Source organism: Microbacterium sp. FG3, assembly GCF_057809335.1.
Window position 1 is genome coordinate 1 of record NZ_JBMDJT010000015.1, and the last position, 56,284, is coordinate 56,284.

54 protein-coding genes and 2 pseudogenes (1 of these 56 cut by a window edge) are annotated in these 56,284 nt (G+C 71.4%); 33 read left to right on the forward strand and 23 right to left on the reverse strand.

Features of this window, described 5'->3' with window-relative positions; all coding sequences use genetic code 11:
• Window positions 1-96 precede the first annotated feature (96 nt).
• From ACODR5_RS06855 to ACODR5_RS06865, 3 genes and pseudogenes are all read left to right on the forward strand, one after another.
• Window positions 97-336: pseudogene (locus ACODR5_RS06855) on the forward strand (hypothetical protein); the annotation flags it as partial.
• A gap of 118 nt (window positions 337-454) precedes the next feature.
• Entirely contained in the window at window positions 455-1,558 is a 1,104-nt protein-coding gene (locus ACODR5_RS06860) for an NAD(P)-dependent alcohol dehydrogenase (RefSeq protein ID WP_488983132.1), read from the forward strand.
• 162 nt (window positions 1,559-1,720) lie between these two features.
• Window positions 1,721-2,173 (forward strand): hypothetical protein, encoded by a 453-nt coding sequence (locus ACODR5_RS06865; protein ID WP_488983133.1) that lies wholly within the window; start codon window positions 1,721-1,723, stop codon window positions 2,171-2,173.
• Here ACODR5_RS06865 and ACODR5_RS06870 read toward each other — a convergent pair.
• Complete coding sequence (locus ACODR5_RS06870) at window positions 2,158-3,063, reverse strand: DUF72 domain-containing protein (RefSeq protein ID WP_488983134.1); 906 nt, start codon at window positions 3,061-3,063, stop codon at window positions 2,158-2,160. The genes ACODR5_RS06865 and ACODR5_RS06870 overlap by 16 nt on opposite strands.
• Before the next feature lie 182 nt (window positions 3,064-3,245).
• On the opposite strand from ACODR5_RS06870, the gene ACODR5_RS06875 reads away from it, so the two are divergent.
• Window positions 3,246-5,183 carry a glycogen debranching N-terminal domain-containing protein gene (locus tag ACODR5_RS06875; protein WP_488983135.1) on the forward strand — a complete coding sequence of 646 codons (1,938 nt, stop codon included), beginning with the start codon at window positions 3,246-3,248 and terminating at the stop codon, window positions 5,181-5,183.
• A 43-nt stretch (window positions 5,184-5,226) separates the two neighbouring features.
• Here ACODR5_RS06875 and ACODR5_RS06880 read toward each other — a convergent pair whose 3' ends face one another.
• From ACODR5_RS06880 to ACODR5_RS06915, 8 genes are all read right to left on the reverse strand, one after another.
• Complete coding sequence (locus ACODR5_RS06880; RefSeq protein WP_488983136.1) at window positions 5,227-5,583, reverse strand: HepT-like ribonuclease domain-containing protein; 357 nt, start codon at window positions 5,581-5,583, stop codon at window positions 5,227-5,229.
• Window positions 5,583-6,056, reverse strand: a complete 474-nt coding sequence (locus ACODR5_RS06885) for a nucleotidyltransferase domain-containing protein (protein WP_460815174.1) — start codon at window positions 6,054-6,056, stop codon at window positions 5,583-5,585. The genes ACODR5_RS06880 and ACODR5_RS06885 overlap by 1 nt, the downstream gene beginning before the upstream one ends.
• Before the next feature lie 57 nt (window positions 6,057-6,113).
• Window positions 6,114-6,503, reverse strand: a complete 390-nt coding sequence (locus tag ACODR5_RS06890; RefSeq protein ID WP_488983137.1) for a type II toxin-antitoxin system VapC family toxin — start codon at window positions 6,501-6,503, stop codon at window positions 6,114-6,116.
• A 9-nt stretch (window positions 6,504-6,512) separates the two neighbouring features.
• A complete protein-coding gene (locus ACODR5_RS06895) occupies window positions 6,513-6,776 on the reverse strand; it encodes a type II toxin-antitoxin system Phd/YefM family antitoxin (protein ID WP_488983138.1) in 264 nt (87 codons plus the stop codon).
• A 23-nt stretch (window positions 6,777-6,799) separates the two neighbouring features.
• Window positions 6,800-7,999: a hypothetical protein gene (locus ACODR5_RS06900; RefSeq protein WP_488983139.1), complete on the reverse strand. Its 1,200-nt coding sequence runs from the start codon at window positions 7,997-7,999 to the stop codon at window positions 6,800-6,802.
• Window positions 8,000-8,169: 170 nt separating this feature from the next.
• A complete protein-coding gene (locus ACODR5_RS06905; RefSeq protein WP_488983140.1) occupies window positions 8,170-8,397 on the reverse strand; it encodes a hypothetical protein in 228 nt (75 codons plus the stop codon).
• A 118-nt stretch (window positions 8,398-8,515) separates the two neighbouring features.
• Window positions 8,516-8,914, reverse strand: coding sequence for a DoxX family protein (locus ACODR5_RS06910; RefSeq protein ID WP_488983141.1), 399 nt, complete (start codon window positions 8,912-8,914; stop codon window positions 8,516-8,518).
• A 58-nt stretch (window positions 8,915-8,972) separates the two neighbouring features.
• On the reverse strand, window positions 8,973-10,283 hold the full coding sequence (locus ACODR5_RS06915; protein WP_488983142.1) for an ISL3 family transposase: 1,311 nt from the start codon (window positions 10,281-10,283) through the stop codon (window positions 8,973-8,975).
• Between the two features lie 797 nt (window positions 10,284-11,080).
• Here ACODR5_RS06915 and rpsA point away from each other — a divergent pair.
• The 5 genes from rpsA (at window position 11,081) to ACODR5_RS06940 (ending at window position 17,293) form a co-directional block, all read left to right on the forward strand.
• The gene (gene rpsA / locus ACODR5_RS06920) at window positions 11,081-12,544 is read left to right on the forward strand and encodes a 30S ribosomal protein S1 (RefSeq protein WP_449853320.1); all 1,464 of its coding nucleotides are present in this window, start codon (window positions 11,081-11,083) and stop codon (window positions 12,542-12,544) included.
• 302 nt (window positions 12,545-12,846) lie between these two features.
• Complete coding sequence (locus ACODR5_RS06925; RefSeq protein ID WP_488983143.1) at window positions 12,847-14,322, forward strand: HNH endonuclease signature motif containing protein; 1,476 nt, start codon at window positions 12,847-12,849, stop codon at window positions 14,320-14,322.
• Complete coding sequence (locus ACODR5_RS06930; RefSeq protein WP_488983144.1) at window positions 14,319-14,969, forward strand: hypothetical protein; 651 nt, start codon at window positions 14,319-14,321, stop codon at window positions 14,967-14,969. Before ACODR5_RS06925 ends, ACODR5_RS06930 begins: the two co-directional genes overlap by 4 nt.
• A gap of 207 nt (window positions 14,970-15,176) precedes the next feature.
• Window positions 15,177-15,827 (forward strand): fructose 1,6-bisphosphatase, encoded by a 651-nt coding sequence (locus tag ACODR5_RS06935; RefSeq protein WP_488983145.1) that lies wholly within the window; start codon window positions 15,177-15,179, stop codon window positions 15,825-15,827.
• 17 nt (window positions 15,828-15,844) lie between these two features.
• Window positions 15,845-17,293, forward strand: a complete 1,449-nt coding sequence (locus ACODR5_RS06940) for a glycosyltransferase family 2 protein (protein ID WP_488983146.1) — start codon at window positions 15,845-15,847, stop codon at window positions 17,291-17,293.
• Window position 17,294: 1 nt separating this feature from the next.
• Here ACODR5_RS06940 and ACODR5_RS06945 read toward each other — a convergent pair whose 3' ends face one another.
• Genes ACODR5_RS06945 through ACODR5_RS06960 form a run of 4 tightly spaced genes read right to left on the reverse strand, consistent with a single transcriptional unit; the run spans window position 17,295 to window position 22,056 of the window.
• A complete protein-coding gene (locus ACODR5_RS06945; RefSeq protein ID WP_488983147.1) occupies window positions 17,295-18,224 on the reverse strand; it encodes a response regulator transcription factor in 930 nt (309 codons plus the stop codon).
• 45 nt (window positions 18,225-18,269) lie between these two features.
• Window positions 18,270-19,256: a glycoside hydrolase family 6 protein gene (locus ACODR5_RS06950; RefSeq protein ID WP_488983148.1), complete on the reverse strand. Its 987-nt coding sequence runs from the start codon at window positions 19,254-19,256 to the stop codon at window positions 18,270-18,272.
• Window positions 19,253-20,434: a hypothetical protein gene (locus ACODR5_RS06955; protein ID WP_488983149.1), complete on the reverse strand. Its 1,182-nt coding sequence runs from the start codon at window positions 20,432-20,434 to the stop codon at window positions 19,253-19,255. Before ACODR5_RS06955 ends, ACODR5_RS06950 begins: the two co-directional genes overlap by 4 nt.
• Window positions 20,431-22,056: a sensor histidine kinase gene (locus tag ACODR5_RS06960; RefSeq protein ID WP_488983150.1), complete on the reverse strand. Its 1,626-nt coding sequence runs from the start codon at window positions 22,054-22,056 to the stop codon at window positions 20,431-20,433. The genes ACODR5_RS06955 and ACODR5_RS06960 overlap by 4 nt, the downstream gene beginning before the upstream one ends.
• Window positions 22,057-22,162: 106 nt before the next feature.
• Between ACODR5_RS06960 and ACODR5_RS06965 the strand changes: the two genes are divergently transcribed.
• Window positions 22,163-23,131 (forward strand): ABC transporter ATP-binding protein, encoded by a 969-nt coding sequence (locus tag ACODR5_RS06965; RefSeq protein WP_488983151.1) that lies wholly within the window; start codon window positions 22,163-22,165, stop codon window positions 23,129-23,131.
• Window positions 23,107-23,223 (forward strand): annotated as a pseudogene (locus ACODR5_RS06970) (CoA-binding protein); the annotation flags it as partial. The gene ACODR5_RS06965 and the pseudogene ACODR5_RS06970, both read left to right, overlap by 25 nt.
• A 25-nt stretch (window positions 23,224-23,248) precedes the next feature.
• Here the strand turns inward: ACODR5_RS06970 and ACODR5_RS06975 are convergent.
• Window positions 23,249-23,605 (reverse strand): VOC family protein, encoded by a 357-nt coding sequence (locus ACODR5_RS06975; RefSeq protein ID WP_460815226.1) that lies wholly within the window; start codon window positions 23,603-23,605, stop codon window positions 23,249-23,251.
• A gap of 110 nt (window positions 23,606-23,715) precedes the next feature.
• Between ACODR5_RS06975 and coaE the strand changes: the two genes are divergently transcribed.
• Together coaE and uvrB are read left to right on the forward strand one after the other, a co-directional pair.
• Window positions 23,716-24,312 carry a dephospho-CoA kinase gene (gene coaE / locus ACODR5_RS06980; RefSeq protein WP_460815228.1) on the forward strand — a complete coding sequence of 199 codons (597 nt, stop codon included), beginning with the start codon at window positions 23,716-23,718 and terminating at the stop codon, window positions 24,310-24,312.
• A gap of 166 nt (window positions 24,313-24,478) precedes the next feature.
• A complete protein-coding gene (gene uvrB / locus ACODR5_RS06985) occupies window positions 24,479-26,560 on the forward strand; it encodes an excinuclease ABC subunit UvrB (RefSeq protein WP_488983152.1) in 2,082 nt (693 codons plus the stop codon).
• A gap of 120 nt (window positions 26,561-26,680) precedes the next feature.
• Here uvrB and ACODR5_RS06990 read toward each other — a convergent pair whose 3' ends face one another.
• Complete coding sequence (locus tag ACODR5_RS06990) at window positions 26,681-26,875, reverse strand: hypothetical protein (protein WP_488983153.1); 195 nt, start codon at window positions 26,873-26,875, stop codon at window positions 26,681-26,683.
• Window positions 26,876-26,916: 41 nt separating this feature from the next.
• Between ACODR5_RS06990 and ACODR5_RS06995 the strand changes: the two genes are divergently transcribed.
• Window positions 26,917-27,384, forward strand: coding sequence for a MarR family winged helix-turn-helix transcriptional regulator (locus ACODR5_RS06995; RefSeq protein ID WP_488983154.1), 468 nt, complete (start codon window positions 26,917-26,919; stop codon window positions 27,382-27,384).
• A gap of 3 nt (window positions 27,385-27,387) precedes the next feature.
• On the opposite strand, the gene ACODR5_RS07000 is transcribed toward ACODR5_RS06995, so the two are convergent.
• A complete protein-coding gene (locus ACODR5_RS07000; RefSeq protein WP_488983155.1) occupies window positions 27,388-27,567 on the reverse strand; it encodes a hypothetical protein in 180 nt (59 codons plus the stop codon).
• A 499-nt stretch (window positions 27,568-28,066) separates the two neighbouring features.
• Here ACODR5_RS07000 and ACODR5_RS07005 point away from each other — a divergent pair, with 499 nt between their 5' ends.
• The 13 genes from ACODR5_RS07005 to ACODR5_RS07065 all read left to right on the forward strand — a co-directional run bounded on the left by ACODR5_RS07005 (window position 28,067) and on the right by ACODR5_RS07065 (window position 41,277).
• Window positions 28,067-28,516: an Hsp20/alpha crystallin family protein gene (locus ACODR5_RS07005; protein ID WP_488983156.1), complete on the forward strand. Its 450-nt coding sequence runs from the start codon at window positions 28,067-28,069 to the stop codon at window positions 28,514-28,516.
• Window positions 28,517-28,746: 230 nt separating this feature from the next.
• The gene (locus tag ACODR5_RS07010; RefSeq protein WP_488983157.1) at window positions 28,747-29,274 is read left to right on the forward strand and encodes a YflT domain-containing protein; all 528 of its coding nucleotides are present in this window, start codon (window positions 28,747-28,749) and stop codon (window positions 29,272-29,274) included.
• Between the two features lie 54 nt (window positions 29,275-29,328).
• A complete protein-coding gene (locus ACODR5_RS07015) occupies window positions 29,329-29,589 on the forward strand; it encodes a helix-turn-helix transcriptional regulator (RefSeq protein ID WP_488983158.1) in 261 nt (86 codons plus the stop codon).
• Between the two features lie 129 nt (window positions 29,590-29,718).
• On the forward strand, window positions 29,719-32,613 hold the full coding sequence (gene uvrA, locus ACODR5_RS07020; RefSeq protein WP_488983159.1) for an excinuclease ABC subunit UvrA: 2,895 nt from the start codon (window positions 29,719-29,721) through the stop codon (window positions 32,611-32,613).
• 3 nt (window positions 32,614-32,616) lie between these two features.
• The gene (gene uvrC, locus ACODR5_RS07025; protein WP_488983160.1) at window positions 32,617-34,620 is read left to right on the forward strand and encodes an excinuclease ABC subunit UvrC; all 2,004 of its coding nucleotides are present in this window, start codon (window positions 32,617-32,619) and stop codon (window positions 34,618-34,620) included.
• 9 nt (window positions 34,621-34,629) lie between these two features.
• Window positions 34,630-35,514: an RNase adapter RapZ gene (rapZ, locus tag ACODR5_RS07030; protein ID WP_449854317.1), complete on the forward strand. Its 885-nt coding sequence runs from the start codon at window positions 34,630-34,632 to the stop codon at window positions 35,512-35,514.
• 187 nt (window positions 35,515-35,701) lie between these two features.
• Window positions 35,702-36,697: a DNA-binding protein WhiA gene (whiA, locus tag ACODR5_RS07035; RefSeq protein ID WP_460815241.1), complete on the forward strand. Its 996-nt coding sequence runs from the start codon at window positions 35,702-35,704 to the stop codon at window positions 36,695-36,697.
• A 153-nt stretch (window positions 36,698-36,850) separates the two neighbouring features.
• Entirely contained in the window at window positions 36,851-37,477 is a 627-nt protein-coding gene (locus tag ACODR5_RS07040) for a superoxide dismutase (protein WP_449854315.1), read from the forward strand.
• Window positions 37,478-37,575: 98 nt separating this feature from the next.
• Window positions 37,576-38,583 (forward strand): type I glyceraldehyde-3-phosphate dehydrogenase, encoded by a 1,008-nt coding sequence (gap, locus tag ACODR5_RS07045; RefSeq protein WP_449854314.1) that lies wholly within the window; start codon window positions 37,576-37,578, stop codon window positions 38,581-38,583.
• 87 nt (window positions 38,584-38,670) lie between these two features.
• Window positions 38,671-39,885 carry a phosphoglycerate kinase gene (locus ACODR5_RS07050; protein ID WP_488983161.1) on the forward strand — a complete coding sequence of 405 codons (1,215 nt, stop codon included), beginning with the start codon at window positions 38,671-38,673 and terminating at the stop codon, window positions 39,883-39,885.
• A complete protein-coding gene (gene tpiA, locus ACODR5_RS07055) occupies window positions 39,876-40,664 on the forward strand; it encodes a triose-phosphate isomerase (RefSeq protein ID WP_488983162.1) in 789 nt (262 codons plus the stop codon). Before ACODR5_RS07050 ends, tpiA begins: the two co-directional genes overlap by 10 nt.
• A 9-nt stretch (window positions 40,665-40,673) precedes the next feature.
• The gene (gene secG, locus ACODR5_RS07060; RefSeq protein WP_449854311.1) at window positions 40,674-40,922 is read left to right on the forward strand and encodes a preprotein translocase subunit SecG; all 249 of its coding nucleotides are present in this window, start codon (window positions 40,674-40,676) and stop codon (window positions 40,920-40,922) included.
• Between the two features lies 1 nt (window position 40,923).
• Window positions 40,924-41,277, forward strand: a complete 354-nt coding sequence (locus ACODR5_RS07065; RefSeq protein ID WP_460815248.1) for an RNA polymerase-binding protein RbpA — start codon at window positions 40,924-40,926, stop codon at window positions 41,275-41,277.
• 178 nt (window positions 41,278-41,455) lie between these two features.
• Here the strand turns inward: ACODR5_RS07065 and pgl are convergent, their stop codons facing one another.
• From pgl to tkt, 6 genes are read right to left on the reverse strand one after another with little or no spacing between them, the layout of a single operon-like run.
• Window positions 41,456-42,235: a 6-phosphogluconolactonase gene (gene pgl / locus ACODR5_RS07070; RefSeq protein WP_488983163.1), complete on the reverse strand. Its 780-nt coding sequence runs from the start codon at window positions 42,233-42,235 to the stop codon at window positions 41,456-41,458.
• On the reverse strand, window positions 42,232-43,182 hold the full coding sequence (locus ACODR5_RS07075) for a glucose-6-phosphate dehydrogenase assembly protein OpcA (protein ID WP_488983164.1): 951 nt from the start codon (window positions 43,180-43,182) through the stop codon (window positions 42,232-42,234). The genes pgl and ACODR5_RS07075 overlap by 4 nt, the downstream gene beginning before the upstream one ends.
• Window positions 43,179-44,726, reverse strand: a complete 1,548-nt coding sequence (gene zwf / locus ACODR5_RS07080) for a glucose-6-phosphate dehydrogenase (protein WP_460815254.1) — start codon at window positions 44,724-44,726, stop codon at window positions 43,179-43,181. Before zwf ends, ACODR5_RS07075 begins: the two co-directional genes overlap by 4 nt.
• A gap of 12 nt (window positions 44,727-44,738) precedes the next feature.
• The gene (locus ACODR5_RS07085) at window positions 44,739-46,337 is read right to left on the reverse strand and encodes a glucose-6-phosphate isomerase (RefSeq protein WP_488983165.1); all 1,599 of its coding nucleotides are present in this window, start codon (window positions 46,335-46,337) and stop codon (window positions 44,739-44,741) included.
• Window positions 46,334-47,446, reverse strand: coding sequence for a transaldolase (gene tal / locus ACODR5_RS07090; RefSeq protein WP_460815256.1), 1,113 nt, complete (start codon window positions 47,444-47,446; stop codon window positions 46,334-46,336). Before tal ends, ACODR5_RS07085 begins: the two co-directional genes overlap by 4 nt.
• Window positions 47,443-49,518, reverse strand: a complete 2,076-nt coding sequence (tkt, locus tag ACODR5_RS07095; RefSeq protein WP_488983166.1) for a transketolase — start codon at window positions 49,516-49,518, stop codon at window positions 47,443-47,445. The genes tal and tkt overlap by 4 nt, the downstream gene beginning before the upstream one ends.
• A gap of 275 nt (window positions 49,519-49,793) precedes the next feature.
• Between tkt and ACODR5_RS07100 the strand changes: the two genes are divergently transcribed.
• The 5 genes from ACODR5_RS07100 (at window position 49,794) to ACODR5_RS07120 (ending at window position 53,934) form a co-directional block, all read left to right on the forward strand.
• Window positions 49,794-50,726, forward strand: coding sequence for a heme o synthase (locus tag ACODR5_RS07100; protein ID WP_460815258.1), 933 nt, complete (start codon window positions 49,794-49,796; stop codon window positions 50,724-50,726).
• Window positions 50,723-52,198: an MFS transporter gene (locus ACODR5_RS07105; RefSeq protein ID WP_449854302.1), complete on the forward strand. Its 1,476-nt coding sequence runs from the start codon at window positions 50,723-50,725 to the stop codon at window positions 52,196-52,198. The genes ACODR5_RS07100 and ACODR5_RS07105 overlap by 4 nt, the downstream gene beginning before the upstream one ends.
• 86 nt (window positions 52,199-52,284) lie before the next feature.
• On the forward strand, window positions 52,285-52,725 hold the full coding sequence (locus ACODR5_RS07110; protein ID WP_460815260.1) for a hypothetical protein: 441 nt from the start codon (window positions 52,285-52,287) through the stop codon (window positions 52,723-52,725).
• Window positions 52,719-52,940, forward strand: a complete 222-nt coding sequence (locus ACODR5_RS07115) for a helix-turn-helix transcriptional regulator (RefSeq protein WP_449854300.1) — start codon at window positions 52,719-52,721, stop codon at window positions 52,938-52,940. The genes ACODR5_RS07110 and ACODR5_RS07115 overlap by 7 nt, the downstream gene beginning before the upstream one ends.
• Before the next feature lie 19 nt (window positions 52,941-52,959).
• Window positions 52,960-53,934 (forward strand): NAD(P)-dependent alcohol dehydrogenase, encoded by a 975-nt coding sequence (locus ACODR5_RS07120; protein WP_460815262.1) that lies wholly within the window; start codon window positions 52,960-52,962, stop codon window positions 53,932-53,934.
• A 10-nt stretch (window positions 53,935-53,944) separates the two neighbouring features.
• Here ACODR5_RS07120 and rsmD read toward each other — a convergent pair whose 3' ends face one another.
• Window positions 53,945-54,508 (reverse strand): 16S rRNA (guanine(966)-N(2))-methyltransferase RsmD, encoded by a 564-nt coding sequence (rsmD, locus tag ACODR5_RS07125; protein WP_488983167.1) that lies wholly within the window; start codon window positions 54,506-54,508, stop codon window positions 53,945-53,947.
• An 80-nt stretch (window positions 54,509-54,588) separates the two neighbouring features.
• Between rsmD and ACODR5_RS07130 the strand changes: the two genes are divergently transcribed.
• Window positions 54,589-56,284, forward strand: the 5' portion of a protein-coding gene (locus ACODR5_RS07130) for an ATP-dependent DNA helicase RecG (protein ID WP_488983168.1). Its footprint extends 476 nt past the window's final position; only the first 1,696 of its 2,172 coding nucleotides appear in the window; the start codon lies at window positions 54,589-54,591; the stop codon falls past the right edge of the window.

The following is a 56,284-nucleotide window of genomic DNA, read 5'->3' on the forward strand; positions in this document are numbered from 1 at the left end:
CAATCCTCGATATGCAGCACCTGGATCTTCACACGCCCATTCTCCCGCGCAACTCACGGCGGCTGGCCACCCCGCACCTTCTTGATCAACACGCCCGAGCCGACCTCGGCGCTCGACCCCGAGCTCGTCGGCGAGGTGCTCGACGTCATGCGCGAGCTGGCGGACGAGGGCATGACGATGATCGTCGTCACGCGCGAGATGGGCTTCGCGCGCGACGTGGCCGACCGCGTGGTCTTCATGGACGGCGGCGTCGTCGTCGAGGAGGGCCCGGCGGCCGAGGTCATCGAGCGCCCCCGGCACGCGCGCACGCGGGAGTTCCTCGGCAAGGTGCGCTGAGCGTACGCGCAGGTTGCGCCGGATTCCCGGCAGATTCCGGCGATATCTGATCCCGTCCTCTCCGGCAGGCGTAGCGTGGATGGTGCGTCCACCTGAATGCACTCTGAAAGGACTCGAGATGACCACATCCGTTCGCGCGGCCGTGCTCCACGGCGTCGACGAGCCGTTCCGCTTCGAAGACCTCACGCTCGGCGATCTGCAGCCCGATGAGGTGCTCGTCAAGATCGTCGCCACCGGCCTGTGCCACACCGACCTCGCCGTGCAGCACGGCCACATCCCCGGCGCCTTCCCGTTCGTCCTCGGTCACGAGGGCGCGGGCGTCGTCGAGCAGGTCGGCTCGGCGGTGCACGGCCTCGCCGTGGGCGACGCCGTGGGCCTGTCGTACGCGGCGTGCGGCCGCTGCAGCAACTGCCTGGCCGGGCGCGAGGCCTACTGCCTGAACTTCATGCCGCTGAACTTCGGCGGCGTGCGCGAGGACGGCACCACCACGCTGAGCGCCGCCGACGGCAGCCCCGTGCACGGCAGCTTCTTCGGCCAGTCGTCGTTCGCGACGCACGCGATCGCCTCGGCCAAGAACGTCGTCAAGCTGCCCGAGGGCACCCCCGTTGAGCTGGCGGGCCCCCTCGGATGCGGCATCCAGACCGGCGCCGGCACCGTGCTGAACTCGCTCGACGTGCCCGCCGGATCGTCGATCGTCGTCGCCGGCACCGGCGCCGTCGGGCTCTCGGCCATCATGGGCGCGAAGGTCGCCGGCGCCACGACGATCATCGCGGTCGACGTGATCCCCGAGCGCCTCGCGTTCGCCGAGCGCCTCGGCGCGACGCACCTCATCAACGGCAAGGAGGAGGACACGACGGCGCGCATCCTCGAGATCACGGGCGGCGGTGCCTCCTACGCCGTCGACACGACGGGTGTCGCGCCCGTCATCGAGCAGCTCATCCAGGCGACGGCCTTCGGCGCCCGGATCGCGCTGGTGGGTGTGCCGAAGCCGGGCAGCACGATCGACCTCGGCCTGGTCGCCGCCTCGGGCAAGACGCTCGTCGGCGCGATCGAGGGCGATGCGATCCCGCAGAACTTCATCCCGGAGCTCGTCGCGCTGCACCAGGCCGGCCGCTTCCCGTTCGACGAGCTGATCACCACCTACCCGTTCGAGCAGATGGAGCAGGCCATCGCCGACACCCAGTCGGGTGCCACGGTCAAGGCCGTGCTCGTCATGCCCTGACGCGCAGGTTCGCTGCGGCGGCCTCGTCCCGGTTCTCGGGACGGGGCCGTTTCGCTGTTCGGGTGCGGTGCGGGGCGTCCACAGCCGCGCGGAGCGGCGGATCCGTCCACAGATCGCGCTGGTGCGGCCCACGGGCGATCGCCGGGCGCGAGCGTGGGAGGTATGACGGATGCTCCCGGCGACGACCTGCGCGCCTTCGAGGTGCGCGACGACGCAGGCCTCGAGATGCGCGTGCGGGCGCTGCTCGGCGGCGCCTACGCGCCGCGGGTGTGGCTGCTGTTCCTCGACGCGCGCGGGCGGCTGACCGACCCGATCCTCCCGATCGACGGGCTGCCGCGTGACCCCCGATCCCGCGTGCGCGACCCGGAGCTCGGTGAGGTCACGCACGCGGTGCTGCTGGCGCGGCGGGCGGCGGACTTCGCGGGGCTCGTGCGTGCCGACGCCGTGGTGCTCGTGTGGGAGCGGCCAGGGCGGCACCGCGTGGCGGGCTGGCTGCGGGAGTGGATCGGTGGCATCACGGCGGCGGCCGACGGCGCCGGGCTGGCGCTGCGCGGGCAGGTGGTGCTCTCGTCCTCGGGGGCGCGCGTGGTGCGGCCGGATCAGGCCGGATCGTGACCGGGCGCCGCGGCGGTCACCCGGCTCAGTTGCGCGGCGAGGGCGACGGCGTCGTGCGGCGCGTGACGGCGGGCGTCGTTGTCGAAGTAGACGTACACGTCGCGCGGGCGGCCGTCGGGCGTGCCGGATCCGTCGGCCCACGCGCGGATCCGCCCGGACCACTCGTCGAGCTCGGCGGGGGAGTAGCCGCTCGCGTAGAGGTCGTGCGCGCCGTGCAGCCGCACGTAGGCGAAGTCGGCCGTCACCTCGCCGAAGCGCGGCCACCGCCCGGCGGTGTCGGCCACGGTGAGGGCCACGCGGTACCGGCGCAGCAGCTCGGGCATGGCCGGGTTCTCGAAGCTGGCCGCGCGCGGCTCGAGCGCGTGCCGCAGCGGCACGTCGGCCTCGACCTGCAGCCACGCCCGGCCCTCGAGCCGCGCGTCGTGCCGCCGGGCGAGCGCGAGGGCCTCGCCCGTGGTGCGCGGCAGCGCGGCGAGGAAGGCGTCGAGGCCGTCGGCGTCGAACTCCTGCCGCTCGGGCAGCTGCCACAGGAACGGGCCGAGCTTGCCGCCGAGCGCGAGCACGCCCGAGGCGAAGAAGTTCGCCATCGCCGTGCCCGCGTCGCGCAGCCGCAGCATGTGCGTGATGTACCGCGAGCCCTTCACGGCGAACACGAAGTCGTCGGGCACGGCGTCGCGCCAGCGCGCGTAGCTCTCGGGCCGCTGCAGGGAGTAGAACGAGCCGTTCAGCTCGAGCGTGTCCATCCGCTCGCCGACGTCTGCCAGCTCGAGCCGCTGCGGCAGGCCGCGGGGGTAGAAGTCGCCGCGCCACCCGGCGTAGCGCCAGCCGGAGATCCCGACCCGGATCCGCCCCTCGGCCCCCGCGCTCGATCCGTTCTCTCCCTCCGCCATGACGGCAGGCAACCACCGGTCCGGCCGGCGGACAAGCCTCTTGCGCCCGCCGGATGAGGGCCGGGGCGGCGATGTGGCACCATCGGAACGCTCGGAAGGAACGACGCCCCGGTGACGTTCTGATTCATCCCGGGACATCCCGCACCGAACGCGAACGCCAAGGGAAGGAGCCACCAGACACAATGACCTCTGCCCCCACCGTTGCCGAGTCGCAGCCGCCGCTGCAGCCCCTGCTCGACGACGCCGTCATCGCGCTGCGCGCGCCCACCCAGGTGTGGTCGGGGCGCGACGGCGACCTCGGCGCCGCGGCGATCGACGGCATCTTCCACGGCGACGTGCGGCACGTGCGCGAGATCGCCACGACGTGCGCCGACTCGCGCATCGAGTGGATCTCGCTGTCGACGCACGGGCCCTCGCGCGTCGTCTTCGCGGGGCTGCTGCGCGGACTGGACGAGGAGTGGGTCGCCGATCCGAAGGTGCGGATCGTGCGAGACCGCACCGTGGACGGCCGGCGGGTGAGCGAGTCGTGGGTGCTGCGCAACGGGCGCAGCGTGCCGGTGGGAACGACCCTGTCGATCCGGTTCGTGCCGGAGTTCGCGTCGCTGCACGCCGTGAAGGCGGGCGGATCGGTGCCCGGAGCGTTCGAGACCACGATCCGGGACGGCGAGGCGGAGGTGGTCGCGGGTGCGCAGAGCTTCGTGCTGTCGGCGCCGGGCGCCGAGCTGCGCGAGGACGGCGGCGCGATCGTCGCGACGTGGCGCCTCGAGGCGACCGCGCGGGGCGAGGCCCGGGCGTCGTGGCGGCTCGAGCTGCACGACGACACGCTCGTGGTGGAGCCGGCGCGCCGGCCGGCGCCCTGGGACGCGCGCGAGGTGATCGGCGAGGTGACCCAGCGCCACCCGCGCCTGGCGCGCTGGCTCGAGACGGCCCTGGGCGACCTCGATGCACTGCGCCTGGCGCTGCCGGGCAACCCGGAGGACGAGTTCTATGCCGCCGGGGCGCCGTGGTTCTTCACGTTGTTCGGCCGCGACTCCATCTGGGCCGCGCGGTTGATGCTGCCGCTCGATGCGGCGATCGCCGCCTCGACGCTGCGGGTGCTCGCGCGCCTGCAGGGCGACGCGGACGACGCGGCGACGGCCCAGGAGCCGGGCAAGATCCTGCACGAGCTGCGCTCGTCGACACTCGAGATCCCGGGCGAGAACGTGTCGTTGCCGCCGCTGTACTACGGCAGCGTCGACTCCACGCCGCTGTGGGTGTGCCTGCTGCACGACGCGTGGCGGGCAGGCATGCCCGAGGACGAGGTGCGCCCGCTCATCCCGGCGCTGCGCCGCGCGCTGGCGTGGCTCATCGAGTACGGCGACAGCGACGGGGACGGCTTCATCGACTACATCGACCGCACGGGCAAGGGCCTGGCGAACCAGGGCTGGAAGGACTCGGGCGACTCGATCCAGTGGCGCGACGGGCGCCTGGCCGAGGGGCCGATCGCGCTGTGCGAGGTGCAGGCCTACGCGTACGAGGCCGCGCTCGCCGGGGCCGAGCTGCTCGAGCGCTTCGGCGAGGGCGACGAGCCGCACGGCCCGGCGCAGCTGCGCGCGTGGGCGGCGGATCTGCGCCGGCGGTTCGCGGAGTCGTTCTGGGTGGAGACGCCGGAGGGCCGCTACCCGGCGGTGGCGCTGGATCGCGACAAGCGCCCGGTCGACACGCTCACGAGCAACGTCGGCCACCTCATCGGCACGGGGATCCTGGAGCGCGACGAGGAGCGCCACGTCGCCGAGCTGCTGCTGGGGGAGTCGATGGCCTCGGGCTTCGGCATCCGCACGATGTCGACGGGAGCGGCGGGCTACTGGCCGCTGTCGTACCACGGCGGAAGCGTGTGGACCCACGACACCGCGATCGCGGTGCACGGCATGGTGCGCGCCGGCCTCGTGGACGAGGCGAACCGGGTGGTCGACGGCATGCTCGACGCGGCGGAGGGCTTCGTCTACCGCGTGCCCGAGCTGCACAGCGGCGACCCCCGCTCCGAGACCGACGTGCCCACGCCCTACCCGGCCGCGTGCCGCCCGCAGGCCTGGTCGGCCGCGGCGGCGGTGACGGCGCTCACGGCGGTGCGGGCGCGGTAGGGCTCGGGCTCAGGCGGGGCGCTTCGGCACGGGGCCGCAGCGCTCACCTCGGATCGACGGTGTGACGCGCCTCCCGAATCATCGGAGCAAGAGCAATCCGCCACCGCGGGAGTGCGTCGGCGAGCGTGCGCCACGCGACCGTTCGCTTGATCCTGTCGTACTCGTGGATGAGGAGATTGCGGTTGTCCGACGCATCGCGCCACGCGATACCGGGCGGCGCGGTCACACCGCGTTCCTGGAGCCGCCTCGCCGCCTCTCCGAGCTTCATCATGAGCGCGTCTCCCGCCTCCTGCAGGAGAGGGTCGCTCAGGTATGCGAGCTCGCCGTGCTCCACGATCTGCGCGGCGAGCCGAAGCCACTCGTCGATATGGAGGAGGTCCTTCGCGGTCCTGAGATCCATCACAGGCGGACCGCTTCTCGGATGATGTCCGCATCGTCGCGCTCGTCGAGCGCGCCCCACAGGACGAGATCGACTGGTCGGGCCAGGATCTCTTCGAAGCGCCGTCGTAGCCGAGCGACATCGAACAGGGTCGCGCCGTCGGGTTCTGTGACGAGGAGATCCACGTCGGAAGTCGAATCGGCGTCGCCGCGTGCGGTCGATCCGAACACCGCAAGGTCGTGGAAACCGTGCTCCGCGGCCGCCTGCTTGAGGAGCGGCGCCGCGGCATCCACGACGATGTCGGTCGCGATCATGTCGATCGGGCCGAGGGCGCGCAGCTGCTGGCTCACAGCCGGCTGTGTGATGCCGAGAACCCGCGATGCGGCACTCTGCGAGCCGCACTGGGTCACGAGTTCCCGCAGCGCCATACCGCGCCGCACCCGTGCGACGGTCTCGTCGCGCTGGGCTGCGCGGAGAAGTTCGACGGCATCCATAAGGACAGCTTATATAGCCAGGGGGACACCGGCTGCTCCTTGCCCCGTGGCGCAGGCTCAGGCGGGTGCGATCACGTGCACGCCGCTGTGGCGGGCCGCCTCGGCGAGCCGGTCGTCGTAGGTGACGATCGCGTCAAGTTCGTCGCCCAGCGACAGCGCGGCGGCGAGATGGATCGCGTCGAGGCTGCGCAGTGCGACGGGTTCGACGCGGCCGGCAGCCTCGAGCACGTCGGGCGTCAGCGCGAGCAGGGTGATGCTGTCGAGCACGTCGCGGGCGCGCTCCGCCTGGTCGGGGTGCGCGCGGCGCACGGCCCGGAGCAGCTCGGTGCGCGCGAGGTCGGAGCTGACGGCGTGCGCGGCATGCTCGCGGGCCCAGGCCATGAGGGCGTCGGTCTCGGCCTCGCGGACGACGAGCTTGGCCAGGGCGGACGTGTCGAGGTAATGCACCACGGCGCCTCAGTACCGCTCGTCGTCGCGCATCTGCCGCAGGGTCGACGCGAGCTCGCCCTCGACGCTCGGCGCGTCGAGGGCGGCGAGCGAGTGCTTGGGCGCGCGCGCCCGCCCGGTCGCGACGAGCTGCGCGACGCGGCCCTCGCTCAGTGGGGCGAGCTGCGCGACGGCGCGGCGCCGGTCGGTGATCGTCACGGTCTCACCCGCCGCCACGCGTGCGACGACCGCCGACGCGTTCTGCTTCAGCTCGCGGATGCCGATGTGATCCATGTGCTTCATTGTAGAACATGGCGTCAGAACCAACCGGGGAACCGCGTGCGGGTGATCGCGACGTGCGCGAGCCGCCGCATCTCGAGTGTGATGCGGCCGAAGGCGCCCGGCGCGCTCAGCAGCGCGAGGGCGTCGAGGACATCCGGGAGCGCGATCTCCGCGGGGCTCGCGCTGAGCATCGGGTCGACATCGCTCATGCCATCGGTCGCGATGGTGCGCGCGGTCTCGAGCTGTGTTGCCAAGTCAGCGGGAAGGCGAGCGAGGTGATCGCCCACGCCGTCAGCGATGGCGAGCAGCGCGAGCGTCGACGCGGGAGAGAACGACGCCGCCCAGCCGTGCCGGCCGCGATGGCGGTGAGTGAGCACCTCGAGAGCGACATCGGCCATCGCGCGTGCGTCTGCGAGGCGGCCCTTCCTCGTCGGCACGATCCGGCCGCGCAGGCGCCGCAGGAGTCGCAGGTCCCACGACGCGCGCACGAGATCCTCGCCCGGCGGCCGGCCGTGTCTCCCGGGAGCGTCCGGCGGCCACCCCAGCTCGCTCGCGACCCGTTCGCCGATCTCGGCGAGTGCGCCCGGGGCGTCCTCCTGCTCGATGCCGTCGCCGATGGCGCCGACGAACGTGGCGAGCCCCGTCGTCAGCGCCATGAGCTCCTCCGAGCGGAGCGGATCGGCCTTGAGCAGGCCGCGCTGGTCGATCCGGGTGAGAAGGCTCAGCCTCTCGAAGGCTGGCAGACGCGAGAGCAACGAGACGAGCGGGGAGGCGGGTGCACCGTAGTCCCAGAGCTCCGGCGTGCGAGGTACGAAGCCGAAGACGTCGTCGAGCTCGTGCTGAAGGTGCAGCGGATCGACCATCGTCGCGTCGCGCCACCAGGCGACGCGCGGAGCGCGCGCGGGAGGGGCGGCCTGGCGCAGCGCGACGAGCGGCTCACCCACGAGCGCTTCGCGCCCGTCGGACACCGCGACCCAGTGCTGCCGGCTCGCCCCGATCGGCGTGTGCGCCGTGGCCCGCATCCCGCCCCACACCGCCCCCAGATCGCCGATCCGCCGGCGCTCGTCCTCGAGCTCGCGCCATTCCTCGTCGTCACCCGCGGCGATGGTGAGGGCGAGTCCCAGCGATCGCAGTGGCGCGTCCTTCAGCATCTCGAACGACCAGAGCGGCTCGCTTCGGTCGCTGATGTGACCGACATCGACGCGAACGAAGCGGGGCGAGGGCGCGGCGAACATGACGTCACCGTACGGAACAGGAGTCCGCTCCGGCGGTGCTCTGATTGCGGATGTGGAGAGTGCGTGGCGAAGCCCTGGCTGTGCGCGGATGCGCGATATCGCGTCGGCGGCGACGGCACCGACCGCGGTGCGGTTCATAGCGGGATGGGCGCGGGCGGGCCCGGCGATGGTCAGGGCCCGCCCGTGCCCTCGTTCAGCCCAGGTGCACCCCGTCGGGCCGGATCGCGATCATATCGACCGGGCGCTGCGTGATCTGGCGGATCGGCTGCCAGTAGTTGTTTGATCCAGAGCGGCGTCTCGTCGTCGACCTCGTCGAGGATCTCCATCAACTCGGCCTTCGTGAGGAACAGATGGCCCTCGGGCAGCGTGTTCTTCAGCGGCCAGGTGTTCTCTGCCATGCGTGCTTCCTTCCGGTACAACTCCCGCCCGGTGGGCAGGGTTGGTGCGGAGGAAGCGGGGTCACGCGGCGAGTGTATCGGCGGGTGCGGACATCCTCGCGGCCGGTACCGCTTGCGCTCAGCCTCTGAGCCGGCGCTTGCCCGATCGCGTGGACCACAGCGCCCACGCGACGAGCACGGGCTGGAAGAACAGTCGCGCGAACCGCTTCTCCTCGGTGTCGAGCCCGAACCCGTCGCGCTCGTGCACCCACTGCGCGATGTTCCCGGGGAAGATCGCGGCGAAGAACGCGGCGGCGACCCACCCGACCAGCCGCCGCCGCTTGCGCGCGAACACCAGCAGCATTCCGAGCAGGATCTCCTTGACGCCCGAGATCACGACGGTGGTGTCGGGATCGAGCGGCACGAACTCGGGCACCTGCGCCCGGAACTCCTTCCGCGCCACGGTGAGGTGCGACACCCCGGCCCCGACGAGGGCGGTGCCGAGCAGGACGCGGGCGATGCGGCGCGGGACGGTCATGGGAGTGAGGGTACGGGGGAGTGCGTGGGACGGAAAAGAGCCCTCCTCGTTATCAGGCTCATCGCAATCGAGGGTGTAGGAGTGGTCTGAAGCCGCCGGCTTCGAGCAGTGACCGTGTGATGTAGTGAGTCAGGTTGCGGAAGCCCAGGGCCGAGCCGCGGAGGTGTTCGAGGCGCCCGTTGATCGCTTCGGTGGGTCCGTTCGAGGTGCCGGGGCGTTCGAAGAACGCGAGCACGTCGGCGGCGCGCTGCTTCAACGTCCGCCCGAGTCGGCGGATCTCGGTGAGAGCGGCGGGGACGCCGCTGCTGACGGCGTCGATCACTGCGCGCATCATCTCCTTGGCCTTGTTCTTGTCGGGTTCGCGGTAGGCCGCGACGATGCGCTGGTAGATGCCCCAGGTCGCTTCGACCTCGATGTGCTCCTCGACGGCGAATACCGCGTCGAGCCGCGCGGTCTGCTTCTCGGTGAGGAAGCTCGCGCCGGTGTGAAGGATGCGGCGGACACCGTAGAGCGGGTCGCCGGCGTGACCGCGGTGCCCGAGGGTGTCCTGCTGGACGCGCTGCCGGGTCCGGTCCAGGGCGTCGCCGGCGAGGCGGACGACGTGGAACGGGTCCATCACCGGGACCGCGTCGGGGAGCTCTTCGGCCGCGGCGGTCTTGAACCCGGAGAACCCGTCCATCGCGACCACCTCGATCGCCTTCGACCAGTCCTTGGGTCGGGCGGCGAGCCACTGCTTGAACACCTGCTTCGAGCGGCCCTCGACCATGTCCAGCAGCCGTGCCGGGCCCGTCTTGTTCCTCGCGGGGGTGAGGTCGATGATCACCGTCACGTACTTGTCGCCGAGGCGGGTGTGTCGCCAGACGTGCTCGTCGACGCCGATCGTGGTGACCCCGTCGAACCTCGCCGGGTCGTCGATGAGCCGCCGCTTGCCCTCGGCGAGGATCGCGGTGTTCGCGGTGTGCCAGGACACCCCGAGGCCTGCTGCGGCTCGGGTGACGGTGAGGTGGTCGACCACGATCGCGGTGAGTGCCCACGCGATCCCGCCGCGGGAGATCTTCGCCCGCGGCGCCGCCGCCTTCGACGTGTCCTGCCGCCAGGTCCGGCGGCAGTGCGTGCACCGGTAGCGGCGCACCCGGACCAGCAGCGTCGTCGGCCGATGCCCGAACGGCTCGTGCGCGAGCGGCCGGGTCACCGTGTCACGCGGCACGCCCTCAGCGCCGCACTTCCGACACCACGGGTCGTCGTCGACGACGCGGCACTCAAGTACTGCCCGGTCGGGCTCGAGCAGCTGCCCGACGGCTTGAAGGCCGAGCTCGTCGAGGCGGCAGAACGTGGTGAGGTCAGGGGTCGCGAACGTAGGGTGGTGCAAGTCGAGGTCTTCCGGCGGTCGGTGAGTGTGAGAACTTCCATCCTGGAAGACCTCGACGTCTATCCGCGAACCAGCCGGCGGTCCCGGGCTACACCCTCAACTGCGAAGAGCCCATTTACAGCGACGAGGGCCGAATCGGATTTCGTGGCTCAAAGCTGCCGTTACATCCTTCAATCGAGGAAGTTCGGGATCGGTTTCATTTTTGTGTCACAACGCACGGCAGTGATCAGCAAATCAGCATTGTCGCAGTGCGAGAGTTACATCATATTCCGTTCGCTGGATGACACGAGCCTTCAGTACATTGAGGGGGTGGTCGGTTCTGAGTTTCGCGGCGTCGCCTCGGGCCTGAACCGTTACCAAGCAATTTGTGTTGGACCGGCCTTCAATACGACTGTTCCTGTCGTTGTAGACCTCGACCCGTGACGGGGATCAGGCGCGGTGCCGTAATGAGGAAGAATTCTAGGGTGCGACGCCAGCTGACCCGCGGTGAAGATCGCCCCACCCTGGGTGCAAGCTTGTCTAGTTGTTTCGACCGAGTGCACTCAGTGCGTCCCGTGCGGCGCAAAGCATCACGGGGTGTGGGGAGGCGCCCCGGGAATACCCACCCACGAGCCCACGTTCCCTCTGGTAACCTGAAGTGTCACGCGTGTGCGTGGGGTCTGGCGTGCTCGCCGGGCAGGCCCACCGCGTGACGTATGACAACCAACCAGACCGCTTCGGTTCATCCGCGGTCCCGCACGTCCGTGAGGGATCCCGATCCGAGGCCCGACTCCAACCCCATAAGGCAAACCAACTACATGACTAACGCAACGACCGCCCCGGCCACCAAGCAGGTCGCGATCAACGACATCGGCTCTGCTGAGGACTTCCTGGCCGCGGTCGAGAAGACTCTCAAGTCCTTCAACGACGGCGACATCATCGAGGGCACGATCGTCAAGATCGACCGCGACGAGGTTCTGCTCGACGTGAGCTTCAAGACCGAGGGCGTCATCCCCTCGCGTGAGCTCTCCATCAAGCACGACGTCGACCCCAACGAGGTCGTCAGCGTCGGCGACGTCGTCGAGGCGCTTGTTCTCCAGAAGGAGGACAAGGAAGGCCGTCTGATCCTGTCGAAGAAGCGCGCGCAGTACGAGCGCGCCTGGGGCGACGTGGAGAAGATCAAGGAGAACGACGGCGTCGTCACCGGCACCGTCATCGAGGTCGTCAAGGGCGGCCTCATCGTCGACATCGGCCTGCGCGGCTTCCTGCCGGCCTCGCTCATCGAGCTGCGCCGCGTCCGCGACCTCACGCCGTACCTCGGCCAGGAGATCGAGGCGAAGATCCTCGAGCTCGACAAGAACCGCAACAACGTCGTGCTCTCGCGCCGCGCCCTCCTCGAGGAGACGCAGTCGGCCACGCGCACGCAGTTCCTGAACAACCTGCACAAGGGCCAGGTCCGCAAGGGCGTCGTCTCGTCGATCGTCAACTTCGGTGCGTTCGTCGACCTCGGCGGCGTGGACGGCCTCGTGCACGTCTCGGAGCTGTCGTGGAAGCACATCGAGCACGCCAGCGAGGTCGTCGAGGTGGGCCAGGAGGTCACCGTCGAGATCCTCGAGGTCGACCTCGACCGCGAGCGCGTCTCGCTGTCGCTCAAGGCGACGCAGGAGGACCCGTGGCAGGTCTTCGCCCGCACCCACGCGATCGGCCAGATCACGCCGGGCAAGGTCACCAAGCTCGTTCCGTTCGGTGCGTTCGTCCGCGTCGCCGACGGCATCGAGGGCCTCGTGCACATCTCGGAGCTGTCGAACAAGCACGTCGAGCTCGCTGAGCAGGTCGTCTCGGTCGGCGAGGAGGTCTTCGTTCGCGTCATCGACATCGACCTCGACCGCCGCCGCATCTCGCTCTCGCTCAAGCAGGCCAACGAGATGGTCGACCCCAACGGCACCGAGTTCGACCCGGCGCTGTACGGCATGACCACCGAGTACGACGAGAACGGCGAGTACAAGTACCCCGAGGGCTTCGACCCCGAGACCAACCAGTGGCTGGAGGGCTTCGACGAGGCCCGCCAGAAGTGGGAGGACGAGTACGCCGCCGCGCAGGCTCGCTGGGAGCAGCACAAGGCGCTCGTCGCCAAGGCGCTCGAGGCCGAGGCCGCCGCGGGCGACGACTTCGGTGGCGCCGCCGCCGCGGGCCAGAGCTTCAGCTCTGAGTCGGCCGGTGCCGGCACGCTCGCCGACGACGAGGCCCTCGCCGCTCTGCGCGAGAAGCTCGCCGGCGCGTAAGCAGCCGCTCAAGTTCAAGAGGCCGGATCCCTTCGGGGGTCCGGCCTTTTGGCGTATCCGGGCGGATTGTGGCGGGGTGCGGATCCGCGGGGTGCGGATCCGGGGATCGCGGGGTGCGGATCCGGGTGCGGATCGGGCGGCGCGGCGGAGGGCGGATCGCGTGGCGGATCGGCTGGCCGGATCGCGGGGCGGATGTGGCGATCAAGCCCACCGCGTTTTCGCCCTGTGGAAAGCGCTGGTGACTTATCCCCACCTCGTACTTTTCTTCGATGGTTGTCGGGGGTGGCTGGGAGAATTGAGGCATGGAACGAGACACGGTCTTCTGGGAGCCCACGGCGGCGGAGCGCGCCGAGACGGGCCGGATCGTGTCGCGCCTGGGGCAGGTGCGGGCGGAGCGGGCGCGGTTGGAGGCCGAGGAGGCGCGCCTGCTCGGCCGGGCGTTGGATATCGCGGTCGGGCAGGTGGAGCGGGCGGGTGCCCCGCCGGAATGGGACATGCCGGTGCGGTCGATGGCGGCGGAGGTCGCCGCGGCGCTGCGGGAGGGACCGCGCACGGTGGAGAACCGCATGGTCGACTCGGGCCTGCTGGTCCGGGACTTCCCGGCGACGCTGGCGCAGGTGGAGGAGGGCCGCCTGCCCGGCCGTCACGCCGCGGTGATCGTGGCCGAGGGCACACGGATCGGGGATCCCGCGGATCGGCGGGAGTACGAGGCCCGGGCGCTGGGGGTGGCGGAGGAGGCGACGGTGGCGGGCCTCAAGCCGATGTGCCGGGCGATCGCCGACGCGTTCCTGGAGGAGTCCCTCGCGCAACGCCACGAGGCGGCCCGGGCCCGCCGGGGTGTGCGGGTGACGGCGCTGGAGGACGGGATGGCCGAGCTGCGCCTGACCGCACCGGTGCCGCTGGTGCAGGGGATCCACGACCGGCTGACCACGATGGCGCGAGCGGTGATCGCCGAGCGCGACGCCTTCGGGCGGGCTGTCGATACGGACGCCGGGGCGGGGGAGGGTGCCGGTGCGGCGTCCGGGCCCGACAAGCGCCGCATCGATGAGTTGCGCGCCGATCTGGCGTGTGACCTGCTGCTCGCCGGCGCACCGACCGGGCACGCGGTCGAGGATGGGGCTGGGCGGGACGTGCTGGGGCAGGTGCGCGGGGTGATTCACGTCACCATCCCGGCTCACGTCCTCACCGATGGCAGCATCCAGGCCGACCAGACCCACGTAGGAATCGCCGGCGCCGGCAATGCGGGGCACGAGCGGCACGGGTCGCACCGCGGCCCCCGGCGCCCCAGCGGCGTCCCGACGGCGGGCGGCGAGCCGATCGATCCGGCCACAGCCCACCGCCTCGCCGCCGAGGCCACCGCGTGGGAGCGGGTGTTCCTCGACCCCGACACCGGGGCGCTGCTCACCGTCGACCACTACACGCCCACCGCGGCGCAGCGCAGGTTCCTCCGCGCCCGCGACGAGCACTGCCGCTTCCCCGGGTGCCGGCAGACCGCCCGCCGGTGCGATGCGGACCACATCCACCCGCACTCCAGGGGCGGGCCGACCGATGTGAGCAACCTCGAGACCCTGTGCAAGCGACATCACATGCTGAAACACCACTCGCCCTGGCAGGTACGACATCTCGGCGGGGGAGAGCTCGAATGGACCAGCCCCCTCGGCCACCAGTACACCGGCAGACCCACATCCGGCGTGCGCTTCACCGAGACGGCCGTGCCCGGCGACGGTCCCGTGGACACCGACGCACCGCTACACTCGGCCCGAAAGGAGGCGCGATGACGATGCGCACGCGACGGCGCCTGCTGGGCCTCGTGGCGGCGGTGGCCCTCGCGGGCGCCCTCGCCGGCTGCGGCACCGGCGCGCCCTGGTTCGGCCAGTCGGTCACCGAGCCGACGCCTCACGACACCGCCGCCACGCCCACGCCCGAGCGCACCTTCGGCACCGGCTTCGGCACCGGCACCGCGAGCGCCGAGACATCCGAGCCCGTCGTCAACGACCTGGCCCAGGGAAGCCTCGAGCGCCAGTTCGCGGCGGGCCCGCTCACCGTCGACGTGACCTACTGGTCCGAGCTGTCGATGGATCGCTGGACCGCCGACGCGCTGAAGCCCCTCAGCTTCTCGCTCACCGCCGCCGTCACCCCCGACGACGGGCAGGGCGTGTACCTGCAGAGCGTGCGCATGAGCGTCGCTCCCGACGCCGGCGACGCTCCCGACGATCAGACGGACATCGCCAACCAGGAGCACGGCTACGTCGTGGCCACGCCCTACAGCTACTCGCAGACGTTCACGATCGGGCCCGCACCCGCGGCCGCCACGGCGATGACGGTGCAGCTGCGCTACGAGTTCCTCGTCGAGACCACCCCGACCTCGGGGGAGTTCGCCAAGCACACGGCCACCGACACGCTGACCGTCGCCCTCGCCGGCTGAACCCTCAACGTCGCGCAGGGCGCAACCTCAAGGCCACCGCAAGGCTTCGCAAGCACCTTCCGCGGCACGCCCGCGCGATGCCCGCGCGTGCTTTCATGGTGTCGTCGCTCCCGAAGGCGACCGCGCGTACCCGACGCGCAACAACCGCGTACCCGACGCGGATTACCCGAAGACGGCACCGCCGTCCGCTCCACGAGGAGTACCCGCATGCCCGCACGTCGCCGCCGCGCGCTTGCCGCGGCCGTGATCCTGAGCGCTCTTGCCGTCAGCGGCTGCAGCGCCCTGTTCCCGCCCGACCCCGGCGCAGCCGCCCAGACGCCCGATGCCGCCGCCACCCCGGCCCTCGACTCACAGTTCACCGACGAGGGCTCCGTCACCCTCGCCTCCGATGTGGCTCCCGATCTGGAGGTGCGCATCGACGCGTGGGCGGTCGATCCCAAGCGCACGCAGGAGTGGACCGAATCCGCTCCCAAGACGATCGGCCTGGCCGTGAACGTCTACGACTACCGCGTGCCCGAGAAATCCGTGCTCGAGCAGAAGCGCCGCGTGTACCTGTCGTCCATCTCGATCTCCTCCACCCTCAGCCCCGGCGGCGCCCCCGGCCCGTTCCAGCTCACGGCCGACCCGCGGGAGCTCGTGCCCGCCGACACGCAGCGCGCCGACGAGGGACTGCTCATCAACAGCTACCAGGGCGGCCTGCTCATCCCCGAGACCGTGATCGGCGCCGTGCCCGACGGGACGACGGGCCTCACCCTCGACATCACGCTGACCCTCGCCGTGGAGGGCGTGGCGGGCGACGGTGCGTACCTGCCGCAATCGGTGGTCCAGCGCCTGCCCATCGCGATCTTCGCCGGATGATGCGCCCGGGAGCCGTGATGACCGCGCAGCCCCACGCCATGTCGCCGCAGCCTCCCTCGGGGCGGATCGAGCGGACCGACACCCCGGATGAGCTGGTCGCGGTGCTCGAGGACGTGCCGGGCCACCGGTCCACGATCGGCTGCGTCATCCCCGCATACAACGAGGCGGAGTCCATCGCCGAGGTCATCGAGTCGCTGCTCCGGCAGACGCGCGTGCCCGACGTGATCCACGTCGTCGTCAACAACACCACGGATGACACCGTCGACGTCGCCGCGCAGTACGCCGGGGCGCACGAGGTCTCGACGGTGTTGGGCGACCAGTTCACCGAGGTGTTCGTCCACGACATCGGCAGCAACCCCGACAAGAAGGTCGGCGCGCTCAACTACGGCTACTCGCTCCTCGAGGGCTACGACTACCTGCTGGGCGTCGACGGCGACACCATCGCCGACGAGCGCGCGGTGGAGCACCTGGAGAACGAGGCCGTCGCCGACTCCCGCATCGGCGGGATCTCCGCCATCTACTCCATCGACGACCGCAACGTCCGCGGCGCCATCGCGAACTTCCTCATCGCCGGGCAGCGCACCCAGTTCGCCGCGTTCAACCTGCAGAACCTGCTGCGCGGGCGCAACATGGCCGTGCTCGGCGGGCAGTTCTCGATCTTCGCCACCGCCGCGCTGCGCGAGGTCATGGCCGCCAACCGGCAGTCGACGCCGTGGGTGCGCGACAGCGAGGTGGAGGACTCCCTGCTGTCTCTGCAGATCAAGAGCGCGGGCTACCTCACCAAGATCAGCCCCGTCGCCCGCGCCCGCGTGGGAGGGATGACGACCCTGCGCGCGTACGACGCGCAGCAGGTGAAGTGGACGTACGGCGCCATCGAGCTGATGTGGCCGGGTCAGCGCGGCGACACGAAGGGGCAGCCGCTGCACCCGAACCTGCGCACGCGGTGGTTCGACAACCTCAGCATGCTGACGAACCTGTTCGTGCGACTCGCGTTCCTCATCCTGCTCGCCGGATCCCTCTCGCTCAACGCGTTCGTGTTCTCACCGTGGTGGCTCATCCCGCCCGCGGTCGCGACCGCGCTGAACCTGCGCATCGCGCGCGCCATGGCCGACCGGACGCGGCGCGACTACCTGTTCGCCGCGCTGATCGTGCCGGCCGAGCTGTTCATGTGGGTGCGGCTGAGCCACTTTCTGCGCTCGTGGTCACGGTTCCTCTCGCGCACGCGGGTGGACAACTGGGCGCTGCAGGCGCGCGCCGAGCGGGGCGGCAAGAGCACCTTCTGGCTGCCGTTCGTGCTCGTCGCCGTGCTCCTGGCCGGGGTCGCGGTGATCTGGTCGATGCTCGGGGCAGCGATCCAGTCGTCCATCCTCGCCCTCGGATGGCCGATCGTCGGCGTCGTCACCGTCATCCAGACCCTGCTGATGACGTTCCAGCTGCTGCGGCGGCACCACGGGTACCGGGTCTGAATCAGTACCCCTGCGAGTGGTCCGCGGTGAGGCGATACCCCACGCCGCGCACGGTCTCGATATAGCGCGGGGCGACCGGGTTGTCGTCGAGCTTGCGGCGCAGATTCGTCATATGCGCCTCGATCGCGCGCTTGTCGGCCTCGCCGACGAGATAGCTCGTCACGTACGACTCGCCCCGCAGCACGAGCGTCAGGTCGGCCTTGCTGCGCACCCGGCGCTTCGACTCCATCAGCGTCGCGAGCAGATCGAACTCCGTGCGAGTGAGGTCCAGTTCGCTCGTTCCGACCATCGCGATGCGGCTGTCCGGATCGAGGCGGAGATCCCGGTGGACGAGGGTGTGCGGCCCCAGCGCGGACAGGCCCGCAGCCGAGGGCGCGAGCGAGTCGTTCGCGGGGTCCACGAGCGCCACCTCCGCACGCGGGGCGGGCACGTGTGCATCCGGAGCGGGGGCGGCCGGCGCGCGCCCGGCCACCGCGGCGCTCGGGGCGAGCGAGGCGGGGAACGACGGCCCCGCCGCATCCTGCCGCGGCGGCATGGCCGGTGCCGGCACGCGGGAGCGGCGCAGCAGCGCCTCGATGCGGGCGCGCAGCTCCCGCGGCCGGAACGGCTTGTTGATGTATTCGTCGGCGCCGGCGCTGAGACCGAGCACGACATCGCTCTCCTCGTCGAGGGCGGTGAGCATGAGGATGTAGGTGTCGCTGACCGCGCGGATCCGGCGCGCCGCCTCGAAGCCGTCGATCCCCGGCATGTTCACATCGAGGGTCGTCAGCAGTGGCTGGTACGTCTGCACCGCGCGGACCCCGTCGATGCCGTTGCCGACGGAGACGATCGAGAACCCGGCTGACTCGAGGATCTCCACCAGCAGATGACGGACGTCAGGATCGTCCTCGACGATGACGGCGGTCTTCACCGGTGGCTCGGGGGTCGTCATCGCGTGGGCTCCGCTCGTTCGATTGACACGTATGCTACAGCCGGCTCACGAGGCGGCACGCAGGAGACTGACAGCGCCATCCGGCCACCACTGGCCGGCGTCGGGCGCCCCGCGGCACGGGCCGTCGCTCTCGCCGGGTGGCTTGATCCACAGGTTCAGGTCGACCACGTCGTCGCCGTACTCGCCCGCGCGCGGGCCGATCCGCTGCTGAGGCGGGTTGCACCATTCGCCGTCGGCGGTCGCCGATCCGCTGCGCGACGAGTCGATGACGGCGTGCGCGCCGCCGAGCAGCGCCGAGAGCTCGTGCGCGTACGCCAGCTCGTCGGTCATCGCCCGGTAGTTCGAGACGTTGGTCGCGAAGCCGCGCACGCGATCTGTCACGCCGACCGCCTCGATCAGCGCCGCCATGCGCTCCGGGGAATGCCACCCGCTGTGCCCGCCGTCCAGGTAGATCCAGGTGCCGGGCGACTCGAGCGCGTCGACCGCGGCGCGCAGCAGCGGCGCCCGTTGCGCCAGGCCACCGCACTCCTCGGCAAGCGCGAGGCTGTCGGGCTCGAGCACGACCACCCGGGTGCCGCCGGCGGCATCCAGCGCGGCCCCGATCTCCTCGACCCACTCGGTGTACGCCGCGCCTTCCAGACCGCCGGCGGAGTGGTTGCCGCAGTCCCGCCCCGGCAGACCGTAGACGACGACGGCGAAGGCGGCCGACTCCTGCCGAGCCTGCTCCGCGAGCGCCTCGATCGTGGCGTCGACCGTGCCAGCCGGGTGTCGCTCCGGCGTCAGCCAGTACGCCGTCGGCTGGGCCGCGAGCTCCGCGGCCGCGGCGCGCTGCGCGGCGGTGAGGCCGCCGTCGTCGGCCGCGAGCGCCGCCGCCGACAGCCGCGGCGCGATGAACGACGTCGCGGGGCCGGGCGGGGAGGGCGCGCGGCCGGCGAGCAGCGCGAGGGCAGCGGCCAGCCCGATGGCGAGCACGCCCAGCAGCGCGATGAGTGCGAACGCGCGCCGAGGCGACGCGCGCCGCGGGCGCGTCACGCCCTTTCGCCTTCCCGCGGTGGGACGGGGCGCACGCGGCCGGGTTCGCGCGACGACTCGGTCGTGGGGGCGCCGTGATCGGTCACGATGCGCTCCCAGCGGTCCCCGCCCTTGTCCTGCGCGGCCGCTTGCGCCGTGGCGGCCGAGTGCAAGAGCTCGGCGAGGTCGTACCCGACCGAGGCGACGGGCGCCCAGCCGATGCTCGCCGACACGCGTACCGGCAGGGGGCTCTGCGGGTCGGGCTGGGCGATGAGCTCCAGCAGCTCCACCAGCAGCTGACGCACCGAGTCCCGCGGGCGCGGGATGAGCGCGACGACGCGGTCATCCCGCACGTCGAGATCCGCATCGGCGGGCATCGAGGCAAGCACCTGGGTGCGGAAGCGCTCGTTGACGCTCTCATACACCGTCTCGCCGAACGCCGTGCGCAGGTCGTTCGGTGAATCCAGGCGGATGTCGACCAGCGACCAGGACTCATCGCCGAACGACGCCGCCCGCTCGAGGCGGCGCCGCGCGACGTTCTCGAAGTCGGAGGCCGTCTCGGTCGCAGCCGTGCGCGGCCGCCGCGCGATGAGCACGAGGGTGACGAGCGCACACACGGCGTAGATCGCGGTTCCCGCCGAGTTGACCTTGCGGACCAGCTCGAGATCGTCCGCCGAGGCCGTGCCGCTCAGCAGTCGCGTGACACCGTCGATGAGCGTGAACAGCGCGAACGCGGGGAACAGCGCCGCCGCGAAGCCGAGAGGTAGCACCTCTTCGCGGAACCGCGGGTACAGGCGCAGCAGCTCGACGATCATGAGCACGGAGAAGACCGCGCACACGGCGAAGTCGAGACGGAAGGCCACGGAGTACGCCTCGGTCTGCACGGTCGCGAGCAGCACCGCCGGGGAGGCGATGGTGTATGCCGCGGCCCACTCCCAGTGCGAGCGCCCGCGGCCGCTCTCGTGTCGCAGACCCACCCAGATGATGGCGTTCGCGGGCAGGAACAGACCCATGCCGAGCGCGCGCAGCTGCGCCGACTCGACGAGCTCGGCGGACAGCGTGGCGTATGAGGCGAGCATCGCCAGCGCGAAGCCCAGCGACCACGTCGCCGTGGCGCGCGACGGGCGGGTGAAGAAGCCGAGCCCGAACATCACCACGCAGGCGAGCGAGACGAGGCCGACATACGAGGTGGAGCTCACGGCTTCTCCCTGTTTGCGCGGGGCAGGCGGATCGTGACGGCGGTGCCGTGATCGAGTCTGCTGCGGATATCGATGCTTCCGCCGTGATCGGCGACGATGGCTCGCGAGATGCCCATGCCCAGCCCCGTGCCAGGCAGGCCACGCTCGCGTGCCGAGGCGGCCCGGAAGTGCTCGTCGAACACCTGCGGCAGGTCCGTCTCGGAGATGCCGATGCCCGTGTCGGCGACGCGGATGGTCACCGCGTCATCCGCGGCGCCGACCTCGATCGCCACGCGTCCGCCGCGGGGCGTGTACTTGATGGCGTTGCCGACGATGTTGTCGACCACCTGGCGCAGCCGGAACGCGTCGCCCATCACCGCCGGTTCTCCCTCCGCGCGCAGGTCGATGGTCACGCCCGACGCGAACGCGGCCGGGGTGAAGGCGTCGACCGATGCCTCCACGATCCGCGAGACCTCGACGAGGGTATCGGCCTCGGGGAACCGGACACCCGGATCCTGCAGGATGCGCCCGACAAGCTGCTCCATGCGCTCAGCGGCGCCGCGCACGACGCGCAGCTGACGACGCGCCGCGGCGGGCAGGTCGGTTCGCTCGAGCACGAGCTCGGCGTGGCCGAGCACGGCCGTGAGCGGGCTGCGCAGCTCGTGGGACATGACGCGCACGAGCGATTGCCGTTCGCGATCCGCCTCCGCCACGGCGGTGACGTCGTCGGCCACGACGACCGTGACATCCGGGCGCTGGTGCGCCGTCACCTCGAGCTGCCGCCAGCGTCCGTCGGCGTCGAACAACCACACGCGCTCGCGCTCGAGCGGCTCTCCGCGCGCCGCGCGGGTGAGAACCGCCGCCTCCGGCGGCACCGGCTCGCCCCGCCGGGACCGGTACTCGACCGATCGGGCCGGGTAGTGGGGCGTGAGGCTCTCGATGCCGAACATCCGGCGGAAGGCGAGGTTCGCCGAGCGGATCACGCCGTCGGAGCCGAGCTGCGCGATGCCGCTCTGCAGGCTGTCGAACACCTGGTCGCGGCGGCGCTCCTCCTGTGCGGCACGCGCCAGCGCCTCCTCGAGCTGCAGCGACTGGCGCTGCAGCAGTCGGTTCGTCGCCCGCGTGCGACCCGTGCCGATGAGGATCGTGGTGCCGGTGAACACGAGCGCGATGAGGACGACGAACAGGCGCAGCGCGTCCTCGCCCGTGTACGCGCTGGGCAGGCCGGGAAGGAGGACGACGAGCGCGACGGTGCAGATGGCGCAGACGAGCCACGGAGCCGAGTAGTACGTGGCGGTCCACGCGATCGGGATGGCCCACAGGAAGCCGAAGCCGATCTCGCCCGAGGCCCCGAGCACGCCGATCCCCACGATGTCGATCAGGGGAAGCGCGAAGGGCGCCCACCGGGGCATGCGATGCCACGGCAGCACGACCGCGACGAGCGTAGCCGCGATGAGGATCACCAGGCTCGCGACGAACATCGGCTCGGCGAAGGAATCGGGCTTCAGCAGCGCGACGACGGCGGCGGTGGCGACGATCGCGAAGGCGAGCACGAGCTGCCAGCGCCAGATCGCCCGCCGGCGCGGGTCGATCTCCCAGGGCGCGGCGACGGGAGCCACGCCGCGCGCGTTGCCCTCCGCCATGCAGGGATCTTACCGACGGGCCCCCGAAGGAGAGCCGGAGAGCGTCATGTTTCCGCGCGTTACGCGTGATTCGGATGCAGCAAGGGTGCGCCGACACGATGGACCCATGACAGCCATCGTCGAGGGCGCACCCGTCGCCGCCACCCGCGTGCAGGAGCGCGCCGCCGGCGCCGTCCGGCTTGACGGGGTCTCGCGGGCCTTCGCGACGAAGGCCGGCACCCGGGCGGTGCTCGACGGGATCGACCTCGACATCCGCGCCGGCGAGATCGTCGCCGTCGTCGGGCCCTCGGGCTGCGGCAAGTCCACTCTGCTGCGCCTGGTCGGCGGGCTGGATCGGCCCACGGGCGGGCGGATCGCCATCGACGGCGCCGAGGTGAGCGCCACCGACGAGCGAACGGCCGTCGCCTTCCAGGAGCCCCGGCTGCTGCCGTGGCGCACCATCGCGCAGAACGTCGCGCTCGGGCTGCCCCGCGGCCGCCACCGCGGCGGGGTGGGAGCGAAGCGGGTCGCCGAGCTGCTGCGCCTCGTCGGCCTCGAGCACGCCGCCGACCAGCGACCCAGCGAGGTCTCCGGCGGCATGGCGCAGCGCGCCTCGCTCGCCCGCGCCCTCGCCCGCAACCCGGGCGTGCTGCTGCTCGACGAGCCCTTCGGCGCCCTCGACGCCCTCACACGCCTGCGCATGCACGACCTGCTGCTCGACATCCACGCCGCCCAGCCCACGACGATCCTGCTCGTCACGCACGACGTCGAGGAGGCGCTCTACCTCGCCGACCGCGTCCTGCTGCTCCGCTCGCTCCACGACACCGGCAGCGACACCGGCACGGGCGCCGGCACCGCCACCGAGCCCGCCGCCCCGCGCCCCACCGCGAAGGCCGTCGCCCTCGGGTCCTACGCCGGCATCGGCGCCATCAACGCCGCCGCCACCGCGAGCGTGCGCGGATCCACCCTCGCCGACACACGCCGGGCCGGATCCATCGCCCGCGTCGTCACGGTGCCCGGCCGCCGCCCGCGCGAGCGCGACGCGCGAGCGGCGCCGCGGAGCGGCGCCCGAGCGCGCTCATGGACCGCTGCGTGAAGATCGAGCACGCGCGCTTCCACGGCGGCCTGCACCTGGCCGGCTTCGACACGGGCGTCATCAGCTCGAGGCGGCAGGTGATCTCCCGATAGGACGGACGAAGGCGGGGCCAGCGCCCTACATGGTGCCCTCGAACACCCCCATCACGTTGCCGTCCGGATCGGCGAACAGGCCCCACCACATGGTCTCGCCGATGGGCGAGCGCTCCACGAGCACCGTGCCGCCCTGCTCGGCGGCCGTCGCCAGCGCGTCGGCGACCGAGTCGACCTCGACGACCGAGCGCGGCTGCGTGAAGTCGTCCTTGCGCGGCGTGAGCGCCCCGCCGCTGATCTGGTTCGGCGCGTGCCACATCGGGTACTCCTCGTAGCCGGGAGGCGCCTCGATCTGCCAGCCGAACAGCGCGGTGTAGAACGACCGCGCGCGCTCGAAGTCGGTGACCGGGATCTCGAGGTGGGTGATGTCTCCGTGCGCCATGGCCATCTCCTCGTCGGGTCTGCTCGTGCTCGGAAGGGCTCGTGGCGCTCACGGTATGCCCGGCCGCCGACACCGGCAAGGGGGTCGCGCGGGGATGCCAGACTGGGGGCATGCCTCTCGTCGCGCTCACCGGAGGGATCGCCTCCGGCAAGTCCACGATCGCCCGCCGGCTCGCCGAGCGCGGCGCCGTCGTGATCGACGCCGACGCGCTCGTCCGCGAGCTGCAGCGGCCCGGTACCGAGGTGACGCGGGCGATCGGCGACGCGTTCCCGGGCGTCGTCCGCGACGACGGATCGCTGGATCGCGCCGCGCTCGGATCCGTCGTCTTCGGCGACGCGGATGCCCTCGCCCGGCTCAACGCGATCGTGCATCCCGCCGTGCGGGCCGAGTCGCAGCGGCGCTTCGCCGACGCGTTCGCGGCCGATCCGCGCGCGGTCGTCGTGTACGACGTGCCGTTGCTGGCCGAGGCGCGCGGCACGGGCGAGTGGGACCTCGTCGTCGTGGCGCACGCGCCGGCGGGCGTGCGTGAGGAGCGGCTCGCCACCGAGCGCGGCATGACGCGGGCGGACGCGCGGGCGCGCATCGCGAACCAGGCCAACGACGCCGAGCGCCTCGCGCTGGCCGACGTCGTGATCGACACCTCCGGCACCCTCGACGAGACCCTCCGCCAGGCCGACGAACTCTGGGAGCGGCTACGGACGCGATGACCTCCCGCGCCTTCAGCCACAGATCGCGCCGTCCCGCACAGTGTCAGCCCGAAAGCGTGTGCGAGATCGCGAGATCTGTTGAGTTACGCTCGCGCCGCCGGCGGCTGAAGCCCCCGCAACTCCGGTGACCGAGCCCGATGTCGGAGGCCCCGCCTAGGCTGGAAGCATGGAGACCACGCGCAGCGTGCGGCCGTTCGAGGTCGTCAGCGAGTACGAGCCCTCCGGCGATCAGCCCAAGGCCATCGCCGAGCTCGCCGCGCGCATCAACGCCGGCGAGACCGACGTCGTGCTGCTCGGCGCTACCGGTACGGGAAAGTCGGCCACCACGGCGTGGCTCATCGAGCAGGTGCAGAGGCCCACGCTCGTGCTCGCGCACAACAAGACGCTCGCGGCGCAGCTCGCGAACGAGTTCCGCGAGCTCATGCCGCACAACGCCGTCGAGTACTTCGTCTCGTACTACGACTACTACCAGCCCGAGGCCTACGTGCCGCAGACGGACACCTTCATCGAGAAGGACTCGTCCATCAACGCCGAGGTCGAGCGGCTGCGCCACTCCACGACCAACTCGCTGCTGAGCCGGCGCGACGTCGTCGTGGTCAGCACCGTCTCGTGCATCTACGGCCTCGGCTCGCCCGAGGAGTACCTGCGGGCCCTGGTCGCGCTGCAGGTGGGGGAGCGGTACGACCGCGACGCGATCATCCGCCAGTTCATCGCGATGCAGTACAACCGCAACGACGTCGACTTCTCGCGCGGCAACTTCCGGGTGCGCGGCGACACGATCGAGATCATCCCCGTGTACGAGGAGTTCGCGATCCGGATCGAGATGTTCGGCGACGAGATCGAGGCGCTCTACAAGCTGCACCCCCTCACGGGCGACGTGATCGAGCGGCTCGACGCCGTGGCGATCTTCCCCGCCACGCACTACGCCGCCGGCACCGACACCGTGCAGCGCGCGATCAAGACGATCGAGGAGGAGCTGAAGCAGCGCCTCGACGAGCTGAATCGCCAGGGCAAGCTGCTCGAGGCACAGCGCCTGCAGATGCGCACGTCGTTCGACCTCGAGATGCTGCAGCAGCTGGGCTTCTGCTCGGGCATCGAGAACTACTCGCGCCACCTCGACGGCCGCCAGGCGGGCGAGCCGCCGCACACGCTGCTCGACTTCTTCCCCGACGACTTCCTCATGGTCATCGACGAGTCGCACGTGACGGTCCCGCAGATCGGCGCGATGTACGAGGGCGACGCGTCGCGCAAGCGCACGCTCGTCGAGCACGGCTTCCGCCTGCCCAGCGCGATGGACAACCGGCCGCTGCGCTGGGACGAGTTCAAGGAGCGCATCGGCCAGACGGTGTACCTCTCGGCCACGCCCGGCAAGTACGAGATGGGCATCGCCGACGGCGTCGTCGAGCAGATCATCCGTCCCACGGGCCTCGTCGATCCGGAGATCGTCGTCAAGCCCTCGAAGGGGCAGATCGACGACCTGCTCGAGGAGATCCGGCTGCGCGTCGATCGCGACGAGCGCGTGCTCGTCACCACGCTCACGAAGAAGATGGCCGAGGAGCTCACCGACTTCCTCGGCGAGCACGGTGTGCGCGTGCGCTACCTGCACTCCGACGTCGACACCCTGCGCCGCGTCGAGCTGCTCACCGAGCTGCGCCAGGGCCTGTACGACGTGCTCGTCGGCATCAACCTGCTGCGCGAGGGCCTCGACCTGCCCGAGGTGTCGCTCGTCGCGATCCTCGACGCCGACAAGGAGGGCTTCCTGCGCTCGGGCACCTCGCTGATCCAGACGATCGGCCGCGCCGCGCGCAACGTGTCTGGCCAGGTGCACATGTACGCCGACACGATCACCGATTCGATGCGCAACGCGATCGAGGAGACCGAGCGCCGCCGCGCAATCCAGGTGGCGTACAACGCTGAGCACGGCATCGACCCGCAACCGCTGCGCAAGCGCATTGCCGACATCACCGACGCCCTGGCGCGCGAGGGCGCCGACACGGCCGAGCTGCTGTCCAAGCGCGACGCGTCGCGGCTCAAGTCCGGCAAGGGCAAGTCGCCGACGCCCCTGCGCAAGCGCGAGGGGATCGCGGCCGAGGGCGCCGAGCAGCTGGAGGCGGCGATCGCCGACCTCACCGCGCAGATGCTGCAGGCGGCGGACGAGCTCAAGTTCGAGCTGGCCGCGCGCCTGCGCGACGAGGTGCAGGACCTCAAGAAGGAACTGCGCGCGATGGAGCGCGCCGGCCACGCCTGACGGCTCAACCGCCCGTCAACCGGAGCGGCGCAGCCGCGGAGCGGAGACGGGTCGAGCGGAGCCGCGCAGCGGCGCAGCCGAGACCGAGCCCCGCGGGCCGCACCACCCGCGACACCCCGATCACGGGTGGGGGCAGTAAAGCACGCCGTCGCGGTCGATGTGGTCGGCCTTGTACTCGCCGCAGCGGGAGCATGGCGTGCCCTTGCCCTCACCGAGCTGCGGCGGGCCGGCGAGGCGGATGAGCGTCGCATTGAACCAGTTGTAGAAGCCGCCCGCCTCGCGGATCTGCTCCCGAATGGGGATCTTCTTCGGCATGACACTTAGTGTACTAAGGATTAGGCCAGTAGGATGTCAGGGTGAGCCGCACCCGCCCCGACGATCCGAGAGACGATCTGCTCACGCTGGACAGCCAGCTGTGCTTCGCGCTGGTCACCGCCACGCGCAACGTGCTCGCGATCTACCGCCCGATCCTCGAGCCGCTGGGTCTCACGCACCCGCAGTACCTCGTGATGCTGGCGCTGTGGGAGCGCTCGCCCCGCTCGCTGGGCGAGCTCGCCGACGCCCTCGCGCTCGAGCCGGCGACGGCGTCGCCGATGATCAAGCGGCTCGAGGCGCAGGGGCTCGTGCGGCGCGAGCGGCGCGCGGGCGACGAGCGCCGCCTCGACATCGGGCTCACCGAGGAGGGCGCCGCGCTGCGCGAGCGTGCGCTTGAGGTGCCGGGCCAGGTGATGGCCGCCACCGGCATGTCGCCCGCTCAACTCGTCGACCTGCGTGACGCGCTACGCGACTTCGCCGGCGGGCGCACCACCGTCGCCCCGCGCTGACCCTCAGGCGGTCGCCGCTGTGGCCGCCCACTGCGCCACGCGGGCGCTGGACTCGGCGTCGGACAGGTCCTCGACGCGGCTCATGATCGACCAGCGCACGTGGAAGGGATCGACGACGGAGGCGAAGCGGTCGCCCGCGACGAAGTCCCGCGGCCCCTCCCGCAGCGTGGATCCGCTCGCCACACGCCGGACGTGACGGCGTCCACGTCCGGCGCGTACAGCCCGAGCGAGTAGCAGGCCCCGCCGTCGGCGGGCGGCGGCACGGTGTCGTACGCCGGCGTCGCCTCGCCGAGCTGCAGGCGTCCGGCGCCCCCGAAGTCCAGGTCGGCATGCACGACGACGGGCTCTCCGTCGGGGCCGGGCATCTCGGTGCTGTCGACGAGCGGGCGCCGAGGTTGTCCACGTAGTACCGCGACGCGGCGCGCGCGTCGCGCAGCGCGAGGAAGGGCGTGATGGCCGTGACCGAACGTGGTCGGCCGTCGATCGTGTGGCGGCCGGTGAGGCCGATCGGGGGTGTTGTCCATTGCGCCCACGCTAGGCAGCGGCCCCCGCACGCGGCTTGAGCCCGATATGAAGGTCGAAAAACAAAGAGGTAGTAGTAGCACCCATGGGGTGAACCAAACTAACGTGGGCACCGTCGGAGACATCCGACGCCACCATATCGGGAAGGAATCGATTCACTATGACAACGTCCTCCGATCCTTTCGGCGAACTTGACCGCCTCGCATCGAGCCTTCTGCAGGCTCGTCCAGGACCGCGGCTGATGCCGGTCGACTTGTACCGGGAAGCTGACCGTTACATTCTCACCGCCGACCTGCCCGGGGTCGAACCGGAGTCGGTAGACATCGACGTCGACGGTCAGCTGCTGACCATCCGCGCCCAGCGCACTGCACCCCGCACCGAGGGAGCCAAGTGGCTCGTTCAGGAGCGACCGGCGGGCACCTACCTCCGCCAGTTCAGCATCGGCGAGGGTGTCGACTCAGCCAACATCTCCGCCTCCTACGACAACGGCGTGCTCAGCCTGGTCATCCCAGTAAGCGAAAAGGCAAAACCCCGCAAGATTCGTGTCCTGAGTCAGCACTCGACTCAGGAGCAACGCCCGGCCGGAGACCCATCGACGAGCCAAAGTTAGCCAGACGACAAGCCCCACACCGACATAGAACATGCCGCGGATGTAGGGCACGGAACAAACCAACTCGATGCTTCTCGTTCGCGGCACGCGCCGAAAGCAAACAAGGGCGACCCTTTTCCCTGACGCCGAACGGCGCAACACCCGTCCTTGCAAGACCGGAAGACGGGCGTGCACCCAGCCTTCTGGTCTTAGCACGGTGGTTCATCCAGTTTCACTAAAGGAGTAAGCCCATGACCAGCCCCGATGCCCCTCGCAACAACCCTCCGGAACAGGACGCTAGGGAGCTCTCGTTCACCAATGACCCCCGCTGGAAACAAACGATCGCGCGGTTCTCTGACTACGCCAGTGCACAGGCAGCGGTCGACCGTCTTTCCGACGCCGGCTTCGCTGTGGAACGAGTGGCGATCGTAGGGCTCGACGTTCGTGTTGTCGAGCAGGTACTCGGTCGCTTGACAGGAGGAAAGGCTGCGCTAAGAGGCGCAGCCGTTGGAGCGTGGTTCGGTGTTCTGCTAGGTCTGCTGTTCGGGCTGTTCGCCCCCGGATTCGGTTGGCTGGCCATCATGATCATCTCGGTCGCCTCTGGCGCAGTTTGGGGCGCTTTGCTCTACTTCCTTGGACACCTGGCTACGGGCGGCCGACGGGACTTCGACTCACAGGAGACCCTCGAGGCGGGCCACTATGAGGTCCAAGTGGAAGCACCATACGCTGCGGAGGCCGCTCGTCTCCTCGCGGACCAGACCGCCCACCCCGGAGACTGAAAAGGCGCTCCCCGTCAGTCTCCGTTTCGAGGGCGCCGCGAGCGCCCTACACGAATGAGGTCCCTCGAGAATCAAGCAGTAGGACACGTGCGATCGGTGCAGCGCCTCGCGCTGCGCAACACCGGGCTCGGGCCCGCCGCCCTGATCCGGCGTCGGCGCCTGCAGGAGGCGGCGGCCGAGGTGCGGGCGCGGCCGGATCGCCCGCTCGCCGAGGTCGCGACGGCCCACGGGTTCGCCGATCACGCGCACCTGACGCGCGAGTTCGCGCGGGTCCTGGGCTTCACCCCCTCGACGTATCGCGCGGGCCGCGTCTGATCGCGTGCACCGCCGAGGCACCCCCGCGCCCGCCGGACGGGGCGCCCCGAACCCGTGCAAGCGCCGGGAGAACCGGGCGCTCGGAGGCCTCCCCGATCCGATGTCGGAGGCCCCGCCTAGACTTGAACGGTGCCTATCGTCCCCGTGAAGAACGCCGGAAAGATCAGTGTGCGCGGCGCCCGCGTGCACAATCTGAAGAACGTCGACCTCGACATCCCCCGTGACTCGATGGTCGTCTTCACCGGGCTGTCCGGATCCGGCAAGTCGAGCCTCGCGTTCGACACGATCTTCGCCGAGGGCCAGCGCCGCTACGTCGAGTCGCTGAGCGCGTACGCGCGTCAGTTCCTGGGTCAGGTCGACCGGCCCGACGTCGACGTGATCGAGGGCCTCAGCCCCGCGGTGTCGATCGACCAGAAGTCGACCAACCGCAACCCGCGCTCGACGGTCGGCACGATCACCGAGATCTACGACTACATGCGCCTGCTGTGGGCGCGCATTGGCGTGCCGCACTGCCCCGAGTGCGGCGAGAAGATCCAGCGCCAGACGGTGCAGCAGATCGCCGACCAGCTCGTCGCGCTGCCCGAGGGCACGCGATACCAGATCGTCGCCCCGGTGGTCACGCAGAAGAAGGGCGAGTTCGTCGACCTCTTCAAGGAGCTCGCCGCGAAGGGCTACGCGCGCGCCGTCGTCGACGGCCAGCCCGTGCAGCTGGCCGAGCCGCCCGTGCTGAAGAAGTCGTACAAGCACGACATCGCCGTCGTCGTCGACCGCCTCGTCGCCCGCGGCGACATCCTGCAGCGCGTCACCGACTCGGTCGAGACGGCGCTCGGGCTCGCGGGCGGGGTGCTCCAGGTCAACTTCGTCGACGAGGAGGGCGAGGCCGCCTGGCAGTCGTACTCCGAGCGGCTCGCATGCCCCAACGGCCACGCGCTGCAGCTGACCGAGATCGAGCCGCGCACCTTCTCGTTCAACGCGCCCTTCGGCGCGTGCCCCGCCTGCTCGGGCCTCGGCACGCGCATGTCGGTCGACGTCGAGCTCATGCTCGGCGACGAGGACCTCTCGATCCGCGAGGGCGTCATCGTGCCGTGGACCACGCAGGGCAAGGGCCTGTTCCAGTACTACGAGCGCCTGCTTGAGGGCCTCGCGCGCGACCTGTCGTTCTCTCTCAGCACGCCATGGCGCGCCCTGCCGCAGGTGGTCAAGGACGCCGTGCTGTACGGCGAGGACTACAAGGTGGACGTCAAGTTCAAGAACCGCTGGGGCCGCGAGGTGCGCTACGCGAGCGGCTTCGAGGGCGTCGTGCCCTACATCGAGCGCCAGTACAACCAGGCCGAGAGCGACACCCAGCGCGCCCGCTGGGGCGAGTACCTGCGCGAGGTGCCGTGCCCGGTGTGCGAGGGCGCGCGCCTCAAGCCCGAGGTGCTCGCGGTCAAGGTCGACGGCCGCTCCATCGCCGAGGCCGCCGACCTCAGCCTCGAGAACGTGCTCGACGTGGTCAACCGCATCACGCTCACCGACCGCGAGGCCATGATCGCCGCGCAGGTGCTGCGCGAGATCCGCGTGCGACTCGAGTTCCTCATCCGCGTGGGCCTGAACTACCTCACCCTCAGCCGCTCGGCCGGCTCGCTCTCGGGCGGCGAGGCGCAGCGCATCCGCCTGGCCACCCAGATCGGCACGGGCCTCACGGGTGTCCTGTACGTGCTCGACGAGCCGTCGATCGGCCTGCACCAGCGCGACAACCGCCGCCTCATCGAGACGCTCGAGACGCTGCGCGACCTCGGCAACACCCTCGTCGTCGTCGAGCACGACGAGGAGACGATCGAGGCGGCCGACTGGATCGTCGACATCGGGCCGCGCGCCGGCGAGGGTGGGGGAGAGGTCATCCACTCCGGCCCCTACGACGAGCTGCTGAACGAGCAGCGCTCGCTCACCTCCGACTACCTCTCGGGGCGCCGTCAGATCGACACGCCCAAGAAGCGCCGCAAGATCGACAAGAAGCGCATGGTGTCGGTCGTCGGCGCGCGCGAGAACAACCTGCGCGGCGTCACGGCCGACTTCCCGCTCGGGGTCTTCACCGCCGTCACGGGCGTGAGCGGATCGGGCAAGTCGACGCTCGTGAACGACATCCTGTACCAGGTGCTCGCCTCCAAGCTCAACGGCGCCCGCACGGTGCCGGGCAAGCACACGCGCGTGACGGGCCTCGAGCACCTCGACAAGGTCGTGCACGTCGACCAGGCGCCCATCGGCCGCACGCCGCGGTCCAACCCGGCCACCTACACGGGCGTGTTCGACAAGATCCGCAACCTCTTCGCCGAGACGCCCGAGGCCAAGGTGCGCGGCTACCAGGCCGGGCGCTTCAGCTTCAACGTCAAGGGCGGCCGCTGCGAGGCGTGCTCGGGCGACGGCACGCTCAAGATCGAGATGAACTTCCTGCCCGACGTCTACGTCGACTGCGAGGTGTGCCACGGCAAGCGGTACAACCGCGACACCCTGCAGGTGCACTACAAGGGCAAGAACATCGCCGAGGTGCTCGAGATGTCGATCTCGGAGGCGGCGGAATTCTTCGAGCCGATCCAGTCGATCCACCGCTACATGAAGACGCTCGTCGACGTGGGCCTCGGCTACGTGCGCCTCGGCCAGGCGGCCACGACCCTCTCCGGCGGCGAGGCGCAGCGCGTCAAGCTCGCCACCGAGCTGCAGAAGCGCTCGAACGGCCGCAGCATCTACGTGCTCGACGAGCCGACCACGGGCCTGCACTTCGAGGACGTGCGCAAGCTGCTCGAGGTGCTGAACGGGCTCGTCGAGAAGGGCAACACGGTCATCGTCATCGAGCACAACCTCGACGTCATCAAGTCGGCCGACTGGATCATCGACCTCGGTCCCGAGGGGGGCTCCGGCGGCGGCCAGATCGTCGCGACGGGCACGCCCGAGCAGGTGGCCAGGGTCGAGGGCAGCCACACCGGCGCGTTCCTCGCGGAGACGCTCGGGATCGCGGAGCGCGCGCGAGGCAAGAAGGTCGCATAGCGGATGGCCTCGCAGCTTCCGTACAAGCCGAAGCAGGGGGAGATCCCGACCGACCCGGGCGTCTACCGGTTCCGCGACGCGCACGGGCGCGTGCTCTACGTGGGCAAGGCCAAGAACCTGCGCCAGCGGCTGTCGAACTACTTCGCGCCCCTGCACACGCTGCACGAGCGCACGCGGCGCATGGTCACGACCGCGTCCTCGGTGGAGTGGACCGTCGTGCCCACCGACGTCGACTCGCTGCAGCTCGAGTACCAGTGGATCAAGGAGTACGACCCGCCCTTCAACGTCCGCTACAAGGACGACAAGTCGTACCCCTTCATGGCCATCACGCTCGCCGACGAGGCGCCGCGCGTCATGGTCACGCGCAACCGTCGCATCCGCGGGGCGCGGTACTTCGGGCCGTACCCGAAGGTGTGGGCCGTGCACGACACGATCGACCTGATGATCCGGGTGTTCCCGATCCGCACCTGCAGCGACTCGTCGTACAAGCGGGCCATGCAGACGGGCCGGCCGTGCTTCCCCGGCCAGATCGGCAAGTGCGGCGGGCCGTGCTCGGGCCGGGTGACGATCGAGGAGCACCGCGCGATCGTCGACGACTTCATCGCCTTCATGCAGGGCGGCGACGAGCGCTTCACGAAGGAGCTCACGGCCAAGATGAAGGCCGCGGCGGCCGGGATGGACTACGAGGCCGCCGCCGTCTACCGCGACAAGCTGCAGTCGATCGAGGCCGTGCTGAACAAGAGCGCCCTCGTGCTGCCCGAGAAGGAGGACGCCGATCTGTTCGGCATCGCGGAGGACGAGCTCAGCGCTGCCGTGCAGCACTTCGTGATCCGCGGCGGGCGCGTGCGCGGCGTCACGTCGACGACGATCGACAAGGAGCTCGACATCTCGGGCGGCGACCTCGTGGGCCAGATCGTCGAGCGCGCGTACGGCGACGCCGGCGCCGCCGACGTGCCGCGGCGCGTGCTCGTGCCGGCGCTGCCGCCCGACGCCGAGGAGCTGCAGCAGTGGCTGCACGAGAAGCGAGGCAGGGCGGTCGAACTCGCGGTGGCGCACCGCGGCCAGCGGGCCGAGCTGATGCGCACCGCCACGCTCAACGCGCAGCAGGCGCTGATGCGGCACAAGACCCGGCGCACGAGCGACTACGTCGCCCGCACGCAGGCGCTCACCGATCTGCAGGAGGCGCTCGGGCTGGACGAGGCGCCGCTGCGCATCGAGTGCTTCGACATCTCGCACCTGCAGGGCACGAACGTCGTCGGCTCCATGGTCGTGTTCGAGGACGGCCTGCCCCGCAAGGATCAGTACCGTTCGTTCTCGATCGCCGAGACGACCGACGACACCGACTCGATCCACCAGGTGCTCACGCGCCGCCTCGCGCACCTCGACCGCCCCGAGGAAGAGGTGGAGGCGCCCGAGGTCGACCCCACGGCCGACGGCGTCGTGGTGCAGACCGAGCCGGCGCGGCGGCGCCGCTTCGCCTACCCGCCGCAGCTGCTCATCGTCGACGGCGGCAAGCCCCAGGTCGACGCGGCCGCCCGCGCGCTGCGGGAGACGGGGCACGACGACATCCCGCTCGTCGGCATCGCCAAGCGGCTCGAGGAGATCTGGCTGCCCGACGACGACTTCCCCGTCATCCTGCCGCGCACGAGCGAGGCGCTGTACCTCGTGCAGCGACTGCGCGACGAGGCCCACCGCTTCGCCATCACCCACCAGCGCAAGCGCCGCCGGCGCGACATCCGCACCGTGCTGAGCGAGATCCCCGGCCTGGGCGAGGCGCGCATCAAGGCGCTGCTGCGGCACTTCGGCTCGGTCACCGCGCTGCGCGGCGCCACGGTCGAGCAGATCCGCGAGCTTCCCGGCATCGGACCGAAGCTCGCCGAGACCGTCCACGCCGCGCTGAGCGCCGGCGCGGCACCGGCGCCGGGGGAGGATGCGTCGACGGCGGGGCAGGGCGAGGGCATGCCGGCGCACGAGGCCGGCGTGCGGGCCGCCGAGCCGAGCCAATAGGGTGGAGACGTGAGCGAGGCGGAAGCGACGACACCGACGAGCGAGGTGCTGATCGTCACGGGGATGTCGGGTGCGGGGCGCTCGACGGTCGCCAACGCGCTCGAGGACCTCGGCTGGTACGTGGTCGACAACCTGCCCCCGCAGATGCTGCGGCCGCTGCTCGACCTGAGCGGGCGGCTCGGCAGCGAGCTGCCGCGCGTGGCCGCCGTCGTCGACGTGCGCGGGCGCGACCTGTTCAGCGAGCTGCCCGAGCGGCTGCTCGAGCTCCGCTCGCGCAGCAACCTGCGCCTCGTGTTCCTCGACGCGTCCGACGAGGTGCTCGTGCGCCGCTTCGAGGCCGTCCGCCGCCCCCATCCGCTGCAGGGCGACGGCACGCTCGTCGACGGCATCCGGCGCGAGCGCCAGATGCTCACCCCGATGCGCGAGAACGCCGACGTCGTGCTCGACACGTCGGCGAGCAACATCCACCAGCTCGCCACGCGCGTGGCCGACCTCTTCGCCGAGGAGGGCTCGGCGCGGCACACCGTGACGGTGATGAGCTTCGGCTTCAAGTACGGCCTGCCGCCCGACGTCGACCTCGTGGCCGACATGCGCTTCCTGCCGAACCCGTACTGGGACGACAGCCTGCGCGGCCTCACGGGCGAGGACGACGCCGTGCGCGACTACGTCATGGCCCAGGAGGGCGCGGCGGAGTTCCTCGACGCGTACACGGCGGTGCTGCGGCCCGTGCTGCAGGGCTACCAGCGCGAGAACAAGCGGCACTCCACCGTCGGGGTCGGCTGCACGGGCGGACGGCATCGGTCGGTCGCCATGGCGCGCGCCCTCGCCGAGCGTCTCGTCGGCGAGCCGGGGGTGGCGGTCCGGGTGCGTCACCGCGACCTCGGGCGGGAGTGAGGGCCCGGGTCCTCGGAAGCACCTGGGCAGCCCTGGACGACCCTCCACAGATACCCCATCCGCCTGAGCAACTCCCTCGGTTCTGCGGCCCGCGGGCGGGTAGGCTGGAACATCCCGCCGCGCCGAGTGCGAGCGCGCGGAGGCCGGCGCCGGAGTGACCGCGCGGCTCGAGATGTGAGGGAGATCCGTGACACTGACCGCCGATGTCAAGGCCGAGCTGATCGCCGTGCGGGACCCGCGTCCCACGGTGAGGGTGGCCGAGTCGACGGCCCTGCTGCGCTTCGCGGGCGGGCTGCACTCGATCGCCGGTCGCGTGGCGGTGGAGGCCGAGGTCGACTCGCCGATCATCGCCAAGCGCCTCGCTCGCGACATCGCCGAGATCTACGGCGTGCGCCCCGAGATCGCCCACGTGCAGTCGTCGGGCACCCGTGACGGCGACTTCTTCGCCGTGCGCGTGATCGACGGCGGCGAGACGCTCGCCCGCCAGACCGGCCTGCTCGACGCGCGCCGCCGCCCGGTGCGCGGCCTGCCCAACCGCCTCACCACGGGCGCCCCGCACGACCTCGCGTCGGTGTGGCGCGGTGCGTTCCTCGCGACCGGCACGCTCTCGGAGCCCGGGCGCTCCGCCGCCCTCGAAGTGACCTGCCCGTCGGGCGAGGCCGCCATGGCGCTCGTGGGCGCCGCCCACCGCATCGGCGTGGCGGCGAAGGCCCGCGAGGTGCGCGGCGTGCCGCGCGTGGTCGTGCGCGAGCCCGACGCCATCAAGGGCATGCTCGTGGCCATGGGCGCCGTCAACACGGCGTCGGAGTGGGACCAGCTGCGCCAGCGCCGCGAGGTGCGCGCCGGGGTCAACCGCCTCGTCAACTTCGACGACGCCAACCTGCGCCGCTCGGCCCAGGCCGCCGTCGCCGCGTGCGCCCGCGTGGAGCGCGCGCTCGAGATCCTCGGCGACGATGTTCCCGAGCACCTGCGCCAGGCGGGGCACCTGCGCCTCACGCACCGCGACGCGAGCCTGGACGAGCTCGGCCAGCACGCCGACCCGCCCCTCACGAAGGACGCCGTCGCCGGCCGCATCCGCCGCCTGCTGGCCATGGCCGACAAGCGCGCCGAGCAGGACGGCGTGCCCGGCACCGAGGCCGCCGTGGCCGCGGCCGAGGCCGCCGAGGCCGCGCGCACCGCGTAACCCGCTGTCACGATCCGACCCGAAGCGCAAGGCCGCCCCCGGCGTCCCCGACCGCCATTAGGCTGAGACTCACCGGCCCCTCTGGACCGGCCGATCCCTTCCGGGATGGACGATCGACGAGCGCCGCCGGCGCGGCGCGGATGGGAAGAATCGATGGCGACCTACACGCTCCCCGAGCTGACCTACGACTACGGTGCGCTCGAGCCGCACATCAGCGGCCAGATCATGGAGCTGCACCACTCCAAGCACCACGCCACGTACGTGGCCGGCGCGAACACCGCGCTCGAGCAGCTCGCCGAGGCCCGCGACAAGGGCGACTTCGCGAACGTCAACAAGCTCGAGAAGGACCTCGCGTTCAACCTCGGCGGCCACACCAACCACTCGATCTTCTGGACCAACCTGAGCCCCGAGGGTCAGGAGCGCCCCGAGGGCGAGATCGCCGCCGCGATCGAGGAGTACTTCGGCTCGTTCGAGGGCTTCCAGGGCCACTTCGCCGCCGCCGCGCTGGGCATCCAGGGCTCCGGCTGGGCCGGCGTGTTCTGGGACTCGATCGGGCAGCGCCTGATCATCCAGCAGTTCTTCGACCAGCAGTCGCAGTTCGCCGCCGGCACCGTGCCGGTGCTGCTGCTCGACATGTGGGAGCACGCCTTCTACCTGGACTACAAGAACGTCAAGGCCGACTACGTCAAGGCGTTCTGGAACATCGTCAACTGGGAGAACGTGCAGGAGCGTTTCCAGACGGCCCGCGAGAAGACCGCGGGGCTGCTGGTAGCCTCCTGAACAACGGGGGTGGCCCGGCAGGGTGCGTGCCGGCCGGGCCACCACACCTCCCGCCCGAAGACGTCATTCGACGCACGAATAGCAATCAGGAGACCTCAGTGTCCGTCAGGATCGGAATCAACGGCTTCGGCCGCATCGGCCGCAACTTCGTCCGCGCCGCGCTCGCGCAGGGTGCCGACTTCGAGATCGTGGGAGTCAACGATCTCACCGACAACAACTCGCTCGCGCAGCTGCTGAAGTTCGACTCGGTCGGCGGCCCGCTGGGCAAGGATGTCACCTTCGACGAGCAGTCGATCACGGTCGACGGCAAGGTCATCCGCGCGTTCGCCGAGCGCGACCCCGCGGCCCTGCCGTGGGGCGAGATCGGCGCCGACATCGTCATCGAGTCCACCGGTCGCTTCACCAAGCCCGAGGACGCCGGCAAGCACCTGCAGGGCGGCGCCAAGAAGGTCATCATCTCGGCCCCGGCCAGCGGCCCCGCTCCCACGTTCGTCATGGGCGTGAACGAGGACGCGTACGACCCCGAGAACGACCACGTCATCTCCAACGCGTCGTGCACCACGAACGCGCTGGCACCGCTCGCGAAGGTGTTCAACGACGCCTTCGGCATCGAGCGCGGCTTCATGATGACGGCGCACGCCTACACGGCCGACCAGAACCTCCAGGACGGCCCCCACAAGGACCTGCGTCGCGCCCGCGCCGCCGCCATCAACATCGTGCCGACGTCGACCGGTGCCGCCAAGGCCATCGGCCTCGTGCTGCCCGAGCTGAACGGCAAGCTCGACGGCACGAGCTACCGCGTGCCGGTGCCCTCGGGCTCGATCGTCGACCTCACGCTCGTGACGCGCGACGGCCTGACCAAGGAAGAGATCAACGAGGCCTACCGTGCGGCCGCCGCCGAGGGGCGCCTGAACGGCATCCTGCAGTACTCGGACGACCCGCTGGTCTCGAGCGACATCCAGCTCAACCAGTTCTCGTCGATCTTCGACTCGGGCCTGACGAGCGTCGCGGGCAACCTCGCGAAGGTGTCGGCCTGGTACGACAACGAGTGGGGCTACTCGAACCGCCTCGTCGACCTCGCCGAGTACGTCGGCGAGCGTCTCTGAGCACACTCTCCCCAGCGCCGGCCGCCTCGCTCCGAGGCGGCCGGCGCTGTGCTGTGCGGGGGCCCGCGCGGATGTAGAGTCGAGGTGATGACTCTGCGAACTCTCGACTCACTGGGCTCCCTCGCCGGCAAGCGCGTGATCGTCCGCTGCGACCTCAACGTCCCCCTGAAGGACGGCGTGATCGGCGATGACGGTCGCATCCGCGCCTCGCTCCCCACGATCCAGACGCTGCTCGACCAGGGCGCCCGCGTGATCGTGGTCTCGCACCTCGGCCGCCCCAAGGGCGAGCCCGACCCCCAGTACAGCCTCGGCCCCGTCGCCGAGCGCCTCGCGCAGCTGCTGGAGCGCCCCGTCGCCTTCGCGAGCGACACGGTCGGCGCCTCCGCGCAGGAGACCGTCGCGGGCCTGCACGACGGCGGCGTCGCGCTGCTCGAGAACCTGCGCTTCAACGCGGGCGAGACGTCGAAGGACGACGCCGAGCGCCTCGCCTTCGCCCGCGACCTCGCGGCGCTGGGTGACGCGGTCGTCTCGGACGGCTTCGGCGCCGTCCACCGCAAGCACGCGAGCGTCTACGACCTCGAGGGCCTGCTGCCGAGCGCCGCCGGCCTGCTCATCGCGGCCGAACTCGAGGTGCTCGACCGCCTCACCGAGAAGCCCGAGCGTCCCTACACGGTGGTGCTCGGCGGCTCGAAGGTCTCCGACAAGCTCGGCGTCATCGACCACCTGCTGCCGCGCGTGGACCGCCTGCTCATCGGCGGCGGCATGCTCTTCACGTTCCTCGCCGCGCAGGGCCACAAGGTCGGCTCCTCGCTGCTGGAGGCCGACCAGATCGAGACGGTGAAGGGCTACATCGCCGCGGCGCAGGAGAAGGGCGTCGAGCTGGTGCTGCCGACCGACGTCGTCGTCGCCGCGTCGTTCGGTGCCGACGCCGACCATGAGGTCGCCCCGGCCGACGCGATCGAGGAGACGGAGTTCGGCGCCGCGGGCGTCGGCCTCGACATCGGTCCCGACACCGCGGCGGCCTTCGCCGCCGCGATCGCCGGCTCCCAGACGGTCTTCTGGAACGGCCCGATGGGCGTGTTCGAGTTCCCGGCCTTCGCCGCCGGCACGCGTGCGGTGGCGCAGGCCCTCACCGAGGTCGACGGACTCAGCGTGGTGGGCGGCGGCGACTCGGCCGCGGCCGTGCGCGCGCTCGGCTTCGCCGACGACCGGTTCGGTCACATCTCGACGGGCGGGGGCGCGAGCCTCGAGTTCCTGGAAGGCAAGAAGCTCCCCGGTCTGGAGGCACTCGGATGGTCCTGAAGCGCACCCCGCTGATCGCGGGCAACTGGAAGATGAACCTCGACCACCTGCAGGCGGTCGCGTTCGTGCAGAAGCTGCACTGGGCGCTGAAGGACGTCAAGCACGACTTCGACAGCGTCGACGTCACGGTGTTCCCGCCGTTCACCGATCTGCGCAGCGTGCAGACGCTGCTCGACGCCGACAAGATCCCCTTCGGCCTCGGCGCGCAGGACCTCTCGGTGCACGACGAGGGCGCGTACACGGGCGAGATCTCGGGCGCCTTCCTCAAGAAGCTCGACGTCGGCTCGGTCATCATCGGCCACTCGGAGCGCCGCGAGTACCACGCGGAGGGCGACGACGTCGTGGCCGCGAAGGTGCAGGCCGCGCTGCGGCACGGCCTCGTCCCCGTCATCTGCGTGGGCGAGACGAGCGAGGACCTCGAGAAGCACGGCGCGAGCGCGGTGCCCGTCGGCCAGCTCGAGAAGGCGCTCGAGGGCGTCGCCGCCGACGCCGAGATCGTGGTGGCCTACGAGCCCGTCTGGGCGATCGGATCGGGCCAGGCGGCCACGCCGCAGCAGGCCCAGGAGGTCTGCCAGAAGCTGCGCGCCGTCATCGCCGAGCGCATGGGCGAGGACGCGGCGGCCAAGACCCGCGTGCTGTACGGCGGATCCGTGAAGGCCGCCAACATCGCGGGCTTCCTGCGCGAGCCCGACGTGGACGGCGCCCTCGTGGGCGGCGCGAGCCTGAAGGTCGAGGAGTTCGCCTCGATCATCCGGTTCCAGAAGCACGTCGGAGTGTAGGCTTTCGCTGTGGTCGTACTCGAGTTCATTCTGCAGGTCCTGCTGGGCCTCACCAGCCTCATCCTGACGTTCTTCATCCTGCTCCACCGCGGCCGCGGCGGAGGGCTGTCCGACATGTTCGGCGGCGGCATGGGCCAGGCCGTGGGCTCGTCGGGCGTCGCCGAGCGGAACCTCAACATCATCACCGTCGTGGTGGCGCTGGTCTGGTTCCTCGCCATCGTCGGCCTCGGTCTGATCACGAAGTTCCAGGTGATCTGACGTGGCGGTCGGGGGGAACGCGATCCGCGGCACGCGCGTGGGCTCCGGCCCGATGGGCGAGCAGGACCACGGGCACCAGGCCGACCGGATCGCCGTCAGCTACTGGGACGCGCTGGGCAACGAGACCGTCCGCTACTTCGCGGCCGGGCTCCCCGAGGCCGAGATCCCCGAGATCATCGACCACCCGAACTCGGGTCTGCCCGCCGGGCGCGACAAGGACAACCCGCCGCAGGTGGCGAAGAACGAGCCCTACAAGACGCACCTCGCGTACGTGAAGGAGCGCCGCACCGACGCCGAGGCGGACGAACTGCTGGCCGAGGCGCTCCAGAAGCTCCGCGAGCGCCGCGGCGAGTAACAGAAGCGGGGTGAAACACCCCGGTTGCTGAACGAAGCGGCCGCAGGCCGCGAAGATGAAGCGACCACCGCAACTCTCACCAGCCAACGAGCGGGAGTTGCTGTGGTCGCTTCATCTGCGCTCGCTTCGCTCGCTCCGTTCAGCAACCGACGGGGTCGCCGAACCGAGCGGGCGCGTCTCAATAGTCAGGATCGATGAGGTCCTCAGGCACCTCGGCGGCGGCGTCCTGGTCGACGAAGATCGCCGTGCGCGCCGTGCCGTACGCACCGGCGGCCGGCACGCTGAGGTAGCTCGCTCCCGCCAGCACCAGGCCGAGCGCGGGGGCCTTGTCGGGGCCCGAGACGACCATCCACACGCGCACCGACGAGTTGATCACGGGCCGCGTGAAGGTGATGCGCTCCGGCGGGGGCTTCGGCGAGTCGCGCACCGGCAGCACCGAGCGGTCGGTCACGCGCACCTCGCCGCGGTCGGGGAACAGCGACGCGATGTGGCCGTCGGGGCCGACACCCAGGAAGCACACGTCGAACATGGGCCACGGGCGCTGCTCGTCGCCGAAGCGCGCGAGCTCGGCGGCGTACGCCTCGGCGGCCTCGTCGAGCCCCACGCCCTCGCCCGCGGCGGCGGCCTCGTGGATGTTCTCGCGCGGGATGTCGAGCACATCCAGCAGCGCGCGCCGCGCCTGCAGCGCGTTGCGCTCCTCGTCGTCGCGCGGCAGGAACCGCTCGTCGCTCCACCAGAAGTGCACGCGCGTCCAGTCGATCATGCCGGCGCCGGCGTGCGCGGCGACGCGCTCCAGCACGGCCGAGCCCATCGATCCGCCCGTCAGCGAGACGTGCACGACGCCCTGCGACTGCGTCAGCTGCACCATCTTGCCGACGAAGCGCGTGGCCACGCTGTCGGCGAGGGTCTGCTTGTCGGGCTCCACCACGACGCGGATGGCGCTGGGATCGGGGCTCATCGGGCCACCTCCTCGGACGAGAGCGGGGGAGCGAGGCGCTCCCAGCCTTCCGTGAGCACGCGGCCGTAGAGCACATCCGCGTCGAGGCGGCGCAGCTCCTCGGCCAGGCACTCCCGCAGCGAGCGGCGCGGCAGCAGCAGCTCGTGGTCGGGCTGGCCGGGCTGCGTGAGCAGCGCGACCGCCTCGTCCTTGCGCTCGAGCAGGATGTCGCCGCTCGCGCGCGTGAGCCGCACGGAGTGGATGCCGTGATCCCACTCGGCGGGATCCTCGTACGCCCACGTCACCGGCAGATCGAGCGCCATGCCGAGCCACGCCGCCAGCAGCGCCGTGGACGGCGACGTCGACGCGCCGCGCACCTCGACCGCAGTGACGGGCTCGTACGGCGGCTGATCCAGCACGGCCGCGAGCTGCTCGCGCCAGCGGGTCAGCCGCGTCCAGGCGAGATCGGTGTCGCCGGGGGTGTACGTGCGCTCGAGCGTCGTGAGGCGCTCGGTCGTGTACGGCGCCGTGGACGTGTCGGTGATGCGGCGCTGCGCGATCCGCCCCAGCGGATCGGTGCCGGGCGACGCGGGCGGCTCGTCGGGCCACCAGGCCACGACGGGCGCGTCGGGCAGCAGCAGGCCCGTGACGAGACCGTCGGTGTCGCGCGCGGTGTCGCCGGACGCGTGCAGGATGACCACCTCGCTCGCGCCGGCGTCGCCGCCCACGCGGATCTGGGCGTCGAGCCGCGTCGGTCCGTCGGGCGTGCGCACGAGCACGATGACGCGCATCGGGTGCTCGCGCGACGCGTCGTTGGCCGCGTCGATCGCCGCCTCGCGCGGTCGCGTGCGGCACTCGATCACGAGCGTCAGCACGCGGCCCAGGGCGACGGCGCCGCCCTCCTCGCGGACGGTGACCAGCCGCTTGGCGACCGTGCTCACCGTGGTGTCGGGCAGGTCGTAGATCACGGGCGCCTCCAGACCCGGCCATCGCGGGCCATCATCTCATCGGCCGAGGCCGGTCCCCACGAACCGGGCTGGTACTGCTCGAGCGGCTCGTCGAGGCTCGCCCAGTACTGCTCGACGGGATCGAGGATGCGCCACGAGAGCTCGACCTCCTCGTGCCGCGGGAACAGGGGCGGGTCGCCGAGCAGCACGTCGAGGATGAGGCGCTCGTACGCCTCGGGGCTCGCCTCGGTGAACGCGTGGCCGTAGCCGAAGTCCATCGTCACGTCGCGCACGTGCGTGCCCGTGCCCGGCACCTTCGATCCGAAGCGGATCGTCACGCCCTCGTCCGGCTGCACGCGGATGACGAGCGCGTTCTGGCCGAGCTCGGCCGCCTGCGCGCGCGCGAACAGGTGCTCGGGGGCGCGCTTGAACACGACGGCGATCTCGGTCACCCGGCGGCCCAGGCGCTTGCCCGTGCGCAGGTAGAACGGCACGTCGGCCCAGCGGCGGGTGCCGATCTCGAGCTTGATGGCCGCGTACGTCTCCGAGCGCGAGTCGGGGTTCATCCCCTCCTCGTCGAGGAAGCCGCGCACCTGCTCGCCGCCCTGCCATCCGCCCGCGTACTGGCCGCGCGCCGTGGCGAGCGAGAGGTCCTCCGGCAGCCGCACGGCCGCCAGCACCTTCTCCTTCTCGGCCCGCAGATGCTCGGCCGACAGGCTGATGGGCTCCTCCATCGCCGTGAGCGCGAGCAGCTGCAGCAGGTGGTTCTGGATGACGTCGCGCGCCGCGCCGACGCCGTCATAGTAGCCGGCACGGCCGCCCACGCCGATGTCCTCGGCCATCGTGATCTGCACGTGGTCGATGTGGTTGCGGTTCCAGATCGGCTCGAACAGCTCGTTGGCGAAGCGCAGGGCCAGGATGTTCTGGACCGTCTCCTTGCCGAGGTAGTGGTCGATCCGGAAGATCGAGTCGGCGGGGAACGCCGCCTCGAGCGCGTCGTTCAGCGCCCGCGCCGAGGCGAGGTCGTGCCCGAACGGCTTCTCGATGACGACCCGACGCCAGCGCGTGGGGTCGGGCTCGTCGTCGACCAGGCCCGAGCGCAGCAGCTGCTGCGCCACGGTGGGGAAGGCCCTCGGTGGGATCGACAGGTAGAACGCGTGGTTGCCCATGCTGCCGCGCTCGGCGTCGAGCCGATCGACGGTCTCGCGCAGGCGCTCGAACGCCTCGTCGTCGTCGAACTCGCCCTGCACGAAGCGGATGCCCGCGGCCAGCTGCTGCCACGTCTCCTCGCGGAACTCCGTGCGCGCGTGCTGCTTGACGGCGTCGTGCACGACCTCGGCGAAGTCCTCGTCGGCCCAGTCGCGGCGCGCGAAGCCCACGAGCGCGAAACCCGGGGGCAGCAGGCCGCGGTTGGCGAGGTCGTACACGGCGGGCATCAGCTTCTTGCGCGACAGGTCGCCTGTGACGCCGAAGATGACCAGCGCGCTGGGGCCCGCGATCCGGTTCAGACGGAGGTCATCGGGGTCGCGCAGCGGGTTGACGCCGCGCGAGATCTGCACGGTCATGCGCCTCCGGTCCTACTGGGCTGCTTCGTAGAGCGAGAGCACGTCGGCCTGCGGATCCACGAGGGTCAGCGTGACGACGGGCCGGCCGTGCTCGGCGAGCACCGCGGCGTCGCCGCTGGCCTGGGCCTCGATGAGCTGGCCGAATGTGAACGGCCGCCCGGGGATCTCGACGTCGGTCTCGGTGCGCTCCGTGATCTGCAGGAACACGCCCTGCGCGGGTCCGCCCTTGTGGTACTGGCCGGTCGAGTGCAGGAAGCGCGGTCCCCATCCGAAGGTGGTGGGGCGGCCCGAGTCGGCCGCGACCATCTCGCGCAGGCCCTGCAGCTGCGGCAGCTCCAGGCGGTTCACGTAGGCCTGGATCGCCACGTAGCCGTCCTCGGGCAGCGCGGCCCACAGCGCGTCGAGCACGCCCGCGATCGTGCCGGACGCGGCCAGGGCCGGGTCGGTCACGCGCACCTCGATGCCCTGCTCGGTGAAGGCCGGGGCGGCGGGCTCGGGTCGGGCGTCCAGCAGGCCGCGCGCGGCGACCTTGGCCGACTCGACGTCGGGCTGGTCGAACGGGTTGATGCCGAGCAGGCGGCCGGCGATCGCCGTGGCGTACTCCCACACGACGAACTGCGCGCCGAGGGTGCCGCTCACGAGGATCTCGTCGGGGAATCGGTGAGCCGACTCGCGCGCGTCGTCGACGATCCGCACGACCTGCAGGTCGGCGGGGCGCGACTCGAGCTCGGGGGAGACGGGCAGCAGCACGACGGGCAGGATGCCCGTGCCCTGCTTTCCGGTCGACTCGGCGACGAGCTGCTCGATCCAGTCCGGCAGGCCCACGATGTGCGTGCCGTCGGTGACGAGCGCCATCTTGTCGCGCCGCGGCTCGGTCGCCGCGATCGCGGCGCCCAGCACGAGCGCCGGGTTGTCGGGGGAGTCGATCGCCACCTGCAGCGAGATGGCCTCGGCCTCGTCGAGCAGCTCGGCGATGTCGGCGCCCGCGAGGCCTGACGGCACGAGGCCGAAGGCGGTGAGGGCGGAGTAGCGGCCGCCCACGGTGGGGTCGGCGTTGAAGACGCGGTAGCCGGCGGCGCGCGCCGACTCGTCCAGCGGCGATCCCGGATCGGTGACGACGACGATCCGCTCGGCGGGGTCGATGCCGAGGTCGCGGAACGCCGCCTCGAAGGCGCGGCGCTGCGAGTCGGTCTCGACCGTGGAGCCCGACTTCGACGACACCACGAGCGCCGTGCGCTCGAGGCCGCCGTCGAGGGCGGCGAGCACCTGGCCGGGGGCCGTCGAGTCGAGGATCGTCAGCTCGACGCCCGCGGTCTGGGCGATCACCTCGGGCGCGAGCGACGAGCCGCCCATGCCGGCCAGCACGATGCGGTCGACGCCCTTCGCGTTCAGCTCCTCGCGCAGGGCGAGGATCTCGGGGACGAGCGGGCGCGACACCGACACGGCGTTCACCCAGCCGAGCCGCTTGGCGGACTCGGACTCGGCCTCGGGGCCCCACAGGGTCGGGTCGCCGCCGGTGATGCCGGAGGCCACGAGATCCGCGACGAGCGTGGGGAGCGTGCGCTCCACCGCCGCCTCGGCGGCGCCGGAGACGTGGATCGAGAAGGTCACGCGGAGGCCCCCTTCAGGGCCGCGTCGACGGTGGCCTGCAGCTCCTGCCAGGAGGCGACGAACTTCTGCACGCCCTCGTCCTCGAGCACCTGGGTGACGTCGTCGAAGTCGATGCCCACCGAGGCGAGCGCGTCCATGACGGCGTGCGCGTCCGAGTAGGCGCCCGTGACGGTGTCGCCCGCGATCACGGCGTGGTCGAAGGTCGCCTCGAGCGTCTTCTCCGGCATGGTGTTGACGGTGCCGGGCGCCACGAGCTCCGTGACGTACAGGGTGTCGGGCAGCGCCGGGTCCTTCACGCCGGTGGAGGCCCACAGCGGGCGCTGCACGTTGGCGCCGGCCGCGACGAGGCTCGTCGCGCGCTCCTCGGCGAAGCGCTGCTCGTAGAGCTCGAACGCCAGGCGGGCGTTCGCCACGCCGGCCTTCGACTTGAGCGCGGCGGCGTCGGGCGACTCGAGCGCGGCGAGGCGCTTGTCGACCTCGGTGTCCACGCGCGAGACGAAGAACGAGGCCACCGACTGGATCGTCGAGAGATCGATGCCGGCGTCGCGGGCCTTCTCGAGGCCGGCGAGGTAGGCGTCGATGACCTCGCCGTAGCGCTCGAGCGAGAAGATCAGCGTCACGTTCACGCTGATGCCCGATCCGATCACCTCGGTGATGGCGGGCAGGCCCGCCTTCGTCGCGGGGATCTTGATGAGCGCGTTCGGGCGACCCACGCGGTCGGCGAGGTCGCGCGCCTGCGCGATGGTGCCCTCGGTGTCGTTCGCGAGCTCGGGGGAGACCTCGATCGACACGCGGCCGTCGACGCCGCCGGTCTCCTGGAAGACGGGGGCGAACACGTCGCACGCCGAGCGCACGTCGTCGGTGGTGATCGTGAAGATCGCCTCGTCCACGCTGGCGCCGGCGGCGGCCAGCTGCGTGACCTGCGCGTCGTAGGCCTCGCCGTTCGCGAGCGCGCCGGCGAAGATCGTCGGGTTCGTCGTGACGCCCGTCACGTTGCGCGTCTCGATCAGCTGCTGCAGGTTGCCGCTCTGGATGCGCTGGCGCGAGAGGTCGTCGAGCCAGATGCTGACGCCGGCGGCGGCGAGCTGTGCGGTGGGTGTGGTGCTCACTTCGACTCCTCGATGGACTCGCGTGCCGCCTGGGCGACGGCCTCGGCGGTGATGCCGAACTTCTCGTACAGGGTCTGGTAGTCGGCCGAGGCGCCATAGTGCTCGATCGAGACCGAGCGCCCGGCGGAGCCGACGATGGCGTGCCACGGCATCGCGATGCCGGCCTCGACCGACACGCGCGCCCTCACCGACGACGGCAGCACGCTCTCGCGGTACTCCTCGTCCTGCTCGGCGAACCACTCGAGGCACGGGGCCGATACGACGCGGGCGTTCACGCCTTCGGCGGCCAGCTGCTCGCGGGCGGCCACGGCCACCTGCACCTCGGATCCGGTGCCGATGAGGATGACGTCGGGCTCGCCGTCCGGCGCGTCGGCGAGCACGTACGCGCCCTTGGACACGAGCGAGGCGGGGGCGAACTCGGAGCGGTCGAACGTCGGCACGCCCTGGCGGGTGAGCGCGATGCCGGCGGGGCCGCCGCGGCGCTTCAGGATCTCGTACCAGGCGTACGACGTCTCGTTGGCGTCGGCGGGGCGCACGACGGCGAGGCCGGGGATCGCGCGCAGCGCCGCGAGGTGCTCGATCGGCTGGTGCGTGGGGCCGTCCTCGCCGAGCGCGATCGAGTCGTGCGTCCACACGTACACGCTGGGGATGCCCATGAGCGAGGCCAGTCGCACGGCCGGGCGCATGTAGTCGGCGAACTGCAGGAACGTGCCGCCGAATGCGCGGGTGGGTCCGTGCAGCACGATGCCGTTGACGATCGCGGCCATGGCGTGCTCGCGGATGCCGAAGTGCATCACGCGGCCGTAGGGGTTGCCCGACCACTCGTGCGTCGACCACTCCTCGGGGATGAACGATGCCGCACTCTTGATGGTGGTGAGGTTCGACTCGGCGAGGTCGGCCGATCCGCCCCACAGCTCGGGCATGACGTCGGCGATGGCGTTGATGACCTGGCCGGACGCGGCGCGGGTGGCCACGGCCTTGCCGGCCTCGAACACCGGCAGGGCGTCCTCGAGGCCGTCGGGCAGCTCGCCGGTCGCCAGCCGGTCCCACAGCGCCTTGCGCTCGGGGTTGGCCTCGGCCCACGCGTCGAAGCGCTCCTGCCACGCCTCGCGCTCGGCCCGGCCGCGCTCCTTCAGGGCGCGGGTGTGGGCGAGCACGTCCTCGGCGACGACGAAGTGCTGCTCGGGATCGAAGCCGAGCACCTCCTTCGTGGCGCGCAGCTCGTCGGCGCCGAGCGCCGAGCCGTGGATCTTGCCGGTGTTCTGCTTGCCGGGGGAGGGCCAGCCGATGATCGTCTTGAGCACGATGAGCGACGGCTTGGACGTCTCGGCCTTCGCCGCCTCGATCGCGCGGTGCAGCTCGTGGACATCCTCGGAGTACTCGCCGGTCTTCTTCCAGTCCACCGTCTGCACGTGCCAGCCGAGCGCCTCGTAGCGCGCCGCGACGTCCTCGGTGAAGGCGACGTCCGTGTCGTCCTCGATCGAGATCTGGTTCGCGTCGTAGAGCACGACGAGGTTGCCGAGCTGCTGGTGGCCCGCGAGCGAGGAGGCCTCGTTCGTCACGCCCTCCTGCATGTCGCCGTCCGAGGCGATCACGTACACGAAGTGGTCGAACGGGCTCTCGCCGGCCGGCGCCTCGGGGTCGAACAGGCCGCGCTCGTAGCGCGCCGCGTAGGCGAAGCCGACCGACGAGGCCAGGCCCTGCCCGAGCGGGCCGGTCGTGATCTCGACGCCGTCCGTGTGCCCGAGCTCCGGGTGCCCCGGGGTCTTCGAGCCCCACGTGCGCAGCGCCTTGAGGTCGTCGAGCTCGAGCCCGAAGCCGCCGAGGTACAGCTGCACGTACTGCGTCAGCGAGGAGTGGCCGGCCGACAGGATGAACCGGTCGCGCCCGGGCCAGCGCGTCTCGCTCGGATCGTGGCGCATCACCCGCTGGTAGAGCAGGTACGCGGCGGGGGCCAGGCTCATCGCGGTGCCGGGATGGCCGTTGCCGACCTTCTCCACCGCGTCCGCGGCCAGCACGCGCGCCGTGTCAACGGCCCGTCGATCGATCTCGTCCCAACGCAGTTCCGACACGGGACCGCCTTTCGTCTGGGTGGAGCGCCCGCGCATGATCCGGGGCCGTCGTGTACCCACGGCGGCGGCGCACGGGCGCGCGTTTCAAGGCCAGCATAGCGAGCGGGAGACCCCGCGGATCCGCCCTCGACCGGGCCGCGCTCGGAGGGTATGGTCCACGCCGGCGCGGGGCCGCCCGCCGCGCCTGCCGAAGGGGCCGTGGAGCGGGCTCACAGCATCCTCATGCCGTAGACTGAGGCGGTCTGTGCCGGTGTGAAGCGAGGGGACGAGGGGCGATGACCACGACCGTTCCCGATCCGCGCACCACCGACGGGGGCACCGCGCGCTCGAGCCTGGGGCGGAAGATCCGCGCGTACGTCGCGCTGACCAAGCCGCGCGTGCTGGAGCTGCTGCTCGTCTCGACGATCCCCGTGATGTTCCTCGCCGCCGACGGCGTGCCCAACCTGTGGCTCGTGCTCGCGACCGTCATCGGCGGGTCGGCGAGCGCCGGGTCGGCGGCGGCGTTCAACATGTACATCGACCGCGACATCGATGCGCACATGCGGCGCACGAAGAACCGGCCGATCGTCACGGGTGAGGTGACCCCGCGCGCCGCGCTGATCTTCGCGTGGACGCTCGCGATCGGGTCCACCGTGTGGTTCCTCGCGTTCACGAACCCGCTGACGGCCGCGCTGTCGGCGTTCGCGATCTTCTTCTACGTCGTCATCTACACGATGATCCTCAAGCGCCGCACCGAGCAGAACATCGTGTGGGGCGGGATCGCCGGCTGCTTCCCCGTGCTCATCGGGTGGGCGGCCGTGACGGGCTCGCTCGACTGGCCGCCGCTGGTGCTCTTCGCGCTCGTGTTCCTGTGGACGCCGGCGCACTACTGGCCGCTGTCGATCAAGTACGCGGCCGACTACGAGGAGACCGACGTGCCGATGCTCGGCGCCACGCGCTCGGGCACGCAGGTGGGCCTGCAGATCATCCTCTACGCGTGGGCGACGCTGGCCTGCTCGCTGCTGCTCATCCCCGTCGGTGGCATGGGGATCGTCTACACGGTGTCGGCGCTCGTGTTCGGCGGCTGGTTCGTGTACGAGTCGCACCGCCTCTACAACCTCACCGTGAAGGGCGAGAACGTGGGCCCGATGCGGGTGTTCCACGCCTCGATCACGTACCTCACGCTGGTTTTCATCGCCGTCGCCGTGGATCCGCTGCTGCCGTGGTGAGCGCGCAGAGCGGGCACGCCCCCGGGGCGGTGCCGCACCGCTGGCGCGCGTTCGTGGTGTGCGCGGCGGTCGCCGCCCTCACGATCCTCGACATGTCGAAGGTCAACGTGGCGCTGCCCGCGATCCGCGAGGTTCTGGGAGCCGGCTCCACCGAGCTGCAGCTCATCGTGTCGGGCTTCGTGCTGGCCTTCGGCCTGCTGCTCGTGCCGATGGGGCGCCTGGGCGACCAGCTGTCGCCGCGCCGCCTGTTCGTCATCGGGCTCGTGCTGTACGCGATCACGAGCGCCGCGTGCGCGCTCGCGCCGACGGCCGAGCTGCTCATCGCCGCGCGCATCGCGCAGGGCGTGGCCGCGGGCATCCAGATGCCGCAGGTGATGGGCGTGCTGCAGCGCGTGTTCACGGGGCGCGAGCGCGGCATGGCGTTCGGCCTGCTCGGCGCGACCATCGGCCTGGGCACCGCGCTCGGCCCCGTCATCGGCGGCGTGTTCGTCGAGCTGGGCGGCGGCGACGACGGCTGGCGCGGCATCTTCTGGATGAACGTGCCCCTGGGCCTTGCCGCCGTGGTCCTCGCGCTGTGGGCGCTGCCCGACCTCAAGCCGGAGCGCCGGGGCCGGATCTCGCTCGACCCCGTCGGCATCGTGCTGTTCGGCGTCGCCGTGATCGCGCTGATGCTGCCGTTCCTGTTCACGACGGGCGAGCCGACCGACGATCCGGCTCGCTGGTGGGCACTGGCGATCTTCGCGCCCGCCATCGTGGCGTTCGTGTGGTGGGAGCGGCGCTACGAGCGCGGCGGCGGCGCGCCCCTCGTGCCGCTCGGGCTGCTGCGCATCCCGTCCTACCGCAACGGCACGCTGCTGATGACGGCGTACTTCGCCGGCATGCCGTCGATGTTCATCATCACGACGCTCTACCTGCAGACGGGGCTCGGCGTCGGCGCGATGGCGGCGGGCCTGACGACGATCGGCTTCGCGCTCGCGAGCGCCGCGACCTCCGTGATCGGCGGCCGCCTCGTGGGCCGCCTCGGGCGCCCGCTCGTCGTGATCGGCCTCACGCTCGTGCTGCTCGGCGTGGGCGGGCTCGCGCTCGTGGCGGCGTTCGCGCCCGCGGCGGCCGTGCCGTGGCTCTCGGCGGCCGCGCTGCTGCTGGGCGGCATCGGCGGCGGCTTCGTGATCTCGCCGAACCAGACGCTCACCCTGGCCGAGGTGCCGCCCGTCCAGGGCGGGCTGGCGGGATCCGTCGGCCAGCTGGTGCAGCGCGTGGGCTCGGCGATCGGCATGGCCGTGGCGCTGTCGCTGTTCTATGCGACCGTGTTCGGCGAGACCGACAGCGAGCCCCGCGGCACGGTGTACCGCGACGCCTACATGCACGGCCTCATCATCGTCGCGGCCTGCATGGTCCTCGCCCTCGTCGTCGGGCTCGTCGACCTGCGCTCGCGCCGCATCGGCGCGCGGGAGGAGTCCGGGGCCCGCTGATCCGCGTGTAAATAATCCTTGACACCATGTCGGCAGCGCTTTACGTTGAGCGTGTCAGGAATTCTTTACATCACGGAGGTGGCCCCATGGCCTCGTCGACGGCACCGGAGGAGCGCAGCGCGTGGATCGGCCTCGCGCTCGCGCTCGTTGGCTATCCGGTCTATCTCGTGCTGCTGTTCGCCGGGCCGGAGGCGCCGCTCGTCGAGCGGCCGTTCGCGTGGCCGATGATCTGGACGATCGCCGGCTCGGTGGTGGCCGCGATCGTGCTGAACGCCGTGTTCCGCGTCTTCACCGACCCCGAGAGCCCGAAGCCGGACGAGCGCGACATCGCGATCGCCCGGCTGGGGGAGCGGGTGGGGTCGGCGCTCGTCGTCGCGGTTGCGCTCGGCGCGCTGGCGCTCGCGATGCTCGAGCAGCACGCGTTCTGGATCGCCAATGCGATCTTCCTCGGCTTCTTCCCGTCCGCCATCGTCGGCGGCGCCGCGCGCGTGATCTGCTACCGCGGGGAGTTCGATCCGCGATGGTGAAGCCCACGAAGGTGACCAACAGCATCCGCCGCCTGCGGTTCGAGGCCGGCGAGATGACGCAGGCCGAGCTGGCGCAGCGCGTCGGCGTGACCCGCCAGACCCTCATCGCGATCGAGCAGGGGCGCTACTCGCCCTCGCTCGAGGTCGCGTTCCTCATCGCCCGCGCCCTCGGCGCGCGGCTCGACGAGGTGTTCTCGTACCCCGAGCAGCAGTGACCGGCCGAAGGGAAGCGGCATGAGGGCGATGGTGCAGGGCGGCTACGGCGGTCCGGAGGTGCTGAGGCTCGCGGAGCGGGCCGAGCCCGCCGCGGGCGAGGGCGAGGTGGCGGTCGCGGTCGTCGCGACCGGGATCGAGGCGGGCACGGTGCACCTGCTGGAGGGCCGGCCCGCGCCGGTGCGCCTGGCGATGCCGCTGAAGGGCGAGCGGGTGCTCGGCATGGAGGTGGCCGGCCGCGTGCACGCCGTGGGCGCGGGCGTGACCGACCTGGCCGTGGGCGACGCGGTCTTCGGCAGCGCGCGCGTGGGCGACGGCGGCCTCGCCGAGTACGCGGTCGTGCGCCGCGACCGGCTCGCACGCAAGCCCGACAGCCTGACGTTCGCCGAGGCGGCGGCGCTCGTCGTCTCGGGCAGCACGGCGCTCTCGGCGCTGCGGTCGGCGCGCGTCGCGCCCGGCCACCGGGTGCTCGTGCTCGGCGCGGCGGGCGGCGTGGGGCACCTGGCCGTGCAGCTGGCGAAGGCCGCAGGGGCCGCGGTCGTCGGGGCGTGCAGCGCGGCGAAGACCGACCTCGTCGCGGCGGTCGGGGCGGACGAGGTGGTCGACTACACCGCGGAGGATCCGCTCGCGCGCGGTCCGTTCGACGCGATCATCGACACCGGCGGGCACCGGCCCCTGCGCGCGCTGCGCCGCGCCCTCGCGCCGCGCGGGGCGCTCGTGATCGTCGGCGCCGAGCCCGAGGGCGCGCCGATGGGCGGGCTCGGCCGCGCGATCCGCGCCGCGATGCTCGACCCGTTCACGCGGCAGCGCCTCGTCATGCTCACGTCGTCCGAGACGTCGGCGGGCCTCGAGACCCTCGCCGCCCACGCCGACGCGGGCGAGGTGCGGCCCGCGATCGACGCCGAGCTCCCGCTCGAGCGGGCCGCCGAGGCCGTCGCGCGGATCGGCCGTGGCAAGGGCCGCGGCAAGGTCGTCGTGCGCGTGCGGCCGGAGTGATCGCGGGCGCTCAGGCCTGCGGCGGCTCGCCCCACCACAGGGCCGTGTCGCCGTAGGCACGATCGCGCAGTGGCGCGAGCCCGGCGGCGGCCCAATCGGGCGGCGCGGATCGGGAGGCGCGCTCGACGATGACGATCGCGTCGGGCGCGAGCAGGGGAGCGAGCAGGCGCAGATCCTCCGCCACCGTCTCGTCCGCGAGGTCGTAGGGCGGGTCGAGGAAGGCGAGGTCGTAGGTGCGGCGCGCGCCGCGCAGGAACGCCTGCACGGCCGACTGATGCACCGCGGCCTCGCGGCCGGCGGCCTTCGCGACGCGGGCCGCGTTGGCGCGCACGACCTGCGCCGCGCGCGGTGCCCGCTCGACGAGGTCGACGGCGGCGGCGCCCCGGCTGAGCGCCTCGAGACCGAGTGCCCCCGATCCCGCGTACAGGTCGACGACCGACGTGCCCTCGAGCAGGCCCGTCGTCTCGAGCGCGCCGAAGAGCGATTCCCGCACCCGGTCGCTCGTGGGCCGCGTGCCCGCGTCGGGCACGTCCAGCCGCACGCCCCCGGCCGCCCCGGCGATGATCCTCGTCACCCGATCACGATAGTTGACGCGCCGCGGAGCCTCGCCTCGGGCGAGGGGCCGCTGTCGGGGACCCGTCTTAGACTCGGCGCATGCCCTTCACGCTCGACACGCCGCTCGCGGGCGCCCTGCCGGCGAAGGAAGCGGGCGGGCTGAAGAAGGCGTTCGGCATGGAGAACGTCGGCGACCTCGTGGCGCACTACCCGCGCCGCTACGCGCTGCGTGGCGAGCTGACGCCCATCAGCGGGCTTGTCGAGGGCGAGACCGTCACGATCGTCGCCGAGGTCGTCGCCGTGAACAAGCGGCCCATGCGCAACCGCCGCGGCAGCATCCTCGAGGTCGTCATCAGCGACGGCCGCGGGCAGGCGAGCCTGACGTTCTTCAACCAGCCCTGGCGCGAGAACCAGCTCGCCGTCGGCAGCCGCGGCGTCTTCTCGGGCAAGGTCGGCTGGTACCAGGGGCGGCTGCAGTTCTCGCACCCCAACTTCCAGCTGTTCGAGGAGGGCGACGACGCCCTCCGGGCCGAGGAGTGGGCCAAGCAGCCCGTGCCGCTGTACCCGGCCACCGCCGCCATGCCGAGCTGGGACATCCAGAAGGCGATGGCGATCGTCCTGGACGGGCTCGGCGAGATCCCCGATCCGATCCCCGACGAGCTGCGCTTCCGCGAGTCGCTGCTCACGGCGCGCGAGGCGCTGGAGTTCGTGCACCGCCCCGCCACCGAGGAGCAGGCGCACGTGGCGCGGCACACGCTGCGCATGCACGAGGCGCTCGTGCTGCAGACGGCGCTGGCCCAGCAGCGGCAGTTCGTGCGGATGATGTCGGCCACGCGCCGCCCGGCGACCCCCGGCGGCCTGCTCGAGCGCTTCGACGCGGCCCTGCCGTTCGAGCGGACGCCCGATCAGGTCTCGGTGGGGCAGAGCATCGCGGCCGATCTCGTGGCGGACTGGCCGATGAACCGGCTCGTGCAGGGCGAGGTCGGCTCGGGCAAGACGCTCGTCGCGCTGCGGGCCATGCTGCAGGTGGCCGAATCGGGCGGTCAGTCGGCGCTCATCGCGCCCACCGAGGTGCTCGCGGCGCAGCACCTGCGCTCCATCACGCGCATGCTCGGTCCCGAGCTCGCGCCGCACCTCATGCCCACGCTGCTGACGGGCCAGATGGGCGCGGCCGAGCGCCGCAAGGCCGCCTTGCGGGTCGCGTCGGGGCAGGCGCTCATCGTCGTCGGCACGCACGCCCTGCTGAGCGAGAAGACGACCTTCGCCGACCTGGGCCTCGTCGTGGTGGACGAGCAGCACCGCTTCGGCGTGGAGCAGCGCGAGACGCTGCGGGCGAAGGGCACGACGCCGCACGCCCTCGTGCTCACCGCCACGCCGATCCCGCGCACCGTGGCGATGACGGTGTTCGGCGATCTCGACGTGTCGACGATCCGGACCATGCCGGCCGGGCGCGCGGGCATCGAGACCTTCGTCGCGCCCGTCGGCGAGAAGCCGGCGTGGTTCGGGCGCGTGTGGGAGCGGGCGGCCGAGGACGTCGACAAGGGCCACCAGGTGTTCGTCGTGTGCCCCGCCATCGACCTCGAGGCGAAGGGCGCCGCCGCCGTCGAGGACGATCCGGACGCGCTCGCGCCGCCCGTGGAGGGCGAGCGGACCGGGCCGCGCTGGGGCGTCGTGCAGCTGGCGGAGCTGCTCGCGACGCACCCGCGCGTGGGGCGCCTGCGCATCGCGACGCTGCACGGCAAGATGCCCGGCGAGGAGAAGGATCGCATCATGCAGTCCTTCGCCGCGGGCGACA

Bases quoted from the DNA above. Each gene is read 5' to 3' on its own strand.
- uvrB (WP_488983152.1), top strand. From the start codon at position 24,479: ATGGAGACCACGCGCAGCGTGCGGCCGTTCGAGGTCGTCAGCGAGTAC.
- ACODR5_RS07115 (WP_449854300.1), top strand. From the start codon at position 52,719: ATGGTGAAGCCCACGAAGGTGACCAACAGCATCCGCCGCCTGCGGTTC.
- ACODR5_RS07120 (WP_460815262.1), top strand. From the start codon at position 52,960: ATGAGGGCGATGGTGCAGGGCGGCTACGGCGGTCCGGAGGTGCTGAGG.
- ACODR5_RS06965 (WP_488983151.1), top strand. From the start codon at position 22,163: ATGACAGCCATCGTCGAGGGCGCACCCGTCGCCGCCACCCGCGTGCAG.
- ACODR5_RS06905 (WP_488983140.1), bottom strand. From the start codon at position 8,397: ATGGCAGAGAACACCTGGCCGCTGAAGAACACGCTGCCCGAGGGCCAT.
- ACODR5_RS06900 (WP_488983139.1), bottom strand. From the start codon at position 7,999: ATGTTCGCCGCGCCCTCGCCCCGCTTCGTTCGCGTCGATGTCGGTCAC.
- ACODR5_RS06880 (WP_488983136.1), bottom strand. From the start codon at position 5,583: ATGGATCTCAGGACCGCGAAGGACCTCCTCCATATCGACGAGTGGCTT.
- ACODR5_RS06940 (WP_488983146.1), top strand. From the start codon at position 15,845: ATGACCGCGCAGCCCCACGCCATGTCGCCGCAGCCTCCCTCGGGGCGG.
- ACODR5_RS07110 (WP_460815260.1), top strand. From the start codon at position 52,285: ATGGCCTCGTCGACGGCACCGGAGGAGCGCAGCGCGTGGATCGGCCTC.
- ACODR5_RS06860 (WP_488983132.1), top strand. From the start codon at position 455: ATGACCACATCCGTTCGCGCGGCCGTGCTCCACGGCGTCGACGAGCCG.
- pgl (WP_488983163.1), bottom strand. From the start codon at position 42,235: ATGAGCCCCGATCCCAGCGCCATCCGCGTCGTGGTGGAGCCCGACAAG.
- ACODR5_RS06870 (WP_488983134.1), bottom strand. From the start codon at position 3,063: ATGGCGGAGGGAGAGAACGGATCGAGCGCGGGGGCCGAGGGGCGGATC.
- ACODR5_RS06910 (WP_488983141.1), bottom strand. From the start codon at position 8,914: ATGACCGTCCCGCGCCGCATCGCCCGCGTCCTGCTCGGCACCGCCCTC.
- uvrC (WP_488983160.1), top strand. From the start codon at position 32,617: ATGGCCTCGCAGCTTCCGTACAAGCCGAAGCAGGGGGAGATCCCGACC.
- rpsA (WP_449853320.1), top strand. From the start codon at position 11,081: ATGACTAACGCAACGACCGCCCCGGCCACCAAGCAGGTCGCGATCAAC.
- ACODR5_RS06935 (WP_488983145.1), top strand. From the start codon at position 15,177: ATGCCCGCACGTCGCCGCCGCGCGCTTGCCGCGGCCGTGATCCTGAGC.
- coaE (WP_460815228.1), top strand. From the start codon at position 23,716: ATGCCTCTCGTCGCGCTCACCGGAGGGATCGCCTCCGGCAAGTCCACG.
- ACODR5_RS06945 (WP_488983147.1), bottom strand. From the start codon at position 18,224: ATGACGACCCCCGAGCCACCGGTGAAGACCGCCGTCATCGTCGAGGAC.
- ACODR5_RS07010 (WP_488983157.1), top strand. From the start codon at position 28,747: ATGACCAGCCCCGATGCCCCTCGCAACAACCCTCCGGAACAGGACGCT.
- ACODR5_RS06895 (WP_488983138.1), bottom strand. From the start codon at position 6,776: ATGGATCACATCGGCATCCGCGAGCTGAAGCAGAACGCGTCGGCGGTC.
- ACODR5_RS07100 (WP_460815258.1), top strand. From the start codon at position 49,794: ATGACCACGACCGTTCCCGATCCGCGCACCACCGACGGGGGCACCGCG.
- ACODR5_RS06930 (WP_488983144.1), top strand. From the start codon at position 14,319: ATGACGATGCGCACGCGACGGCGCCTGCTGGGCCTCGTGGCGGCGGTG.
- ACODR5_RS06875 (WP_488983135.1), top strand. From the start codon at position 3,246: ATGACCTCTGCCCCCACCGTTGCCGAGTCGCAGCCGCCGCTGCAGCCC.
- ACODR5_RS06960 (WP_488983150.1), bottom strand. From the start codon at position 22,056: ATGGCGGAGGGCAACGCGCGCGGCGTGGCTCCCGTCGCCGCGCCCTGG.
- zwf (WP_460815254.1), bottom strand. From the start codon at position 44,726: ATGACCGTGCAGATCTCGCGCGGCGTCAACCCGCTGCGCGACCCCGAT.
- ACODR5_RS07040 (WP_449854315.1), top strand. From the start codon at position 36,851: ATGGCGACCTACACGCTCCCCGAGCTGACCTACGACTACGGTGCGCTC.
- ACODR5_RS06925 (WP_488983143.1), top strand. From the start codon at position 12,847: ATGGAACGAGACACGGTCTTCTGGGAGCCCACGGCGGCGGAGCGCGCC.
- tpiA (WP_488983162.1), top strand. From the start codon at position 39,876: ATGGTCCTGAAGCGCACCCCGCTGATCGCGGGCAACTGGAAGATGAAC.
- ACODR5_RS07005 (WP_488983156.1), top strand. From the start codon at position 28,067: ATGACAACGTCCTCCGATCCTTTCGGCGAACTTGACCGCCTCGCATCG.
- ACODR5_RS06975 (WP_460815226.1), bottom strand. From the start codon at position 23,605: ATGGCGCACGGAGACATCACCCACCTCGAGATCCCGGTCACCGACTTC.
- ACODR5_RS07015 (WP_488983158.1), top strand. From the start codon at position 29,329: ATGAGGTCCCTCGAGAATCAAGCAGTAGGACACGTGCGATCGGTGCAG.
- ACODR5_RS06885 (WP_460815174.1), bottom strand. From the start codon at position 6,056: ATGGATGCCGTCGAACTTCTCCGCGCAGCCCAGCGCGACGAGACCGTC.
- ACODR5_RS06990 (WP_488983153.1), bottom strand. From the start codon at position 26,875: ATGCCGAAGAAGATCCCCATTCGGGAGCAGATCCGCGAGGCGGGCGGC.
- ACODR5_RS06865 (WP_488983133.1), top strand. From the start codon at position 1,721: ATGACGGATGCTCCCGGCGACGACCTGCGCGCCTTCGAGGTGCGCGAC.
- ACODR5_RS07050 (WP_488983161.1), top strand. From the start codon at position 38,671: ATGACTCTGCGAACTCTCGACTCACTGGGCTCCCTCGCCGGCAAGCGC.